This window comes from Streptosporangium sp. NPDC004379 (assembly GCF_042873875.1).
Taxonomy (GTDB): domain Bacteria; phylum Actinomycetota; class Actinomycetes; order Streptosporangiales; family Streptosporangiaceae; genus Streptosporangium.
The window spans coordinates 401,610-458,458 of record NZ_JBIAMC010000005.1; the positions used below are offsets into that span (position 1 = coordinate 401,610).

48 protein-coding genes (2 of these 48 cut by a window edge) are annotated in these 56,849 nt (G+C 73.6%); 32 read left to right on the plus strand and 16 right to left on the minus strand.

Annotated elements, in window-relative coordinates:
- Positions 1-438, minus strand: partial view of a carboxyl transferase domain-containing protein gene (locus ACFYSC_RS14015; RefSeq protein WP_362943227.1) — the start only. Its footprint begins 1,095 nt before the window's first position; 438 of the gene's 1,533 nt are visible here — the first part of the coding sequence; the start codon lies at positions 436-438; its stop codon lies beyond the left edge, outside the window.
- 320 nt (positions 439-758) lie between these two features.
- On the opposite strand from ACFYSC_RS14015, the gene ACFYSC_RS14020 reads away from it, so the two are divergent.
- A complete protein-coding gene (locus ACFYSC_RS14020; protein ID WP_362943131.1) occupies positions 759-986 on the plus strand; it encodes a hypothetical protein in 228 nt (75 codons plus the stop codon).
- Positions 987-1,044: 58 nt separating this feature from the next.
- Here the strand turns inward: ACFYSC_RS14020 and ACFYSC_RS14025 are convergent, their stop codons facing one another.
- Entirely contained in the window at positions 1,045-2,985 is a 1,941-nt protein-coding gene (locus ACFYSC_RS14025) for a serine/threonine protein kinase (protein ID WP_389960952.1), read from the minus strand.
- Between the two features lie 250 nt (positions 2,986-3,235).
- Positions 3,236-4,597: an FAD-linked oxidase C-terminal domain-containing protein gene (locus ACFYSC_RS14030; RefSeq protein ID WP_362943125.1), complete on the minus strand. Its 1,362-nt coding sequence runs from the start codon at positions 4,595-4,597 to the stop codon at positions 3,236-3,238.
- A gap of 290 nt (positions 4,598-4,887) precedes the next feature.
- Here ACFYSC_RS14030 and ctaD point away from each other — a divergent pair, with 290 nt between their 5' ends.
- The 3 genes from ctaD to ACFYSC_RS14045 all read left to right on the plus strand — a co-directional run bounded on the left by ctaD (position 4,888) and on the right by ACFYSC_RS14045 (position 10,927).
- On the plus strand, positions 4,888-6,561 hold the full coding sequence (ctaD, locus tag ACFYSC_RS14035; RefSeq protein ID WP_389960954.1) for a cytochrome c oxidase subunit I: 1,674 nt from the start codon (positions 4,888-4,890) through the stop codon (positions 6,559-6,561).
- 495 nt (positions 6,562-7,056) lie between these two features.
- Positions 7,057-9,828 (plus strand): immune inhibitor A domain-containing protein, encoded by a 2,772-nt coding sequence (locus ACFYSC_RS14040; RefSeq protein WP_389960957.1) that lies wholly within the window; start codon positions 7,057-7,059, stop codon positions 9,826-9,828.
- Positions 9,829-9,988: 160 nt separating this feature from the next.
- A complete protein-coding gene (locus ACFYSC_RS14045; protein ID WP_389960959.1) occupies positions 9,989-10,927 on the plus strand; it encodes a diacylglycerol/lipid kinase family protein in 939 nt (312 codons plus the stop codon).
- Positions 10,928-11,001: 74 nt separating this feature from the next.
- On the opposite strand, the gene ACFYSC_RS14050 is transcribed toward ACFYSC_RS14045, so the two are convergent.
- On the minus strand, positions 11,002-12,429 hold the full coding sequence (locus tag ACFYSC_RS14050; protein WP_389960961.1) for an NERD domain-containing protein: 1,428 nt from the start codon (positions 12,427-12,429) through the stop codon (positions 11,002-11,004).
- A 371-nt stretch (positions 12,430-12,800) separates the two neighbouring features.
- On the opposite strand from ACFYSC_RS14050, the gene ACFYSC_RS14055 reads away from it, so the two are divergent.
- From ACFYSC_RS14055 to ACFYSC_RS14065, 3 genes are all read left to right on the plus strand, one after another.
- Positions 12,801-13,004, plus strand: a complete 204-nt coding sequence (locus tag ACFYSC_RS14055) for a hypothetical protein (RefSeq protein WP_389960963.1) — start codon at positions 12,801-12,803, stop codon at positions 13,002-13,004.
- Between the two features lie 114 nt (positions 13,005-13,118).
- Entirely contained in the window at positions 13,119-13,652 is a 534-nt protein-coding gene (locus ACFYSC_RS14060) for a GNAT family N-acetyltransferase (protein WP_389960965.1), read from the plus strand.
- A 48-nt stretch (positions 13,653-13,700) separates the two neighbouring features.
- Entirely contained in the window at positions 13,701-15,641 is a 1,941-nt protein-coding gene (locus tag ACFYSC_RS14065) for an ABC1 kinase family protein (RefSeq protein WP_389960967.1), read from the plus strand.
- On the opposite strand, the gene ACFYSC_RS14070 is transcribed toward ACFYSC_RS14065, so the two are convergent.
- Positions 15,586-16,998, minus strand: a complete 1,413-nt coding sequence (locus ACFYSC_RS14070; RefSeq protein ID WP_389960969.1) for an MFS transporter — start codon at positions 16,996-16,998, stop codon at positions 15,586-15,588. The genes ACFYSC_RS14065 and ACFYSC_RS14070 overlap by 56 nt on opposite strands.
- Before the next feature lie 117 nt (positions 16,999-17,115).
- Here ACFYSC_RS14070 and ACFYSC_RS14075 point away from each other — a divergent pair, with 117 nt between their 5' ends.
- The 4 genes from ACFYSC_RS14075 to ACFYSC_RS14090 all read left to right on the plus strand — a co-directional run bounded on the left by ACFYSC_RS14075 (position 17,116) and on the right by ACFYSC_RS14090 (position 20,001).
- Positions 17,116-17,637 (plus strand): winged helix-turn-helix transcriptional regulator, encoded by a 522-nt coding sequence (locus ACFYSC_RS14075; protein WP_389960971.1) that lies wholly within the window; start codon positions 17,116-17,118, stop codon positions 17,635-17,637.
- A gap of 405 nt (positions 17,638-18,042) precedes the next feature.
- Positions 18,043-18,444 (plus strand): phage holin family protein, encoded by a 402-nt coding sequence (locus ACFYSC_RS14080; protein ID WP_389960973.1) that lies wholly within the window; start codon positions 18,043-18,045, stop codon positions 18,442-18,444.
- Positions 18,441-19,181 carry a DUF3618 domain-containing protein gene (locus tag ACFYSC_RS14085; protein WP_389960975.1) on the plus strand — a complete coding sequence of 247 codons (741 nt, stop codon included), beginning with the start codon at positions 18,441-18,443 and terminating at the stop codon, positions 19,179-19,181. Before ACFYSC_RS14080 ends, ACFYSC_RS14085 begins: the two co-directional genes overlap by 4 nt.
- A gap of 250 nt (positions 19,182-19,431) precedes the next feature.
- Complete coding sequence (locus tag ACFYSC_RS14090; RefSeq protein WP_389960977.1) at positions 19,432-20,001, plus strand: hypothetical protein; 570 nt, start codon at positions 19,432-19,434, stop codon at positions 19,999-20,001.
- 96 nt (positions 20,002-20,097) lie between these two features.
- On the opposite strand, the gene ACFYSC_RS14095 is transcribed toward ACFYSC_RS14090, so the two are convergent.
- A complete protein-coding gene (locus ACFYSC_RS14095; RefSeq protein WP_389960979.1) occupies positions 20,098-22,026 on the minus strand; it encodes a family 43 glycosylhydrolase in 1,929 nt (642 codons plus the stop codon).
- 174 nt (positions 22,027-22,200) lie between these two features.
- Here ACFYSC_RS14095 and ACFYSC_RS14100 point away from each other — a divergent pair, with 174 nt between their 5' ends.
- The 7 genes from ACFYSC_RS14100 (at position 22,201) to ACFYSC_RS14130 (ending at position 29,448) form a co-directional block, all read left to right on the plus strand.
- Positions 22,201-23,397, plus strand: coding sequence for a histidine kinase (locus ACFYSC_RS14100; RefSeq protein WP_362943080.1), 1,197 nt, complete (start codon positions 22,201-22,203; stop codon positions 23,395-23,397).
- A gap of 114 nt (positions 23,398-23,511) precedes the next feature.
- Positions 23,512-24,273, plus strand: coding sequence for a LytTR family DNA-binding domain-containing protein (locus ACFYSC_RS14105; RefSeq protein WP_362943077.1), 762 nt, complete (start codon positions 23,512-23,514; stop codon positions 24,271-24,273).
- Entirely contained in the window at positions 24,270-24,839 is a 570-nt protein-coding gene (locus ACFYSC_RS14110) for a hypothetical protein (protein ID WP_389960982.1), read from the plus strand. Before ACFYSC_RS14105 ends, ACFYSC_RS14110 begins: the two co-directional genes overlap by 4 nt.
- Positions 24,836-26,335: a cation acetate symporter gene (locus tag ACFYSC_RS14115; RefSeq protein ID WP_389960984.1), complete on the plus strand. Its 1,500-nt coding sequence runs from the start codon at positions 24,836-24,838 to the stop codon at positions 26,333-26,335. The genes ACFYSC_RS14110 and ACFYSC_RS14115 overlap by 4 nt, the downstream gene beginning before the upstream one ends.
- Before the next feature lie 267 nt (positions 26,336-26,602).
- Entirely contained in the window at positions 26,603-26,755 is a 153-nt protein-coding gene (locus ACFYSC_RS14120; protein ID WP_362943071.1) for a hypothetical protein, read from the plus strand.
- Between the two features lie 6 nt (positions 26,756-26,761).
- A complete protein-coding gene (locus tag ACFYSC_RS14125) occupies positions 26,762-28,246 on the plus strand; it encodes a YcaO-like family protein (protein WP_389960986.1) in 1,485 nt (494 codons plus the stop codon).
- A complete protein-coding gene (locus ACFYSC_RS14130) occupies positions 28,246-29,448 on the plus strand; it encodes an MFS transporter (RefSeq protein ID WP_389960988.1) in 1,203 nt (400 codons plus the stop codon). Before ACFYSC_RS14125 ends, ACFYSC_RS14130 begins: the two co-directional genes overlap by 1 nt.
- A 23-nt stretch (positions 29,449-29,471) precedes the next feature.
- Here ACFYSC_RS14130 and ACFYSC_RS14135 read toward each other — a convergent pair whose 3' ends face one another.
- Positions 29,472-30,434 carry a GlxA family transcriptional regulator gene (locus ACFYSC_RS14135; RefSeq protein WP_389960990.1) on the minus strand — a complete coding sequence of 321 codons (963 nt, stop codon included), beginning with the start codon at positions 30,432-30,434 and terminating at the stop codon, positions 29,472-29,474.
- Between the two features lie 112 nt (positions 30,435-30,546).
- Here ACFYSC_RS14135 and ACFYSC_RS14140 point away from each other — a divergent pair, with 112 nt between their 5' ends.
- The 3 genes from ACFYSC_RS14140 (at position 30,547) to ACFYSC_RS14150 (ending at position 33,233) form a co-directional block, all read left to right on the plus strand.
- Positions 30,547-31,050, plus strand: a complete 504-nt coding sequence (locus tag ACFYSC_RS14140) for a hypothetical protein (protein ID WP_389960992.1) — start codon at positions 30,547-30,549, stop codon at positions 31,048-31,050.
- A gap of 168 nt (positions 31,051-31,218) precedes the next feature.
- Positions 31,219-31,626 (plus strand): DUF485 domain-containing protein, encoded by a 408-nt coding sequence (locus tag ACFYSC_RS14145; protein ID WP_389960994.1) that lies wholly within the window; start codon positions 31,219-31,221, stop codon positions 31,624-31,626.
- Complete coding sequence (locus tag ACFYSC_RS14150; RefSeq protein ID WP_389960996.1) at positions 31,623-33,233, plus strand: cation acetate symporter; 1,611 nt, start codon at positions 31,623-31,625, stop codon at positions 33,231-33,233. The genes ACFYSC_RS14145 and ACFYSC_RS14150 overlap by 4 nt, the downstream gene beginning before the upstream one ends.
- 87 nt (positions 33,234-33,320) lie before the next feature.
- On the opposite strand, the gene ACFYSC_RS14155 is transcribed toward ACFYSC_RS14150, so the two are convergent.
- Positions 33,321-34,244 carry an aldo/keto reductase gene (locus ACFYSC_RS14155; RefSeq protein WP_389960998.1) on the minus strand — a complete coding sequence of 308 codons (924 nt, stop codon included), beginning with the start codon at positions 34,242-34,244 and terminating at the stop codon, positions 33,321-33,323.
- Positions 34,245-34,358: 114 nt separating this feature from the next.
- Here ACFYSC_RS14155 and ACFYSC_RS14160 point away from each other — a divergent pair, with 114 nt between their 5' ends.
- Positions 34,359-35,030, plus strand: a complete 672-nt coding sequence (locus tag ACFYSC_RS14160; RefSeq protein WP_389961000.1) for a TetR/AcrR family transcriptional regulator — start codon at positions 34,359-34,361, stop codon at positions 35,028-35,030.
- Between the two features lie 6 nt (positions 35,031-35,036).
- On the opposite strand, the gene ACFYSC_RS14165 is transcribed toward ACFYSC_RS14160, so the two are convergent.
- The 3 genes from ACFYSC_RS14165 to polX all read right to left on the minus strand — a co-directional run bounded on the left by ACFYSC_RS14165 (position 35,037) and on the right by polX (position 40,041).
- Complete coding sequence (locus tag ACFYSC_RS14165) at positions 35,037-36,737, minus strand: wax ester/triacylglycerol synthase family O-acyltransferase (RefSeq protein ID WP_389961002.1); 1,701 nt, start codon at positions 36,735-36,737, stop codon at positions 35,037-35,039.
- Between the two features lie 275 nt (positions 36,738-37,012).
- Positions 37,013-38,152, minus strand: a complete 1,140-nt coding sequence (locus tag ACFYSC_RS14170; RefSeq protein WP_389961004.1) for a sulfite oxidase — start codon at positions 38,150-38,152, stop codon at positions 37,013-37,015.
- A gap of 206 nt (positions 38,153-38,358) precedes the next feature.
- The gene (polX, locus tag ACFYSC_RS14175) at positions 38,359-40,041 is read right to left on the minus strand and encodes a DNA polymerase/3'-5' exonuclease PolX (RefSeq protein WP_389961006.1); all 1,683 of its coding nucleotides are present in this window, start codon (positions 40,039-40,041) and stop codon (positions 38,359-38,361) included.
- A gap of 444 nt (positions 40,042-40,485) precedes the next feature.
- Between polX and ACFYSC_RS14180 the strand changes: the two genes are divergently transcribed.
- The 8 genes from ACFYSC_RS14180 (at position 40,486) to ACFYSC_RS14215 (ending at position 50,043) form a co-directional block, all read left to right on the plus strand.
- Positions 40,486-41,619, plus strand: a complete 1,134-nt coding sequence (locus tag ACFYSC_RS14180) for a YcaO-like family protein (protein ID WP_389961008.1) — start codon at positions 40,486-40,488, stop codon at positions 41,617-41,619.
- Between the two features lie 8 nt (positions 41,620-41,627).
- Positions 41,628-42,923 carry a hypothetical protein gene (locus ACFYSC_RS14185; protein ID WP_389961010.1) on the plus strand — a complete coding sequence of 432 codons (1,296 nt, stop codon included), beginning with the start codon at positions 41,628-41,630 and terminating at the stop codon, positions 42,921-42,923.
- Positions 42,920-44,440 carry a JmjC domain-containing protein gene (locus tag ACFYSC_RS14190; RefSeq protein ID WP_389961012.1) on the plus strand — a complete coding sequence of 507 codons (1,521 nt, stop codon included), beginning with the start codon at positions 42,920-42,922 and terminating at the stop codon, positions 44,438-44,440. Before ACFYSC_RS14185 ends, ACFYSC_RS14190 begins: the two co-directional genes overlap by 4 nt.
- Positions 44,437-45,723, plus strand: a complete 1,287-nt coding sequence (locus ACFYSC_RS14195) for an MFS transporter (RefSeq protein WP_389961015.1) — start codon at positions 44,437-44,439, stop codon at positions 45,721-45,723. Before ACFYSC_RS14190 ends, ACFYSC_RS14195 begins: the two co-directional genes overlap by 4 nt.
- A 129-nt stretch (positions 45,724-45,852) precedes the next feature.
- Positions 45,853-46,566 carry an SRPBCC domain-containing protein gene (locus ACFYSC_RS14200; protein ID WP_389961017.1) on the plus strand — a complete coding sequence of 238 codons (714 nt, stop codon included), beginning with the start codon at positions 45,853-45,855 and terminating at the stop codon, positions 46,564-46,566.
- A 102-nt stretch (positions 46,567-46,668) separates the two neighbouring features.
- Positions 46,669-48,228 carry an alpha/beta fold hydrolase gene (locus ACFYSC_RS14205; RefSeq protein WP_389961020.1) on the plus strand — a complete coding sequence of 520 codons (1,560 nt, stop codon included), beginning with the start codon at positions 46,669-46,671 and terminating at the stop codon, positions 48,226-48,228.
- 70 nt (positions 48,229-48,298) lie between these two features.
- Positions 48,299-48,694 carry a DUF6176 family protein gene (locus tag ACFYSC_RS14210; protein ID WP_389961022.1) on the plus strand — a complete coding sequence of 132 codons (396 nt, stop codon included), beginning with the start codon at positions 48,299-48,301 and terminating at the stop codon, positions 48,692-48,694.
- A gap of 269 nt (positions 48,695-48,963) precedes the next feature.
- On the plus strand, positions 48,964-50,043 hold the full coding sequence (locus ACFYSC_RS14215; RefSeq protein WP_389961024.1) for a glutamate--cysteine ligase: 1,080 nt from the start codon (positions 48,964-48,966) through the stop codon (positions 50,041-50,043).
- 125 nt (positions 50,044-50,168) lie between these two features.
- Here ACFYSC_RS14215 and ACFYSC_RS14220 read toward each other — a convergent pair whose 3' ends face one another.
- The gene (locus ACFYSC_RS14220) at positions 50,169-51,719 is read right to left on the minus strand and encodes an NAD(P)-binding domain-containing protein (RefSeq protein ID WP_389961026.1); all 1,551 of its coding nucleotides are present in this window, start codon (positions 51,717-51,719) and stop codon (positions 50,169-50,171) included.
- The gene (locus ACFYSC_RS14225; protein WP_389961028.1) at positions 51,716-52,285 is read right to left on the minus strand and encodes a carboxymuconolactone decarboxylase family protein; all 570 of its coding nucleotides are present in this window, start codon (positions 52,283-52,285) and stop codon (positions 51,716-51,718) included. Before ACFYSC_RS14225 ends, ACFYSC_RS14220 begins: the two co-directional genes overlap by 4 nt.
- A gap of 371 nt (positions 52,286-52,656) precedes the next feature.
- On the opposite strand from ACFYSC_RS14225, the gene ACFYSC_RS14230 reads away from it, so the two are divergent.
- Complete coding sequence (locus ACFYSC_RS14230; RefSeq protein WP_389961030.1) at positions 52,657-53,052, plus strand: nuclear transport factor 2 family protein; 396 nt, start codon at positions 52,657-52,659, stop codon at positions 53,050-53,052.
- Positions 53,053-53,588: 536 nt separating this feature from the next.
- Here the strand turns inward: ACFYSC_RS14230 and ACFYSC_RS14235 are convergent.
- Positions 53,589-54,287, minus strand: coding sequence for a carboxymuconolactone decarboxylase family protein (locus tag ACFYSC_RS14235; protein ID WP_389961032.1), 699 nt, complete (start codon positions 54,285-54,287; stop codon positions 53,589-53,591).
- Positions 54,288-54,690: 403 nt separating this feature from the next.
- Here ACFYSC_RS14235 and ACFYSC_RS14240 point away from each other — a divergent pair, with 403 nt between their 5' ends.
- On the plus strand, positions 54,691-55,989 hold the full coding sequence (locus tag ACFYSC_RS14240) for an erythromycin esterase family protein (RefSeq protein WP_389961034.1): 1,299 nt from the start codon (positions 54,691-54,693) through the stop codon (positions 55,987-55,989).
- A gap of 5 nt (positions 55,990-55,994) precedes the next feature.
- Here ACFYSC_RS14240 and ACFYSC_RS14245 read toward each other — a convergent pair whose 3' ends face one another.
- Both ACFYSC_RS14245 and ACFYSC_RS14250 read right to left on the minus strand, forming a co-directional pair.
- Positions 55,995-56,741: a copper homeostasis protein CutC gene (locus ACFYSC_RS14245; protein ID WP_389961036.1), complete on the minus strand. Its 747-nt coding sequence runs from the start codon at positions 56,739-56,741 to the stop codon at positions 55,995-55,997.
- Positions 56,738-56,849: the end of an asparaginase gene (locus ACFYSC_RS14250; protein WP_389961134.1), read on the minus strand. The gene runs 869 nt beyond the window's last position; 112 of the gene's 981 nt are visible here — the last part of the coding sequence; its start codon lies off the right edge, out of view; it ends in the stop codon at positions 56,738-56,740. The genes ACFYSC_RS14245 and ACFYSC_RS14250 overlap by 4 nt, the downstream gene beginning before the upstream one ends.

Below are 56,849 nucleotides of genomic sequence, written 5' to 3' on the forward strand. Positions count from 1 at the left end.
CCGGGTCAGGTTCCGGAAGACCCGCCCGCCGGGGATGAAGATCTCTTTCTGGGTCGGCAGGTCGGCCCCGCCGGACTCCACCAGGTTGATCAGCGGCAGCCGGTTGGCCAGGGCGATGTCGGCGGCGCGGAGCGTCTTGCGCAGCGTCCAGGGGTTGGTGGAGCCGCCGCGCACGGTGGGGTCGTTGGCGACGATCACGCACTCGACGCCCTCGACCACGCCGATCCCGGTGACCACGCTCGCCCCGACGGGGAACTCGGTGCCCCAGCCCGCCAGTGGCGAGAGCTCCAGGAAGGCCGAGTCGGGGTCGACGAGCAGCTCGATCCGCTCCCGGGCGAGCAGTCCGCCCCGCGCGCGGTGTCGCTCGACGTACTTCGGGCCGCCCCCGGCGACCGCCCTGGCGTGCTCGGCGTCGAGTTCGGCCAGCTTGGCGAGCATCGCCGCGCGCCGCGCCCGGTAGTCGTCCCCGGAGATGTCCGGCCCGCTCACCGGGCGTCCCGCCCGGTGTCCGTCCGCCTGCCCCGCCTGCCGCGCGCCGGGCGCCTCCGCCCGGCCACCGTCCCAGAGTTGACGATCACTCCAGCAAGGTAGCCGACGCTCCGGCGCTCCGACAGGGGCGATGACACGTGTTGCGGCGGAAGCGGAGAATACGCGCCGGAACGGCGGCGGGAACGTTTGCTCCGGCCGGTCCGTGGCACCTGGAGATCATGAACCTATCGAGGAAGCAAAGGCATCTTCTGTTCGGTGCGTTCGGGCACATGAAGCCGTCGAGGGCGATACGGACCGTCCTCCTCTTCGCCGTGTCGGGCACCGTGCTGTCGATCGTCCTCTCGGTCCTGCTGGACGACATGATCCTGGGCCTCGTCCTCGGGTACGGCCTCACGGGCGGGGCGACGCTGTCGTACGCGTTCTGGGACCGCGGGAGGACCGCGGAGCGGGAGCGCGGCGGACGGGTGAACGCCGCCCGGAGGCCGCTCGGGACCTGACGGGCGCGGTGCCTCCGTCGGACCGGTCCCGTCCGGGGCCGGTCCGGCGTCTTCCGGGTCAGCCGCAGTGGCTCCAGCCGCTCTTCCATGACGCCGAGCCGTACGAGCCGCCCCAGATGACGCACTTCTTGGCGCCGGGGAGCCGCACCGGCCCGGCGTAGGCGGTGTAGGAGCCCGGGTTGCCGCCGGAGGAGCCGCCCTTCACCTGGAGGATCGCGTTCATGGAGATCTTCCCCGGGACCACGTACTTCGACATGGTCACCACGCAGTTGCGGCCCGCCCCCGAGTTGTAGAGCAGGTAGACGGTGGCCGAGGACGACAGGGCGTGGGAGTCGATCACCTTGTAGCCGGAGCCGCAGACGCCGGTCGCGGTGTAGGGGTTGGGCTTCGGCGCGGGCTTGGGCTTGGACGTCGTGGCGCTCGGTTTCGGCTTCGGCGCGGTCGTCGGCTTGGTGGTGGCCCGCGGCGGCGCGGTGGCCGGCTTCCCGGTGGAGCCGGTGGAGTCGGACGACGGGTCGCCCGGCTCCACCGTGTCCTGGTCCGCGGTCTGCCGCGGCTGCCCACGGTCACCGGAGCCGCCGCCCGCTTCGGTGGCCGTCGGCTTGGGCGTCCTGGGCGGCTGGGGCGCGACGGTCCGCTCCCGGCCGGCCCGGACGGTGGGCGAGGGGCTCGGCTTCGGCGCGGGCGACTCCCACGCCGCGGGCGGTTCGTCGGGCATGAGCTCGGACTCCGGCTGCTCGGGCTCTCCGGCCTGCCGGGTGGGGTTCGCCTCCGCGCTCCTGGACGCCTCGGCGGCCTCGGCGGCGGAGGTCCGCTCGTCGCCGTTGAGGATCACCACGGTGCCCGTGGCGACCGCCAGCGCGGCCACGCCCGCCACGCTCGCGAGCAGGAGGCCGCTCGGCCGGCGCGGCTTCGGCGCGGGCCTGCCCGGCCGGGACGGATCACCGGGGACGGCCGGGCCGGGAGCGGCACCGGGGCGGGAGGCCCCCGAGCCGGCCGGACCGGGGGCGCCGCCGGGGTGCGGGAGGCCGGAGACGGCGCCGGGACGCGGGACGCCGGGGTGTGGGGGACCGGCGGCGGCCGGGGTGGAACCCGGCGGACCCGGCCGGGCGGGGGCGGGCGGAGGCGGCACTGCGGACGGGGTCTGCGCGGCCCGGTCCCGAGCGGCCTGGTCCCGAGCGGCCTGGTCCTGGGCGGCGGGACGGCCCCGCCCGCGGGCGGGGGAGGGGATCGTTGAACCCATCAGGTGGCTCACCAGCTCCTCGGCGGTGGGCCGCGCCGCCGGGTCCTTGGACAGGCACGCGGTCACCAGGGAGTGCAGCTGCCCCTCCAGCGCGCCGAGGTCGGGCTCGGCGGTGAGGATCCGGTTCATCACCACCGGGATGGAGTCCGCGCCGAACGCGGGCTTGCCGGTCGCGGCGAAGACCATCGTGACGCCCCAGGCGAACACGTCGGCCGCGGCCGTCACCTCGCCGTCGCCGAGCTGCTCGGGGGCGAGGTAGGACGGCGTGCCCACGGCCGTCCCGGTGGAGGTCAGGCCGGGGGAGTCGAGCGCTCTGGCGATGCCGAAGTCGATCACGACGGGGCCCTCCGGCCCCATCAGCACGTTGGCGGGCTTGAAGTCCCGGTGCAGGATCCCCGCGCGGTGGATCGCCGACAGCGCGGTGGCCGTGCTCATCGCGAGGCGGTCGAGCGCGGCCCCCCGGCGCGGCCCCTCGGTGAGGACCAGCTGCCGCAGCGACGGCCCCGGCACGTACTCGCTGACGACGTACGGCTGGCTGCCCGCGAGGTCGGCGTGGAGCACCGAGGCGGTGCAGAACCGGGCGACCCGCTGGGCGACCGAGACCTCCCGCAGGAACCGTGACCGCGCCTCGGGGTCGGAGGCCAGGCCGTGATGCAGGAGCTTGACGGCGACCTGCTCACCCGCCGGTCCGCGCCCGAGGAAGACGACCCCCTGACCGCCCTCCCCCAGACGGCCGGTCAGCTCGTACTGGCCCAACCGCGGGGGATCCCCCGCTGCGAGCGGCTCTACCACAACGACCCCCGACAAAAGCCAAAAAATAGGTTTATCTGGGGCAGCACGCTACCAGCGTGAGCACGGGGACGGATGTTTTCCGCCACACCTCACCGGTCACCGCCGGTCCGGGCGGGCCGCCGGGGCCTTCCCGGCCTCGGCGAACGGGCGCTCCGCCGTACCCGGGCCCGCCGGGGCCACCCGGATCGCCGGGCGGCCCCGGCGGGCGAGCGGCTCAGATGGCCTTGCCGGGGTTGAGGATGCCGAGCGGGTCGAAGAGATCCTTGATCCCGTGGTGCAGCTCCTCGGTGACCGGCCCGGTCTCCAGCGCCAGCCAGCGCCGCTTCAGCAGCCCGACGCCGTGCTCGCCGGTGAGTGTGCCGCCCATGGCCAGCGCCTCCCGGAAGACCTCGTCGGCCGCGGCCCACACGTTCGGCGGCGGCTCGGTCAGGGCGTGGTCGAAGATGAAGACCGGGTGCAGGTTGCCGTCGCCGGCGTGGGCGACCGTGGCGATCAGCGCGTCGTGCCGCGCCGCGATGGCCTCGATCTTCTCGATCATGAACGGCAGTGCCGAGCGCGGCACGCACACGTCCTCCACCAGGCACTTGCCCAGCCGTTCCTTGGCCTGGTAGGCCATCCGGCGGACTCCGATCAGCTCCTGGGCCTCCTGGGGGGTGGAGGAGACCGCCACGAAGGACGCCCCGTCGGCCTCGCACAGCTCCGACATGCGCGCGGCGACGGCGTCGGCGTCGGCGGAGTCCGCCTGCCCGATCAGCATCGCCTTGGTGGCCGGCTCCAGCCCGATGTTGCGCCAGGCGTCGACGGCCTCGAGCGTGGTCCGGTCGAGCATCTCCAGCAGCGAAGGCTGGCACCCGGCCGCGATGATCGCCGAGACCGCGGCGGCGGCGTCCCGCAGGGAGGTGAACTCGGCGGCGATCGTCGCCGGGTAGGAGGCGGGGGCGCGGCGCAGCCGTACGGTGGCCGCCGTGATGATCCCGAGCGTCCCCTCCGAGCCGACGAACAGGCCGGTCAGGTCGTAGCCCGTCACGCCCTTGACCGTGCGCCTGCCGGTGTCGACGACCCGCCCGTCGGCCAGGACGACCTCCAGGCCCAGCGCCGAGTCGCGGGTCACGCCGTACTTCACGCACCGCAGCCCGCCCGCGTTGGTGGCGAGGTTGCCGCCGATCGTGGAGATCTCGTAGGAGGAGGGGTCGGGGGCGTACATCAGCCCGTGCTCGCGGGCCGCCCTGTCCAGGTCTGCGGTGATGACGCCGGGCTCCACCACGGCGATCTCGTCGGCCGGGGACAGCTCCCGGATCGCGGTCATCTTGTGCAGGGCCAGCACCACGCCGCCGTCCACCGAGGTGGCTCCGCCCGCCAGGCCGGTCCCGGCGCCCCGGGGCACCACCGGCACCCGGTGGCGGGTCGCCCACCGCATGACGGCCACCACGTCGTCGCGGCTCTCGGCCAGCACGACGGCCAGGGGCTTGCCCGGCTCCAGGAAGGTCCGGTCCCGGGCGTAGGAGTCGGTCACGTCGGGGTCGGTCAGGATCTTTCCGGGTGCGAGCGCGGCGGTGAGTTCGGCGATAGCAGTCACAAGGGGACTTTAAGCCCTCGGGCCGAGCCGCCCTGACCGGGCGTCGGCCCCGGGGCTCCGCCGGGGGGACCCGGGGGCGGACGCGATCCGGCCCGATGCGAGAATTCGGGAAATAAGGGCGAATTCTCCCTGTAAGTGTAGATTTTGGGCTTAATTACCTTAACGAGACGATTAGTTGACTATGTAGCTACTCGCGCCGCGTGTTCGGGTTATCCGCACCGGGCAGAGGGCTGGTGAACGAACGGGGAGTTCCGCCGTATCCGGCCGTCGCCAACCGGAAGGAGCCGGCTGTGACAACTGTGCAGCAGCGGCCCGCGCTCGCGCCCACCGCCAAGGGTTCCCTGATCGTGTCGTGGCTGACCACGACCGACCACAAGATCATCGGAAACCTCTATCTGATCACGTCGTTCGCGTTCTTCGTGATCGCCGGGCTCATGGCGATGGTCATCCGCGCGGAGCTGCTCCAGCCGGGCCTCCAGTTCGTCAGCCAGGAACAGTACAACCAGATGTTCACCATGCACGGCGCGGTGATGCTGCTGCTGTTCGCCACGCCGCTGTTCGCCGGATTCGCCAACGCGATCATGCCGCTGCAGATCGGCGCGCCCGACGTGGCCTTCCCCCGGCTGAACATGGTGAGCTACTGGCTGTTCCTGTTCGGCGGGATCATCGTCATCTCGGGTTTCTTCACCACCGGCGGCGCGGCGAGCTTCGGCTGGTTCGCCTACACCCCGTTGTCGAGCACGGTCAGCTCGCCCGGAGCCGGCGGCGACCTGTGGATCATCGGCCTGGTCACCGCGGGTCTGGGCACGATCCTCGGCGCGGTCAACTTCATCACCACGATCATCTGCATGCGCGCCCCCGGCATGACCATGTTCCGGATGCCCATCTTCACCTGGAACGTGCTGCTCACCTCGATGCTGGTGCTGATGGCCTTCCCGGTGCTGGCCGCCGCGATGATGGCCCTGTTCATCGACCGGAAGCTCGACGCCCAGATCTACGCCCCCGAGACCGGCGGGCCGATCCTGTGGCAGCACCTGTTCTGGTTCTTCGGCCATCCCGAGGTGTACATCATCGCGCTGCCGTTCTTCGGCATCATCACCGAGGTCATCCCGGTCTTCAGCCGCAAGCCCGTCTTCGGCTACATCGGTCTGGTCGGCGCGACGATGGCCATCGCGGGACTGTCGATGACCGTGTGGGCGCACCACATGTTCCCGACCGGCCAGGTGCTGCTGCCGTTCTTCTCGTTCATGTCCTTCCTCATCGCGATCCCGACCGGGGTGAAGTTCTTCAACTGGACCGGCACGATGTGGCGCGGCCACCTGACCTTCGCCACCCCCATGCTGTTCGCGGTCGGCTTCCTGGTCACCTTCCTGCTCGGCGGCCTGACCGGCGTCATCCTCGCCTCGCCGCCGCTGGACTTCCACGTGACCGACTCCTACTTCGTGGTGGCCCACTTCCACTACGTCGTCTTCGGCACCGTGGTCTTCGCGATGTTCGCGGGGTTCTACTTCTGGTGGCCGAAGCTGACCGGGCGGATGATGAACGAGACGATCGGCAAGATCCATTTCTGGCTGCTGTTCATCGGGTTCCACACCACCTTCCTGGTCCAGCACTGGCTCGGCGTCGAGGGCTTCCCGCGCCGCTACGCCGACTACAGCGCGATCGACGGCTTCACCGGCCTGAACATGATCTCCTCGATCGGCGCGTTCGTCCTCGGAGCCTCCACGCTGCCGTTCTTCTACAACGTCTGGTGGTCCTTCCGCCACGGGGAGCGGGTCACGGTGGACGACCCCTGGGGGTTCGGGAACTCCCTGGAGTGGGCGACCTCCTGCCCGCCGCCGCGGCACAACTTCACCTCGCTGCCGCGCATCCGCTCCGAGCGCCCGGCCTTCGACCTGCACCACCCCAGGGTGAAGACCCAGCCGCGCCAGCTCGACCCGACCGCCCCGCAGGAGGAGATCTGACCGCCCGGCCCCTCCCGTCCTGACGCCGCGCCGGCGTCGCCCCGTCGCCCCGTCGCCCTGACGCTCCGGCACCCCGGTGCCGGGGCGTCGCCGTGTCCCGGCACCCCGTGACGCCCGCCGTACGGCCGGCCCGTCCGTGACGCCCGCCGTACGGCCCGCGCCCCCGTGACGCCCGTCCGCCGTGCGCCCCCGTCCGCCGCGTGATCCTCCCGCCATGCGGACTGTCCCATACGGCGGCCCCCGTACGGCCTGCTTCCCCCCGCCCGGCCCGCACGCCGGTGGCTCACCGCGCCCGACCTGCCGATTGACCATCAATAAAGGATCAAGGAGCGACATAACGTATTTACGCGACAAAAGGCTCTCAATTACAGTTTCGCAACATAAAGCCGACGTCTTTACTCTTGCTTTACCTTCTCGTCTAACGTCCCCGTCGGCGCGTGCACACGGCACGCAGGGATGTCCGCGCCCGGCGAACCCGGGCAGGGAGGGTATGCGTTGTCCAGTAGAGGCAGAGGCATCCGCAGGCGCGTTCTCGCGCTGGTGCCTGTGGTCGGCCTGGCCGCCGCGGGACTGGCCGTCGGCGGCCAGTCGGCGCAGGCCGACACTTCGGTCGCCCGGTACCAGCCGTCCGCGGCCGATTACTACATCAACTACGCGCCGCCCAGGGAAGAGCCGGAGGTGGCCGACCCGGCCGTCCCCGGCTCGCGCGCCAAGGCGCGTCAGGCCATCGCGGCGAAGAAGGTCAACCGCAAGTATTCCGAGGGCAACCCCGCCGCGGCCCGGGTGCTGGCCGCCCGCGAGGCCCAGGCGATCAGGACCGGGCTCAACCCGGCCGAGTTCCTGTTCAAGAAGTCGAAGGTCGTCAAGCAGGCCAAGCTCCTCACCCTCCTGGTGGAGTTCAACGACAAGGCCAACGACGACTTCTCGGGCTTCAGCCGTCCCAAGAGCGTGACCGAGGACGAGTGCGTGACCGAGCCTCCGGGCACGCTGATCAACGGTCCGCTGCACAACAAGATCCCCGACCCGGCGAAGCTGCCGCACAAGGACAACAACAGCTTCTGGGTGCCGGACTTCAGCCCCGAGCACTTCAACAAGATGCTTTACAGCTCCAAGGGCATCACCGAGCGGGTCCGCCCCGACCTGACCGACCCCCGGGACGGCCGCAAGGGCATCGACATCTCCGGCTCCACCATGAAGAACATGTACGAGGAGATGTCCAAGGGCGCCTACACCGTCAGCGGTCAGGCGAGCCCGTGGATCAAGGTCCCGCACTCCGAGGCCTACTACGGCGCCCGCGCCTGCGGCCAGGAGCCCCAGGACATGACCGGCCACCCGAGCAACCCGCTCGGCCCGGGCCAGCTCGCCATCGACGCGGTGAACTCCCTCGCCGCCGCCGACCCGAACTTCCCCTGGGCCGACTACGACGTCGAGGACGTCGCCGACGCCGACGGTGACGGCAACTTCGCCGAGCCCGACGGCGTCGTGGACCACCTGGTGCTGGTCCACGCCGGCAAGGACAAGTCCTCCGACGGCGGCGCCGAGGGCCCCTACGCGATCTGGGCGCACTCCAGCGCGGTGGCCGGCGGCTACAAGGTGCCCGGCAAGGACGTGAAGATCTCCAACTACATCGTCCAGCCGGAGGACTCCGGCGTCGGCGTCTTCGCCCACGAGTACGGCCACGACCTGGGCCTGCCGGACCTGTACGACACCACCGGCCAGGGGTCCTCAGCGGTCGACTTCTGGGACCTGATGTCCAGCGGCTCGCACAGCGGCCCGATCTTCCAGTCCATGCCCACCCACATGGGCATATGGGACAAGTGGGTCCTCGGCTGGGCCAACCCCAAGGTTTTCAACGCCGGTGACTCCTCCCGTCTCGTGACGATCGGCCAGGCGTCGCGCACGCCCAAGCTCACCCAGGACGGCGTCCGGGTGAACGTGCCCAGCGCGCCGCTGAAGATGATCGCGCCGCACAGCGGCACCAAGATGTGGTGGTCCAACCTCGACCAGGAGTGGGCCGACGTCAAGCTCGCCCGCGACGTCCAGGTCCCGGCCGGCTCCGACGTGAAGTTCTGGCTCTGGAACAACTACGAGATCGAGCAGGACTGGGACTTCGGCTTCGTCGAGGCGTCCACCGACGGCGGCTCCACCTGGAGCCAGCTGAAGGTCTACACTGAGGGCGGCGCCCTGGTCTCGACCGATGACGCCTACCCCGACCCCAACAAGAACCTCGCCAAGTTCAACAACCGCAAGTACGGCCTCACCGGCGACACCAACGGCTGGCGGCACGACTACGTCGACCTGACCCCGTACGCGGGCAAGGACATCAAGCTGCGCCTGGTCTACGACACCGACGCGGCCTTCACCCCGCGCAGCTGGCACGTGGACGACTTCGCGCTCACCAACGGCGGCCAGACCGTCTGGAGCGACGACGTCGAGGGCGGCAACAACGGCTGGACCACCAGCGGCGGCACCTTCACCAACACCCACGGCCAGGGCTGGATCGTCAACGACGGCTACCGCGAGATCTCCCGCTTCTACCTCGCGGAGTGGCGCAACTTCGACGGCTTCGACAAGGGCCTGCAGCACACCTACACCACCAACTACTCCCGTGACGGCGCGTGGAAGGTGGAGAAGGTCAAGTACAACGCGCCCGGCCTGCTGGTGTGGTACCGCGACTCCACCTACACCAACAACTCCATCGTCAACAACCTGGATCTGGCGCCGAGCATCGGCTCCAAGGGCAGCCTCCTCCTGGTCGACTCCCACTTCGACCCGCTCCGCCGCAACGGCGAGGCGGCCGAGAAGGACCCGACCGTGCTGAAGAACCTGCCCGGCCGTATGCAGAGCTCGAACGCGGCCTTCTCCTTCGGCAAGACCTACCCCTTCACCGAGTGCATCGAGGGCCCGAACGAGCCGTTCAGCGCCTACTGCAGCAAGTTGCCGGCCGAGAACGGGGTCCGCGAGTTCACCGACGCCAAGACCTGGGTCCCGGGCTTCGAGTTCCGTAACGGCAGCCTCTACTACCGCGACTTCGACGCCTCGGTGGTCGTCCCGTCCAAGGGCGACCAGCCCTACAGCACCCGGGTCGTCAACCCCGACGGCACCCCGGCCACCGACCTGTACGGCACCGACCTGGGCGACGGCCACGTCCTCGGCTCCGGCAACCCCGGCGACGAGGGCAAGGCGCTGGGCGTGAAGCTCAAGCTGATCTCCCCGCTGCCCGGCAACCTCGGCGTGATCGTCCAGGTGACCCCGCCGTCCAAGTGACCCGGAAGGTCCGTCTGACCGCCTGACCACCCGGTCCCGGACCGCCCGGTTCTCCCGGGCGGCCCGGTTCCCCCGGCCGGGAACCGTGTATGGCCCCGCCGTCACCGACGGCGGGGCCATACCATTTGAGCGGCAGGAACGCCGAGGCGGAGAGGGACACGTGGCAGAGCTCCGAAGCAAGGCCGAGCACACCGAGGCCATCCGGACGAAGGGCAGGGTCTGCCTGGTCGTCAACACGCGTTCGCGCCGCGGCCGCCGGCTCTTCCCCGAGGTCGTCCGCGCGCTGCAGGCGGAGGGTTTCAAACCGGTCCGCATCCTCACCGTCGACGATCCCCGCCGCCTGCGGGCCACGCTGGACGCGGCGCTGGACGAGCGCCCTGACCTGCTGGCCGTCGGCGGCGGCGACGGCACGCTCAGCGCCGCGGTCAAGCACGTCGCCCACCGCGACGTCGCCCTCGGCCTGCTGCCGCTGGGCACCACCAACAACTTCGCCCGCAGCCTCGGCCTTCCACTGGACCTGCCCGGAGCGGTCCGGGTGTTCCGCACCGGCAAGGTCGCCGACATCGACCTGGGCGTCGCCGGTGACCGGGAGTTCGCCAACCTCGCCAGCTTCGGCGTCTCCGTCGAGGTGGCCGGCAAGGTGCGGCCCTGGCTCAAGCGCGTCCTGGGACGGCCGGCCTACCCCCTGACCGCCCTGACGATCCTCCCCGGGCACCGGCCCTTCCGCGCCGCCATCACGGTGGACGGCCGGCGCCACGAGCTGCTCACCCACCAGCTCAACATCGCCAACGGCCGCTTCCACGGCGGCTGGCAGGTCGCCAGGGACATCAGCATCGACAACGGCCAGCTCGTCGCCTACCAGCTCGGCTCGGGCAAGCGCCTCCGGCTGGTCGTGGAGACCCTGATCCGCGCCGCCACCGGCCGCTGGCGCAGCCTCGCGGGCGGCCCCTTCGTCGTCGGCCGGGAGATGCTCCTGGAGACCGACCCGCCGATGGCCGCCGACGTCGACGGAGAGGTCCGCCTGATGACGCCGATCACCATCCGGACCATCCCGAACGGCCTGCGGGTGATGGTCCCCGAGGAGTTCGTCGACTCCTGAGCGCCCCGGCCCCGCGCCGCCCGGCCGTCGTCACGGCCTTTCACGGCCGTCGTCACGGCCGTGAAGGACCGTCATCACGGGCGGCGGCCGGACAGGCGGCGGAACCTGCCGCGGATCCGGTCGAGCAGCACGGGGTCGCGCTCCGCCGCCCGCTCCCCGGGAGGCAGCCCCTCCCGGGCCCGCCGCAGGTCGTCGAGTGCCTCGGCGGCGCTCGGCCGCTTGTCCGGGGAATGGTCGCGCATCCGCCGCAGCAGGTCCGTCACCTGCGCCGGGACGTCGTCCAGCGGGGTCTCGGCGTCCGGGTTCCCCGACGGGAGCCGCCCGGCGAGCAGGTGGAAGCCGATGACCCCCGCCGCGTACACGTCGGAGGCGGCCGTCATCAGCTCGGGCTGGTACTCGGGGGCGACGTAGGGGGTGTCGAGGACGTTGGGCAGCTCGCTGGCGACCGTGTAGGGCCGGGGGCCGGGCTTGGCGTAGTCGAACCCGGTCAGCATCGCCCGGCCGTCCTCGGTCACCAGCACCCACGCCGGGCTGAGCGCCCGGTGGATGACGTTGTTGGCGTGGACGTGGGCCAGGCCCGCCAGCATGTCCTCCAGCACGTCGAGCCGGGCCGCGACGGGCAGGGCCCGCCGGGACGCGGTCAGCCGCAGCTGCAGCGCCTGGCCGTGCACGTCGTCGAGGACCAGCACGAACCGGCTCTCGTCGTCGACGGCGAAGAAGTCGCGCGCTCGGACGACGCACGGGTGCGGCGGGATCCGGGTGAGGGCCTGGTAGGCATTGGTGATCAGCCGCCGCTCGGCCGCGCGCGGCTCCTCCTCGGCCAGCGGATCGGCCCGGTACACCCGCAGCAGCACCGTCTCGCTGCCCGGGACCGTGGCGTTGAACGCGCGGTACTCGGTGACCCGGGCATCCCCGCCGAGCTCCTCCTCCACCTCCCAGTTGCCGAACCGGGGCGGCGCGGTGGACCTCCGTACGGCGCCGTTCAGCGCCTCCAGGATCGCGGTCCGGTACGGCCCGGTGTCCGGGGTGCAGCCCCGCCTGATCCGGGAGACGTCGCGCAGCGTGGGGATCAGCCCGTCGAGGCCGGTCACGTGCCCGAGGTCGCGGCCGGCCGGGTCGACGAGCTCGGTGCCGGGCCCGGTCAGCACGACGAGGCTGTCGACGTACACCCGCTCCAGCTCCCGCCGCCGCTGGACCAGCAGGCCCTTCAGCGCCCGCCCGGTGCCGCGCAGCTTGGTCACGGGGGAGCCGAACGCCTCCCGCCGCGCCGGGAACCACCGCGACCCGGCGACCTCGATCCGCCCGCGTGTCCCCTTCACGTCGATCACGCACAGGGAGTGGCCGGTCAGGACCACCAGGTCCACCTCGAAGACGTCGCCGTCGCGCGGCACCTCGATGTTGTGCAGCAGCAGCCAGTCGTCGGGGGCGTTGTCCCGCAGATGCGCGATCACCCGTCGCTCGGCGTCGTTGACCGGGCGTCCGCCGCCGACGATCTGTGCCATCTCTAGCGTGCCGCCCTTCCATCGCGTTCGGTAAGCAGAGCAAGGGTCTCATGATCTGGCGTAACAGACTTTCCTCGCGAGCCGACACGCCCCGTGTCCCGGGGCCGTCCGGCGCGTCGCCGATCCGGCCGCCGGGTCCGTCGCCCGTCCGGCCGGGAGCGGGCGGCGGGGGAGGGGAGCGGCTTCCGGCTGCGGGAGCCCGGCGGATCAGGCAAGATCGCTTCTGAACGGTGCGGCGCGGGCGGCGCGGCCCGGAACGGCTCGGTCGCGCGGCCGGCCCGCGGCCCGGGACGGACAGGGACGGCCCGGGGCGCGCCGGCCGTACGGGCGACGTCCGGCGGAGGCCGGCCACCTCGCGGGGGGAGTGGGAGTTGCGGATAGCCGAGGGCGCGCATCACTGCGGGCTGCCGTGCCGCTGGTGCGGCGGCGGCGGGACCTGGAGCCCGGAGAGGCCCAGCGTCCGGCGGTCGGGGGAGATCGTCTTCGTCCGGGCGGAGGAGGAGTGCCGGATGTGCCTGGGTACAGGGGAGTGCATGCACACCCATCCCGGCGACTCCCCGGAGACGCCCATCTAAGGCGATATGCGAAAAATTGCCAGGAAATATGATAAATCCGTAAAAGAATGACTTATCGGAAAATGTAGATCATCGGGTTCGTGGAGCCCGTCCGCGGGCCGATACGCTCGCGGCGTGGAACCCGCAGAGATCACCATCGGCGCGCTCCGCCTGCGCCCGTGGCGGCCCGGCGACGCCGGGGCGGTCGCGAAGGCGTTGAGCGACCCCGAGATCCGCCGGTGGACGCGCACGCGGGCGGACGATCCCGGCCGGTGGATCGCCGAGCGGGCCGCCGGATGGGCCGACGGCTCGTCGGCCTCGTTCGCGATCACCGACGTGACGACCGGAGAGGTGCTGGGCCATGTCAGGCTCCGCGTCGGCGGCGCCGGAGCGCCGGCCGGCGCGGGGGCCGCCGGGGTGGGCTACTGGATCCTGCCCGCGGCCCGGGGCCGGGGCGCGGCCGCCCACGCGCTGGGCGCGGTCGCGCGGTGGGCGTTCACCCGCACGGACCTGTCCCGGCTGGAGCTGCGGCACTCCGTGGAGAACCCCGCCTCCTGCCGGGTCGCGCAGAAGGCCGGTTTCCCCCTGCTGGAGGTGCTGGACGTACCGTCCTGGGACGACGACGGGAGCGGCGTCAAAATCCACCTCCATACCCTCGTCCGAGAATGACCTAGTCTGTCGGCCGATGTTCTTCGGTGAGCGGAACGGCGGGCGGGCATGGATGTTCTGACGGCGGCGGCCTTCGCGGGCACCGCGCTGCTGCTGGTGGGCGGGTTCGCCGTGGTCACCCGGCGGCTGCTCGACCTGCGCTTCGGGATCGTCCGCACGCTCATGGCCGGGGGACTGGTGGCCCTGGCCCTCGGGCCTCTGATGAAGGCGTTCTCCGGCGCGGTGGACATCCACGACCAGGGCGTCACGCCGCTGTGGTTCCTGCTGCTCGGCCTGGTCTGCGCGCTGCTGGCCGGGATGGTGTTCCTGGTGGTCGCCGAGGCGCTGGTGCCGCCGGGGTCGCTGCCGGGACCGCTGGAGATCGTCCGGGGGCTGCGCCGCCGCGTCTTCCGCTCGCGCCGCTACCTGCGGATCACCCGGATCCTGGTACGGCACGGCCTCGGCCCCTACCTGCGCGGCAGGGACCCCGACCTCGGCGCGCCCTCCAGCCGGGCGGGCCTGGCCCGGTCGCTGCGCGAGGCACTGGACGACGCCGGGGTCACCTTCGTCAAGCTCGGGCAGATCCTGTCCACCCGCGCCGACCTGCTGCCGGAGGAGTTCGTCGAGGAACTGCGGCTGCTTCAGGACCGGGCGGCCCGGGCGCCCTGGGCGGAGATCGAGCCGGTGCTGACCGCCGAACTGGGCGGGCCGGTGGAGGAGACCTTCGCCCGCTTCGACCGCGAGCCGCTGGCCGCCGCCTCGATCGCGCAGGTCTACCGCGCCCGGCTGCGCACCGGCGAGGAGGTGGTGGTCAAGGTCCAACGCCCCGGGATCACCGCCGTGGTCGAGCAGGACCTCGACATCGTCGACCGCCTGGCCAGAACGCTGGAGCGGCGCACCCGGTGGGGCCGTGCCTTCGGCGTCGGCGACCTGGCCCGGGGGTTCGCCGCCGCGCTCCGGGAGGAGCTGGACTTCCGCATCGAGACGGCCAACATGGCCGCGGTGGCCGCCGCCTCCGCCGGGGAGCCGGTACGGGTGCCGACGCCGTACCCGGCGCTGTCGGGGCGGCGGGTGCTCGTCATGGAGCGGCTGGAGGGGGTGCCGCTCGGCTCGGCCGCGCCGGAGCGCGGCGAGGAGCTGGCCAGGACCCTCTTCGAGACCCTGCTGCGCCAGGTGATGCTGCACGGCGTCTTCCACGCCGACCCGCACCCGGGCAACCTCATGCTGCTCGGCGACGGGCGGCTGGCGCTGCTGGACTTCGGCTCGGTGGGGCGGCTCGACGCCTCGCTGCGCGGCGCGCTGCAACGGCTGCTCGGCGCGCTGGACCGGGGCGACCCGCTCGGGGTGGGCGACGCGCTCCTGGAGGTCGTGCCGCGGCCCGACGAGATCGACGAGCGGGAACTGGAGCGTGAGCTGGGCCGGTTCATGGCCCGCCACCTGGCCGGCGGAGCCGTCCCGGACACGCGGATGTTCGGCGAGCTGTTCCGGATCGCCTTCGCCCACGGCCTGTCCGTCCCGCCGGAGGTGGCCGCGGTGTTCCGGGCGCTGGCGACGGTCGAGGGCACGCTCGTCAAGATCGCGCCGGGCTTCGACATCGTCGCCGAGGCCCGCGCGTTCTCCGCCCGGCATCTGGCCGGGCAGGCGGACCCCGGGCGGGTGCGGCAGGCCCTCACCGCGGAGATGCTCGACCTGCTGCCCATGCTGCGGCGCCTGCCCCGCCGGGTGGAGCGGATCGTCGGCGCGGCCGAGAACGGCCGTTTCGGTCTGAACGTGCGGCTGTTCGCCGACGAACGCGACCGGCGGCACGTCACCGGACTGCTCCACCAGGTGCTGGTCACCGTGCTGTCGGCCACCACGGGCCTGATGGCCGCGCTGCTGCTCGGCGCCGGCCCCGGCCCGCGGGTCACCCCCGACGTCGGGCTCCACCAGCTCATCGCCTACAACCTGCTGGTGATCAGCGCGATCCTCGCGCTGCGGGTGCTGGTGGTCGTGTTCCGCCGGGACCGGTGAGCCGGGCGACGGCCGCGATCCCGGCGCCGGCGACGGCCGCGACCAGGGCGCAGACCAGCAGGGCGGCGTCGGTCCCCGCCCGCGGGCCCGCGGCGCCGACCACCGCGGCCATGAGCGCCACGCCCAGCGTCGAGCCGACGTAGCGGGCGGTGTTGCCCGCCCCCGACCCCATCCCGGCCCGGTGGGCGGGCACGCTCTCGATCGCCAGCCGGGTGAGCGCCGCGTTGATCAGGCCGCTGCCGACCCCGGCGACGACCAGCCCGGCCGTCATCCGGATCCAGGGGGCGTCGGAGGCGGCGCCCAGTAGCGCGAGGGTGCCCGCGGCCGACAGCAGCAGCCCCATCGCCAGACCGCCGCCGCCGCTCAGCGGCAGGCGGCGCGCCTGCAGCGCCGTCAGGAACGAGGTCCCCGACCAGACGGCGAGCAGCGCGGCGCTGCTCAGCGGGGTCACGCCCCGTGAGAGCTGCAGGACGGCGGGGAGGAAGCTCATCAGCCCGATCACGACCGTTCCGACGACGAGCGCCCCGCCGGTGGAGACGGTGAACAGGGGACGCCGGAACAGCCCCAGGTCGAGCAGGGGGACCCGGCGGCGCCGCTCGACCGCGACGAAGAGGCCCAGCAGCAGCGCCGCGACGGCGAAGGCGACGGCGACGACCGGCCGGTCCCAGCCGGCGCGCCCCTCGGTGACGCCGGTGACCAGCGCGGCCAGGCCCGAGGCCAGCAGGAGCGCGCCGGGAACGTCCGGCGGCCGGCGCGTCGCGGACCGCGACTCCGGCAGCCACCGGGCCCCCAGCAGCGCCAGCGCCGCCGAGGCCGCGGCGACCACCCAGTGGACCGCCCGCCAGCTCAGCGCGGCGGCCAGGACCCCGGACAGCAGCGGCCCCACGGCGATGCCCAGGCTGATCATGGCGCCGTAGCGGCCGACGGCCCGCAGACGCCCGGGACCGCCGGGGAAGGCGTGCCCGAGGACGCCCAGCCCGGCGGTGAGCACCGCCGCGCTGGCGGCCCCCTGCGCCACCCGGGCGGCGGCGAACATCCCGGTGCCGGTCGCCAGGGCCGCCGCGACGGCGGTGGCGGCCAGCGTCCACAGCCCGATCAGGTAGACCCGCCGCCGCCCGTAGGTGTCGGCCGCGTCCCCCGCCACCAGCAGCGCCGCCGCCAGTCCCAGCGAGATGCCGTTCAGCAGCCAGGCGGGCCCGGTGGGGCCCGAGCCGAGGTCCCTGGCCATCTGGGGCAGCGCCGTCATGGGCACGGTGTAGTTGACCAGCGCCAGCAACGGCGCGGCGCAGGCGAGCGCGAGGGTGGGGCCGGGGGCCGGAGCGGCGTCCGGGGCGCGGCCGGGGGCGGCGAGTGCCATGGGGTTCTCCAGGTTCGTTCAATGAACTGACGGAAACCGTAACACGGGTCGGTTCGATGAATGAACCCACATTGACCGCGCGGCCTCCGGGTTCGGTGAGCGAACTAACATGGGGCCATGGCGCTCGGCAAGAACTACGAAAGACAGGACTGCTCGCTCGCCCGCGCCCTGGAACTCGTCGGGGAGCGCTGGACGATGCTGGTCGTCCGCGACGCGCTGTACGGCGTGCGCCGCTACAGCGACTTCCTCACCCACCTCGACATCCCGCGGGCCGTCCTGTCGCAGCGGCTCCAGACGCTGGTGGACGCCGGGGTGCTGGAGCGGGCCCGCTACTCCCAGGCGCCCCCTCGCGAGGAGTACGTCCTCACCGCGATGGGCCGCGAGCTCTGGGACCCGGTGTACCTGCTCTCCCAGTGGGGTGAGAGACACCTGTCGCAGAAGGGACCCCGCCGGATCTTCCACCACCTCACCTGCGGCGACCGCATCGACCCCCACGGGAACTGCCCCTCGTGCGGCGGGCATCCCCCGCTGGAGGAGATCGAGATACGGCCCGGACCCGGCGCCGACCCCTTCCGTGAGGACCCGGTCAGCGTGGCCCTGCGCCGCCCCCACCGGCTGCTCGACCCGCTGCCCGGCTGACCGGCCGCCCTCGCCGTGTCCGGACCGGCCGCGTCCGGACACGTCCGGTGCCGGGTTCGCATCGGGACGCGCCGCCGAATGACTGCGGGTAACCGGTTGCCGTCGAACGGCAGGTGGGTATGGCCAGGATCGAACCGGTATCCACACCGGTCACATCGATCATGAATCCGCGTGGGCCCGGTCCACGGGACGCGCGGACGGGTGGGGAGGGGCGGTCCGCCGCTCCCTTCCCGGCGGCGTACGGGCCGTCACCGGCGCAGGCGCGCTCCTCCCCGCGGTGACGGCGCGGGCCGTCGCGAGCGCCGGGCGCGAGGCCGCCCGGCGCCTCGCGACCGGCCGCCGCCGGGAATGTTTGCCATGGCAGGAGGGGGTAGGCGCTTCTCCTGCAGGGAGGAGAGGCATGCCATGACCGACACTCAGAGGGAGACCCTGTCCACGGCGGAGCTGGTCCGCCAGCTCTCGCAGGACGTCTCGCGCCTGGTCCGGGACGAGTTGCGCCTGGCCAAGCTCGAACTGGCGGAGAAGGGCAAGCACGCCGGGCTCGGCGCCGGACTGTTCGGCGGAGCGGGAGCCATGGCGTTGTACGGGGGCGGAGCCCTGGTCGCCGCGGCGATCCTGGCCCTCGCCCTGGTCCTGCCGGGCTGGCTGTCCGCGCTGATCGTGGGCGTGGTGTTGCTGGCGGTGGCCGGGATCCTCGGGCTGCTGGGCAAGCAGCAGGTGTCCGAGGCCGGCCCGCCGGCTCCGCGGCACACCATCGAGAGCGTCAAGCACGACATCGACACGGTGAAGGAGAGGGCGCACCGATGACCGAGACCGATCCGGGCAGGGCCGGCCAGGGGAGTGAGGCGGCCGGTGTCACCGGCTCCCGCCGGGAGCCGGTGGGCATGCCGGTGCCGCCGGACGAGAGGCAGTCGCTGGACATCCCGCCGAAGACGCCGTACGCCCCGGTCTCCGGCGCCTCGACGGGCGAGTACACCCGGACGGCCCCTGACGGCGACGCCGGCCCGTCCGCCGCCGTGGCGGGCGCCACCGGGGGGAACGCCGCAGGAGGCCGGTCCGGCGCGGTCGGGACCGGCACGGCGGCGAGCGGGGTGGGCGCGGCCGGTACGGGCACGGCCGGCGTCACCGCGTCCGGGGGGACGATGACCGACGGCAGGGCTCCGGCGCGGAACGACACGCGGGGCGACCGGGGCACGGTCAAGGACACCAAGGAGTCCGTGCGCCGCGACATCGAGAACTCCCGCCGGCAACTGGGTGACACCGTGGAGGCCCTGGTGCAGAAGACCGACGTCAAGGCCCGTGTCAAGCAGGGCGCCGACCGGATGGTCACCCGGGCGCGGGCCGCGGCGCCGGAGGTGGTCGGCCGGGTGAAGGAGAGGGCGCCCGTCCGGCTCAAGGACACGGCGGGCCGGCAACCGGCCGCCCTGGCCGCCGCGGCGGCGGCCGCCCTGGCCGTGCTCGTGCTCCGGTCGCTGCGCCGGAACCGGGCCGGGACCCGGCGGGTCACCGTACGGCGGACGGCCGCGCGACGGCGCGGGTGGTAGGGGGGCCGGTCACGCCCCGGTCCCGCCGGGGGCCGGGGCGCGGCCGGCTCTGAAGCCGACGGGAGTAGTCTGGCCGCCTCCGGGCGGACGGCGGACCCCCTCCCTTCCGTCCGCCCGGAAACCCTGGGATTCCCCGGCGGGCTGAACCGTTCCGGGGCCGCGTCCGTTGTCCTCAGTGCCGATGCAGGCAACCCACCGGCGGGCGGGGCCCCACGGCCCCGCCCGATCGGCAGGACCCCCAGGAGGTCACATGCGCCGTGCTCTCGGACTGGCCGCGGGACTCACCCTCGTCGCGACCGCGCTGTCCCCGGCGTCGTCAGCCGACGCCGGCTGCCTCAGCGCCAGGAAATGCGAGCGGGAGGCGCTCATCGCCTTCGACCTGACCGTGCGGGGCGCCTCCCGGGCCGCCCCCGGGCGGGAGGTCACCTACGTCCTGGACTACTCCACGACCTGGACGCCGTCCTTCGCCCCCTACTGGGGTTACCAGTGGGTGGGTGGATCCTTCCCCAAAGGGGCCCGCGGGCCCTCGCGGGCGACGCTGTTCGACACCGCGGGCAGGCGGCTGGCGACCTTCCCCTGCGGGCGGTACGCCGACGGCGTCTGGTGCGAGGCCCGCGGCGGGCTCCCCAGGCAGGGCAGGGTCGTGCTCTCGGCCCGGCTTCCGGCCGGAGCCCGCGGCGCGGCCGCGGCGACCCTGGGCTTCGACAGCTTCGACGGGCTCAACGAGCGGGACCACGCGCGGCGGCACAGCCGCGCCCAGGCCCGGGCGAAGTTCTGCAACTACCGCTTCAGCCGTACGGTCACCACGAAGGTCTCCTGAGGCCCGGCGGGCGGTCCGGGGGCGGGCCGCGGGGAGGCGGGGCCGGCGGGGAGAGGGGTCCCCGCCGGCCCGCCCGCCGCGGGCGGCCGGCCGCGGTCAGCGGCGGTGGAGGCGGAAGTAGCCGAACCGCGCCGTGGCCCCGGCGCCTCCCATCGAGACGAGCCCGACGCGCACGTCGGCCCCGGCCGGCAGCGTCCACACGCCGCCGTGGACCCATTCGCGCCCGTCGCGGCTGGTGGCCGCGCGCAGCTCGTGCTCGCCGTCGCGCGGGTCCACGCGGTGGACCAGGCGCAGCCAGGTGGTCTCGGCGGGCGGCCCGACGATCGTGCCGCCGTAGGCGATCCGGCCGGCGTAGGGCATCTCCTTGCCGAACTCGGTCTGGCGGGTGTTCCAGATCGCGGCGTGGACGAGCTTGGCGTAGAGGTCGTCCCCGGCGTAGGCGATCAGGCCGGCCTGCTGGTAGTTGCGGACCGTGTCGGTCCCCAGGTCGATGGTCAGCTTCGTCTCGGCCGTCCAGTCGCCCTCGGGCACGTCGCGCAGCAGTACCGAGGCGGTGTTGTCGTCGCGGTTGAGCTCGGCGGCCTGCGTGGGCCAGCGCAGCTCTCCGTCGCGGAGCGCGCCCTGCGGGGAGCGGATCCATGACCAGCCGGGACGCAGGGCCGTGCCGTCGAACTCGTCGCTGCGGGCGCGGTCCACCGGGCCGGGGACCGGGTCAGGCGCGGGCCGGCGCCGCGGATCGCGCCGGCCGGGCGCGGGCTGGGGGTCCTCGGAGGCCCAGCGGCCGCCCCGCACGGTCGGCCAGCCGTCGATCCAGTCGAGCCGGTCCATCAGCATGGGCCGCTCGTTGACGCCGTACGGCTCGTCGAGGTAGGGGTCGGAGCGGTCGATGGCGTGGTAGAGCAGCCAGTCCTGGCCCGTGTCGTCGGTCAGGACGGCGTTGTGGCCGGTGCCGACCCAGCGGTTGCCGTTGGGGGCGATGACGATCGTGCCGCCGGCCCGGGAGGTGTTCAGCGGCACGCCCTGGCGGTCGAGGTAGGGGCCGGTGATGTCGCGGGAGCGGCCGGCGTAGACGCTGTAGCCGGTCGCCGGGCCCGCGCAGCAGTCGGCGGAGGAGGCGAACAGGTACCAGTAGCCGCCGTGGCGGACCAGGTAGCCGCCTTCGAAGCGGTTGTCGATGGCGATCATGGTGGGCTCTCCTGCGGCGCGCCGTCCGGCGGCGTCGAGCCGGGTGACGAAGACCCCGCCGTAGTAGGAGCCGTAGACGAGGTACTGGGCGCCGTCGGTGTCGACGGCCAGCGCCGGGTCGAAGGTCCACTTGAAGTCGCCCGCGCCGCCGGGGCCCCTGCGGGGCCCGACGACCGGCGCGCCGGAGTCGGTCCAGGGGCCGGCCGGGGTGGGCGCGGTGGCCATGCCGATCGCGTTGTCGTTCGGCTCGCCGGTGACGGTGGTCTGGGTGACCACGTAGTAGAGCCGGTACTCGCGGCCCACCTTGCGGACGTCGGGCGCCCACAGGCTCGCGCCGCCCGCGACGTCGGCCCAGGAGGGCATGGTGCTCTCGGTGAAGGCGTCGCCGACGTGGGTCCAGTGGACCAGGTCGCGGGAGCGGGAGACGGGCAGCAGGTGGCGGGTGCCCTCGCCCTCCCGGAGGGGGTCGCTGGTGCCGTAGGCGTACCACCAGCCGTCGTCGCCCCGGATGACCGACGGGTCGGCGAAGGTGTCGGCGAAGTCCCGGCTGACCGGGTTGACGTACGTGCCCAGCGGCGTCCGGGCGGGGACGGCGGCGCCCTGGTCCCGGGCGCCGTCCGGCGCCCGGCCGGTGTCCTGGGCGGCGCTCCGGGCCGGGACGGTGCTCCGAGCGGTGTTCTGGGCCGGGGCGGCGCTCTGCGGCCGGGTGGCGTCGCGCGGCCGGGTGATGTCTCGCGCCGGGGCGGCGCTGCTTCCGGCCGGGGTGGCGGGGGACGCCGCCAGGAGGCAGGCGGCTCCGGCCGCGACCGCGAGGGCGCGGCGGACGGTTCTGGTGCGCAAGGGGTCTCTCCTCGGTTCCTCGCCCCCGACGATCGTGTCCAGCCGTTTCTACAACGTTGTATTCAACGTTGTAAAGGGTCATTGGGTATTCGCCGGTCCGTTCACGTCCAATTCGTGATCTACTATGTAAAGCAGCGTTGGCCGTACAACGATCCCGGCGGTAGGGTCCGGCACGTGGAACCCCTCGTCGCGGTGCTGGTGGTGACGGTCCTGGTCGGCGTCCCCGCGCTGGTGCTGTGGCGGGTGCTGCGCGGCCGGCGCGAGCTGGGCAGCAGCCCGGCCGAGCGGGCCACGTTCGAGACCCTGCACACCGCCTCGCTCGCCGCGCCGCCGCTGCGGGCCGGGCTGACCGAGGCGGGCGCGCAGAAGGCGTCCCGGCACCTGCGCGAGCTTCTCGGCTCCCCGGCGCTGGCGATCACCGACGGGGAGCGGCTGCTGGTCTACGACGGCGAGGGCGACCACCACGCCCCGGACGCGTTCGGGCACGCGGCCAGGACGCTGGCGGGCGGCCGTACCCGGGTGCTGGGGCCGGAGGTCGTCTCGTGTGACATCCCCGAGTGCCCGATCAGGTTCGCCGTGGTGGTGCCGCTCACCACCGACGGCCGGGTGGTGGGGTCTCTGGCCGCCTACGGCGGGCACGCCTCGGCGGGGCTGGTCCGGGCGGCCCACGAGGTGGCGAGCTGGGTGGACTCCCAGCTGGAGCTGGCCGAGCTCGACCGGTCCAGGACGCGGCTGATGGAGGCGGAGGTGCGGGCGCTGCGGGCGCAGATCTCCCCGCACTTCATCTACAACTCGCTGACGACCATCGCGAGCTTCGTGCGCTCGGACCCGGACCGCTCGCGGGACCTGCTGCTGGACTTCGCGGACTTCACCCGGTACTCCTTCCGGCGGCACGGGGAGTTCACCACGCTGGCCGAGGAGCTGCACTCCATCGACCGGTATCTCACCCTGGAGCGGGCCCGGTTCGGTGACCAGCTCCAGGTGACGTTGCGGATCGCCCCTGAGGTGCTGGCGGTGGCGGTGCCGTTCCTGTGTCTTCAGCCGCTGGTGGAGAACGCGGTGCGGCACGGCCTGGAGAGCAAGCCGGGGACCGGGCGCATCGCGATCATCGCGGAGGACGCGGGCGCCGAGTGCCGGATCAGCGTGGAGGACGACGGGGTGGGGATGGATCCGGAGCGGCTGCGCGGGATCCTGGCGGGGGACGCCGAGGAGCGTTCCGGGGCCGGCGGGGTGGGTCTGGCGAACGTGGACGAGCGGTTGCGCCAGGTCTACGGTGACGAGTTCGGGTTGGTCGTGGAGACCGGCAGGGGTGCCGGGACCAAGATCAGTGTGCGGGTTCCCAAGTATCACCCGGGGGTGTCGGCCACCTGAGCCTGCTGTGAGGCCACGGGTGGCCCTCCCGGAGGTTGGCGGAGACTGTTGACACCTGATGTCTGGTTCATCACCCTCTAGGGATTCGCATGTGAACGATGTCGAGGGGTGACCGTGACCGGCCTGCGTGTGCTGGCGGTGGACGACGAGCTTCCCGCCCTGGAGGATCTGGCCTACCTGCTGCGGGACGATCCGCGGATCGGCGAGGTCTTCCTGGCCAGGGACGGCGCCGCGGCGCTGCGGGTGCTGGACCGGGCGATCGCCGAGGGGCGGCCGGTGGACGCGGTGTTCCTGGACATCCGGATGCGGGGGCTGGACGGGGTGGTGCTGGGCAGGTTGCTGTCGCAGTTCGCCAACCCGCCGCGGGTGGTGTTCGTGACGGCGTACGAGGAGCACGCGGTCGACGCGTTCGAGATCAAGGCCGAGGACTACCTGTTGAAGCCGGTGCGGCCGGAGCGGCTGGCGGAGGCGATCCGGCGGGTGTGCGTGGCGGCGGAGCTGCCGGACGGGGACGGTGCGGGCCGGGCCGAGCCCGAGACGATCCCGGTGGAGCTGGGGGGCGTCACCCGGTTCGTGTCCAGCGCCGAGGTGCGTTACGTGGAGGCTCAGGGCGACTACGCGCGGCTGCACACGGCCGCGGGCAGCCATCTGGTGCGCATCTCGCTGGCCACGCTGGAGGAGCGCTGGTCGGCGGCGGGGTTCGTACGGGTGCACCGCAGCCATCTGGTGGCGGTCAAGCACATCGACGAGCTGCACATCGAGTCGGGCCGGTGCGTGGTGCGGGTGGGCGGCAGTGAGATCCCGGTCAGCCGCCGGCACACGCGTGAGCTGCGTGACCTGCTGGTCCGCCGGGCCCGCCGGGGCAGGGGCGAATGAGCAGGGACGGCAGGGACGCCGAGCCGCGGGAGGAGGCCGAGCCGCGGCGGCGGATGGCCGAGCGGTTCACCCGGGCGGTGGACCGGGTGGGCAGGGATGCCCGGGAGGGCCGGGAGGGGGAGCGGCCGCGGAGGGAGCGGGAGGCCGAGCGGCCGCGCCGGGAGGTGGTGACCAGCCCGCGGACCACCGCGGCCCGGCATCCGCGGTATCCGGCGACGCGGGAGATCGACGAGCAGACGCGGCTGGGCGAGGTCTACATGAGGTCGCTGGTGCGGACACAGTTCCGGCTGGCGTTGTTCGTCTGCACGGTGCTGGGGTGCGTGGCCGGCGGGCTGCCGCTGCTGTTCATGCTGGTTCCTGAGCTGGGCGCGGCGCGTCTTCTCGGGGTGCCGGTGCCGTGGGCGCTGCTGGCGGGGCTGGTCTACCCGGGGTTCGTGGCCGGGGCGTGGCTGTACGTGCGGCAGGCCGAGCGTTACGAGCGGCACTTCGCCGAGCTGGTGGACCGGCCGGACGGGCGCGACGGGCGGCTTTCCGCCGAGCCGGCGGACCGGCAGGGTGGCCGGTGAACGCGGCGTACGGTGTGACGGCCGTGGTCCTGGTGATGCTGGCCGCGGTGCTCATCGGGACGTTCGGGGTGCGGCTGTCGCGGACCACCTCGGACTTCTACGTCGCCTCCCGGACGGTCTCGCCGCTGTGGAACGCCTCGGCGATCGGCGGGGAGTACCTGTCGGCGGCGAGCTTCCTGGGGGTCGCCGGGCTGATCCTCACCTACGGCGTGGACATGCTGTGGCTGCCGGTGGGGTGGACGGGCGGGTACCTGGTGCTGCTGGTGCTGGTCTCGGCGCCGCTGCGCCGTTCGGGGGCTTACACGCTGCCGGACTTCGCCGAGGCGCGGCTGGAGTCGATGGCGGTGCGGCGGCTGGCCGGGGTGCTGGTGGTGCTGATCGGTTGGCTGTACCTGATGCCGCAGTTCCAGAGCGCGGGTCTGGTGCTGCGGGCCATCACCGGTGCGCCGGAGTGGATGGGCGGGTCGCTGGTGGCCGTGGTGGTGGCGGTCAACGTGGTGTCGGGCGGCATGCGGTCGATCACCTTCGTGCAGGCGTTCCAGTACTGGCTGAAGCTGACCGCGCTGGCCGTTCCGGTGGTGTTCCTGCTGGTGGCCTGGCGGGCGGACGGCGCCCCGGGGCTGAGCGCGGGGGACGCGGCGACCTGGGCGCTGCCGCTGGCCAGCGGCAAGGAGTACGGCCTGTACTCGACGTATTCGCTGATCCTGGCGACGTTCCTGGGCACGATGGGGCTGCCGCACGTGCTGGTGCGGTTCTACACCAACCCCGACGGGCGGGCGGCGCGCCGTACGACGCTGGTGGTGCTGTCCCTGCTTGGGGTGTTCTACCTGCTGCCGGCGGTCTACGGCGCGCTGGGGCGGGTCTACGCACCGGAGCTGTCGGGCGGTGACACGGTGGTGCTGGCGCTGCCCGGGCGGGTGGTCGGGGGAGTGGTGGGCGATCTGCTGGGGGCGCTGGTCACGGCGGGGGCGTTCGCGGCGTTCCTGTCGACCTCCTCGGGGCTGACGGTGTCGGTGGCGGGGGTGATCGGCCAGGACATCCTCAAGGGAGGGGTCCGCTCGTTCCGCGCGGCGGCGGTGGTGGCGGTGGTGGTGCCGCTGGGCCTGGCGACGTGGGCGCGCACGCTGCCGGTGGCCGACGTGGTGGGGCTGGCGTTCGCGGTGGCGGCCTCGTCCTTCTGCCCGCTGCTGGTGCTGGGCATCTGGTGGCGGCGGCTGACCTCGGCCGGGGCGATGGCCGGGTTGCTGGCGGGGGGCGGGCTGGCGTGCGGGGCGGTGCTGCTGACGATCGGCGGCGGCCCGCACACCGGGCTGGCCGGGGCGTTGCTGGCGCAGCCGGCGGCGTGGACGGTGCCGGTGGCGTTCGGGGTGATGATCGTGGTCTCGCTGCTGACGCCGGGCCGCATCCCGCCGGGGGTGGCGCGCACGATGGTGCGCCTGCACACCCCCGAGACCCTCAACCTGGACCGGGGCGACTGGCGGCCCCGTTCCCCGTGACGGGACCGGCTCACGGGTCTCCACCGCCATCCCGTTCGCCCTGATCGGGCCCGGTCCGGGTGGGCCGGCGCCGGGCCCCCACCGCGATCCCGTCTTTCCCCCGATCGGAGGCCGGAGACCGGTGGTTCCGGTGGTTCCGGGGTCGCGCCGGGCCCCGTGGCCCCCGATCCGGACAGGGGTGGCCGGTGTCCCCGCCGCCCTTGACGCGGATCATGACGTGTGAAGGAATGATCGGTAAAGGGTCCGTTCCGAGGTGGGGAGCGTGCGATGGGGAACAGCAACTCCAACGGCCGGTGCCTTACCGGGGAGGACGGCTTCCAGTTGGAGGCGTCCTTCTCCTTCAGCCCCGCCGAGGCGCTTCTCCTCGATGAGTTCTTCTCCGTGCGGTTCGCGCCCGGCGTGCTCGCCGGCGCCCGCTGACGGCCGGTGGCGCGCGCCCAGCGGGAGCGTGAGACCGGCCTGGCGGAGGCGTTGTCCGTCATCGAGGAGCTGTTCGCCGGTTTCGGCCTGTCGGCGGAGTTCGTCTCCGCCGGCTCGCCGGAGTTCCCCGTCCATCGCTGCACCGTCCGTGACCGGTCGGGGAGGGCCGTGACGGCGTCCCTGGGCAAGGGGGCCGGCGCGCAGAGCAGGGTGAGTGCGATGTTCGAGGCGTGGCAGCACCTCGAACACGATCGGGGGCAGGCCGCGCTCGCCCGGGACGCCGTCCGGGTGCGGGTGCTGCCGGTGGAGGCCGTGGTGGCCCAGCCGGAGCTGCGCGGCGAGGAGATGATCCATCGCCTCGCCCGTGACCATCCCGGTGCCGCGGTGGCCTGTCTGCGGGCCGAGCCGCTGGGGGAGCCGCCGGGGGAGCCTTCGCGGGTGTCCGGACTGGTCGCCGGTCCCGGGCGGGCCGGGGCCGCGTCGTCTTCCGCGGGAGGTTCCTCACCGGGGGGTTCCTCCCCGGGGCGGCCGGCGATCTGGTATCCGGCCTTCGCCCGGTCGCCGTCCTGCCGCAGCCATCCCGTCCCGGGTGACGACCTGGGCTACGAGTCGTATCTGCGGTACGCCTACGACAGCGGCACGGCCGCCGGGACGTCCGAGGCCGAGGCCGTCCTGCACGGGCTGCTGGAGGTCGTCGAGCGGGACGCCCTGTCGCACGCCCTGCTCGACTGGTACCTCGACGCGGACACGCCGATCCGGGTCGTCGATCCGGACGGGCTGCCGGATGACCTGCGCCGCCTGCACGCCGGGGCGCGGGCGCGTCTCGGGGCGCCGCCGCTGGTCATCGACATGACCTCCGACCTGGGAATCCCCGCCTACTGTGCGCTCCCCTCCCGGGCCGGACCGTACCCCGGGGTGATCGGCTCGGGGGCCTCGCTGGATCCGGGGTACGCGGTGGAGCGCGCGTTGAGCGAGGTGGTCCAGTCGTCGTTCAACATGTCGCTCGGGGTGGACCTGACCCTGGCGCGCAGGCTGGAGAGCCTGCGGCGCTGGCCGCTGCTGGAGCGGTGCGCGCGGCTGGATCCCGAGCCGCTGGGCCCGCGCCTGGTGGCCGGTGTCTGGCCGGGCGGAGAGCCGGGCGGAGAGCCGGGCGGCGCCGGGCCGGGTGATGTCCGGCCGGGCGGAGAGGAGAGCCGGTCGGGCGCGGCAGGCGAGGCGGATCGGACGGCGGGTGATCATCTGACGGAGCGGGAGCGTATGGGCGAGCGGTTCGAACGACGGCGGAGCGTGGCCGGGCAGGTCGCCGAGATCCTCGGGCGGCTGGAGGCCGCGGGATTCGCCGCCTACGCCTTCCGCTGGAATCCCGGGCGGGCCCGCTGCCCGGTGCTCACCGTGATCGTTCCCGGTCTGGACGCGTTCGCGATGGTGCACAGCGCCGTCCCGGTGCTGCCGACGGGACGGGCCGCGCGGCGGCTCGCCGGTAAGCGGTGATGCGCGCGGCCCTGCGCGACCGGCGGTTCCGGATCGTCTACTTCGCGATGGTCGTCAGCCTGCTGGGGGACGCGTCGCTGCTGCTGATCCCGGCGGTCCTGGCGAAGAAGCTCACCGGCTCCGACGGCGCCGCCGGGCTGACCCTGTTCTTCTTCACCGCGCCGCTGTGCCTGTCGCCGCTGCTCGGATATGTGATCGACCGGGTGGACCGCAGGAGGTTCCTGGTCGCGACCTGCCTGCTGGCGGCCGTGGCGATCACCCCGCTCGCCGCCGTGGCCGGGCGCGACACCTTCTGGCTGGTCTATCCGGTCTCGGCCGCCATGGGGCTCTCGTACGCCGCGACGTCCGGGGCGCTCGGCGGGCTGCTGAAGGCCATCCTGCCGGCGGAGGCACTCGCCGGGGCCAACGGGGCGCTGCAGACCGCCCGGCAGGGGCTGCGCCTGGTGGGGCCGCTGTTCGGCATGGCCGTCTACGCGGTATGGGGAATCGGCGCGGTGGTGCTGTTCGACGTCGTCACCTTCGTGGTGGCCGCCGCGGCCTTCGCGTCGCTGTCCGCGCCGCCGCCGGGGCCGGCCGCTCCGCGGGGCCGGCCCCGGGACGAGTTCCTGGCCGGTGCCCGGCACCTGGCCGGTGATCCGTTGCTGCGCCGTACCGTGACGGCGTTCTGCATGATGTTCGCGATCGCGGGCGCCACCGAGTCGCTGATCTTCGCGGTCATCGAGCACGGCCTGGGCCGGCCGCCGGAGTTCACCGCGGTCACCTCCACCGCCATGGGCGTCGGCGCGATCGCCGGTGGCCTGGGCGCGGCGGCGGTGATCGCCCGTTACGGCGAGTTGTTCGCGGTCGGCGCCGGCATCGCCCTGTACGGCGTGGCCGTGCTGCTGTGGATGGTGCCCGCCGGGGTGGTCGTGCTCGCCGCGATGGCGGCGGGGGGCGCCGGGCTGACGCTGGCGGGCGTGGCCGAGGCGACGCTGACGCAGCGGCGCAGCCCCGGTCATCTGGTCGGGAGGGTCTCGGCCGCCTTCGACGCGGTCGCCGGCGCCGTCCAGCTGGCGTCCCTGGCGGCGGGGGCGGTGCTGGTGGCGCTCTTCGACCACCGGGTCCTGCTGGGCGTGGTGGGGACGACGGTGTGCCTGGCCGGGGCGCACGCTCTGCGGGCCCGGTCCATGGGGTCCTCGGCCGGGCGTCCGAGCGCCGTCTGACCGGGCCTCCCGTGGAGGGCCGGTCAGGCCGGTTGCCGGGTGGCGCGGTATCCGGAGGGGGAGACGCCGTAGCGGGCGACGAAGGCCTGGCGCAGGGTCTCGGCGGTGCCGAAGCCACAGCGGGCCGCCACGGCGGCCACCGGCAGGGAGGTGGAGGTCAGCAGGTGGGCGGCGGCCTCGGTGCGGGCCTGCCGTACGAAACGGCCGGGGGTCTGTCCGAGGTGCCGCAGGAACAGGCGGGTCAGGTGCCGCTCGCTGACGCCGGCGACGGCCGCCAGCGTCGCGGCCGACAGGTCGGCGGCCGGGTCGGCGGTGATCTGCGCGACGATCCGTTTGACGAGGGTGTCCTCGGGCGACGGGGCGGCGGTGAACATGCTCATCTGCGCCTGGTCGCCGGGGCGTTGCAGGTAGGTCACCAGGTAGCGGGCCACCCGCCGGGCCAGTTCGGCGCCGTTGTCCTCCTCGATGAAGGCGAGCGTGAGGTCCAGTGCGCTGGTGACGCCGGCCGCGGTGGCGGTGTTGCCGTCGCGGATGAAGATCGGTGCGGGGTCGACGGTGACCTCCGGGTGGCGGGAGGCCAGGCGGTGGGCCCACTGCCAGTGGGTGGTGGCGCGCCGGCCGTTCAGCAGGCCGGCGGCGGCCAGGACGCTGGCGCCGGTGCAGACCGAGGCGATCCGGCGGCTGTCGCGGGCCAGGCGGCGGACGTGGGCGAGGATCAGCCGGTTGGCGGCGGCGGCCTCGTGCCCGATGCCGCCGGACACGATGACGGTGTCCAGGGGCCCGTTCACCCGTTCCAGGGCCTCCTGTGCCTGGAGCACCAGGCCGGTGCCGCAGGTGACGGGGTGGCCGCCGGGGGTGGCCAGGCGCACGCGGTAGGCGGGCGCGGCGCCCACCAGGTTGGCGATCTCCAAGGGCGTGGTCACGCAGGCCATGTCGAGGAGCTCGGCTCCGTCGTAGCCGATGACCGTGATGCGCCGTTCGCTCATGGGAGGGACCTTATGAGGTGATCGCTGGTTCGGAAGACATTATGCCCAAGTTTCCGGACATATACCCCCTCGGGGTTCCGGCGGGAGGCCGATCCGGCCGCACAGTGGAGCCATGAACGACACCGCATCCCCCGCCCGTCCCTCCTGGGGCCGCTTCGCCCGCCACTACGCCGAGATGGTCGTCGCCATGTTCGCCGGGATGCTCCTCCTCGGACTGGCGCTGGACGCCGCCGGGCTGGGCCTGTCCCACGACGAGCATCCCGAGGGGGCGTACCTGGTGATGGCGGTGAACATGTCCGTCGGCATGGCCGTGTGGATGCGCTACCGCGGCCACGGCTGGGCGAGCACCCTGGAGATGTGCGCCGCCATGTTCGTGCCGGTGGCGCCGCTCTTCCCGCTGCTGTGGGCCGGCGTCATCGGCGCAGGGACCATGATGACGGCGGCGCACGTGGCGATGTTCCCCCTCATGCTCGCCGCGATGCTGTGGCGCCGTGACGAGTACACCGGCTGCCACGCCCCCGCCGGAACCGCCGTCCCCGCCTCCGCCGAGGCCGTCGCCGTCTCCGCCCCTGCCGTCCCCGCGGCCCCCGCCGGCTCCACCGCCACGGCCGATTGAGGGTACGGCGGACCGTTCGGCGCAGGGATCGCACCGTTCATCGCGGGCCGTGACCGGTTGAACGCCGTCCGGCGGCGGCTGGGCGAAGAGTCCGCCGCCGGGTCTCCTCGCCGGAGAACCCCTCCTCCTACGTTGTCGGTGACCCAGATCACATGCGTGGGAGGTCCGGTGACCACCAGACAACATGATTCATCCCTATATGAACAGATCCAGAGTGAGGAGCGGTTCCAGGAGCTGAAGCGGCGCTTCCGGGCGTGGGTGTTCCCGATGACCGCGGTGTTCCTGGTGTGGTACCTGCTGTACGTCGTGTTGTCGGCCTGGGCGCGCGGTTTCATGGGCACGAAGGTCCTCGGCAACATCAACGTGGCGCTGATCTTCGGCCTGCTGCAGTTCGTCTCGACGTTCCTCATCGCCTGGGCCTACTCCCGGCACGCCGCCGCGAAGCTCGACCCCCTGGCCGACGAGATCCGCCACGAGGCGGAGGGCGGGACCGGCGCGGCCGGGACCGGAGTGACCGCCGCGGCCGGGGCCGAGGCGAAGGACGGCGGGACCGACGTGAGGGGCGGCGCCGAATGAGCCACCAGACGCTTTCCACGATCCTGTTCCTGCTCTTCGTCGCGATCACGCTGGGCATCACCTTCCGGGCCAGCCGCAGCACCAAGGACGCCGCGGGCTTCTACGCCGGCAACCGGTCCTTCAGCGGCGCGCAGAACGGCCTGGCGATCGGCGGCGACTACATGTCGGCCGCGAGCTTCCTGGGCATCGCCGGCACCATCGCGCTGTCGGGCTACGACGGCTTCCTGTACTCGATCGGCTTCCTGGTCGCCTGGCTGGTGGCGCTGCTGCTGGTCGCCGAGCTGATGCGCAACTCCGGCAAGTTCACCATGGCCGACGTGCTGGCCTTCCGGATGAGCCCGCGCCCGGTGCGCACCGCGGCGGGCGTCTCCACCATCGTGGTGTCGATCTTCTACCTGCTGGCCCAGATGGTCGGCGCGGGCGCACTGGTCGGCCTGCTGCTCGGCGTCACCTCCCCGGCGGGCAAGGCGCTCACCATCGTCGCCGTGGGCCTGCTGATGATCGTCTACGTGGTCGTCGGCGGCATGAAGGGCACCACCTGGGTGCAGATCGTCAAGGCCGTGCTGCTCATGGGCGGCGCGACCCTGATCACCCTGCTGGTGCTCGGCAAGTACGGTTTCAACCTCTCCGGCCTGCTCGGCGACGCCGCCGCGCAGAGCGGCAAGGGCGAGGCGTTCCTCAACCCGGGCGGCAAGTACGGCACCGAGGCCCAGGGCCTGGCCGGCAAGCTCGACCTGATCAGCCTGGGCCTGGCGCTGGTGCTGGGCACCGCCGGCCTGCCGCACATCCTGATCCGCTTCTACACCGTCCCCACCGCCAAGGAGGCCCGCAAGTCGGTGCTGTGGGGCATCGGCATCATCGGCGTCTTCTACCTGCTGACCCTCGTGCTGGGCTTCGGCGCGGCGGCGCTGGTCGGCGGCAAGGCCATCGCCGCGCAGGACAAGGCGGGCAACACCGCCGCGCCGATGCTCGCCGAGGCGATCGGCCGGGCCGTCTTCGGCGAGGTGGGCGGCACGATCCTGCTGGCGGTGATCGCCGCGGTCGCCTTCGCCACGATCCTGGCGGTCGTCGCCGGGCTGACGCTGGCCTCCTCCTCCAGCTTCGCCCACGACCTGTACGCCCACGTCTTCAAGCGCGGCCAGACCACCGACCGGGAGGAGATCGCGGTCGCCCGGATCGCCGCCTTCGTCATCGGCGCCGTCGCCATCGGCCTGGGCATCCTCGCCCAGAAGCAGAACGTGGCGTTCCTGGTGGCGCTGGCCTTCGCGGTCGCCGCCTCGGGCAACCTGCCGGCGATCCTCTACAGCCTGTTCTGGCGCCGGTTCAACACCTCCGGCGCGGTCTGGTCGATCTACGGCGGCCTGGCCTCGGCCCTGCTGCTGGTGATCTTCTCGCCGGTCGTGTCGGGCGCGGAGACCTCGCTGATCCCGGGCGCGGACTTCTCCTGGTTCCCGCTCAGCAACCCCGGCCTGGTCTCGATCCCGCTGGGCTTCCTGTTCGGCTACCTCGGGACCGTGCTCAGCAAGGAGCACAACGCCGCCAAGTACGCCGAGATCGAGGTCCGCTCGCTCACCGGCGTCGGCGCGGAGAAGGCCGTCCAGCACTGACCGCGCCGCGGGGCCCGGCGGGTCCCGCGGCATCGGGGAAGGGGTCCCGCGGCGTCCTGTTCCGGACGCCGCGGGACCCCTTCCCTGTCAGCGGGACGCCTCGTCCAGCAGCTTCAGGTCGCCGTCGGTCAGCTCCAGCTCGGCGACGGCCAGCAGCGGCCTGAGCTGCTCGACGTTGCGGGCGCTGGCGATGGGCGCGGCCACCGTGGGCTGGGCGGCCAGCCAGGCGAGCGCGACGGTGGCCGGGACCGCGTCGTGGGCGGCGGCCACCTCGTCCAGCGCGGCGAGCGCCCGGCGGCCCCGCTCCTCCTCCAGGTAGCGGCCGGCGGCGCCGGCGCGGGGGCTGTCCACCTCGACCCCGGGCCGGTACTTGCCGGTCAGGAAGCCGCGGGCCAGACCGTGGTACGGCGTGCTGGTCAGCCCCCGGTCCGCCACCACGTCGCGCAACGCACCCTCGTAGCCGCGCTCCACCAGGTTGTAGGGCTGCTGCAGCACCCCGTAGCGAGGCAGGCCCTCGCGCCCGGAGACGTCCAGGGCCTCGGCCAGCCGTTCGGGGCCGTAGTTGGACGCGCCGATGTTGCGGATCTTGCCCTCGCCGATCAGCTCGCCGAACGTGCCGAGCGTCTCCTCCAGCGGGGTGTCGGCGTCATCGACGTGCGCCCAGTACAGGTCGATGTAGTCGGTCCGCAGCCTGCGCAGGGAGTCCTCGACGGCCGACCGGATGTTCCTCTCCGACAGACCGGGACGGCCGCTCAGCATGCCGACCTTGGTGGCCAGCACGATCCGGTCGCGGTTGCCGCGGGCGCTGAGCCACTCGCCGATGATGGTCTCCGACTCCCCGCCGGCGTGTCCGGGGACCCACTCGGAGTACACGTCGGCGGTGTCGATGAAGTTGCCGCCCGCCTCGGCGTAGGCGTCCAGGACGGCGAAGGAGTCCTCGCGGTCGGCGGTCCAGCCGAAGACGTTGCCGCCCAGGCAGAGCGGGAAGAGGTTGAGTTCGGAAAAGCTCATGCGGCTCACTGTATTTCCTCCCGGCCGGAGCACCGCGCCGCGCGGTGCCGGCCGTACGGTGATCTCCCTCCGGCGGCATGGAAATCCGGCCGGGCCCGTAGTTATGGTCGGCCTGTGAGCGGCTTCAGGCAGCGGCGGGGCGGGCCGGGACGTGAACGTGACCGCGCCGGCTCCGGCGGGCGGCCCGGACGCGAACGTGACGGCGGCGATCCCGGTGGGCGGCCCGGACCCGGGCGTGACGGCGGCGATCCCGGCGCGCGCACCCGCATCCTCGACGCCGCCGAGACGCTGTTCGCCGGCGGCGGCTACGAGGCGACCTCGACGGCGGAGATCGCCCGGGTGGCCGACGTGCCCAAGGGCCTGGTCTTCCACTACTTCCCCAGGAAGATCGACGTGCTGGTCACGCTGGTCGACGAGCGCACGCTCGTGGAGGAGGCCCCCGAGGTGGAGGCCGTCCCCGGTGACGCCGCGGGGACGCTCTCGAAGCTGGCCCGGCGGCTGCCGCTGCGCGCCTCCCCGGCGATGCGCCGCATCCTGTTCCGCGAGGCCGACACGCACGGGTCGGTCCGCGAGCGGCTGGGCCGCCTGAACGGCGAGATCATCCTCCGGGCCCGGTTCGCCCTGGAACTGGCGCTGCCGACCCCGCGAGGAGACGCCGCCCGGCTGGAGGTCGCCGCCGTCACCTTCGCCGCGGTGCTCCTCTACCAGGAGAACCTCTGCCAGCTCACCGGGCACACCATCGACCCCGACGCGGTCGCCGAGCTGATCGCCCACGCCCTGGGCTGATCCGGCTCAGGCCAGGGCCGGCTCCGGCACCGAGACCTCCGGCGCCGCGACCTCCGGCACCGTGACGGTGATCGGCGGAGCGGCAGGGACCGTGACCGGCGCCGGGGCCGTCGGCACGACCGCCGCCGGGTCCGGGACCGCCGTTGGGTCGGGGCCGGCCGCCGGGGCCGGGCCGGGAGCCGGGTCGGGGGCCGGGGTCTTGAACGGCGCGGCGGACGGGGCCGGGCGGACGTCCGCCGTCCCGGCCAGCTCGGTCAGCTCGTCCATCGCCTCCTGCAGGTGGCCCATGAGCCGCCAGACGTCCGCCACCCGGTCCGGGCAGGCCAGCACGCCGAAGCCGAGCGATCCGTCATAGGAGAAGCAGGTGATGTTGACCCCGCCGGTCATGTCGGTCAGCACCGACATCGGGTAGTAGCCCAGGACCCGGGCGCCGCACAGGTACAGCGGGAACTGCGGCCCCGGCACGTTGGAGACGATCAGGTTGATCGGCGGCAGCACGATCGAGGCCAGCCGGAAGACAGCCGGGGTCGCCATGGCCGTGACCGGGGCGGGCAGCACCGCCGACAGCTCGTCCAGCCAGGTGGCGGGCGCGGCCGCGAAGCGCCGCTTGGCCCGGCGCATCGCCTCCCCGGTGACCCGCAGCCGCTCCAGGGGGCAGGCGACGTCGGTCGCCAGCGGGGCGATCATCGCCGAGAGCCGGTTGCCGACCCCGGCCGCGGAGTCGTCGTGGGAACCGTCGCGGGCGCCGGCCGTACGGACCGCGACCGGGACCGCGGTGACCAGCGGATCCGCGGGCAGCGCGTCACGCTCACGCAACCAGGAACGCAGCGCCGAGGCGCACAGCGTCATGACCACGTCGTTGACGCTCAGCTCGAAGGTCCGGGCGACCCTCTTGACCTCGGCGAGCGGCAGCGCGCCGTAGGAGAAGCGCCGCCGGGCGCTGATCGGGCCGTTGAACGGGGTGGGCGGGGCGACCAGGGGCGGCATCTCCGGCAGCGCGGAGTCGCCGCCGGTGATCATCCGGGCCGCGGCGGCCACCGTCCGGGCCGCGGGCAGCGCCCCGAGCAGTGGGATCGCGTCGAGGTCGGCCGCCAGCCGGCCCAGGGAGCGCAGCGCCCTGGCGGGGTGGGAGACCGACCTGGCCACGGCCACGGCCAGCATCTCCGCCGGGTCGGGGGCGGGCGGCGGCGGGTCCGGAGGCTCGGGCGCGGGGACGGGACGGATCTCGGAGGTGAGGTCCAGCAGGCAGGCCAGGATCTCCACGCCCGACATCCCGTCGACCGCGCAGTGGTGGACCTTGGTGTACAGGGCGGCGCGGCCGCCGCTCAGGCCCTGGATGAGATGCATCTCCCACAGCGGGCGCGACCGGTCGAGGCGGCGCTCGTGGATGCGGGCGATCTCGTCGGCCAGCTGGGACTCGTCGCCGGGCAGCGGCAGCACGACCTCGTGGACGTGGTCGGCGACGTCGAGGCCGGCGGCCTCCGTCCAGTACGGCCGGTCGAGGCCGAACGGCACCTCGGCCAGCCGCAGCCGCAGCGCCGGGAGCAGGTGCAGCCGCTCACGCAGCAGCCCGATGACGTCCTCGCGGGTCACGGCGCCGCCGGGGGAGCGGGAGGCGTCCAGGATCGCGACCCCGGCGAGGTGGGCCCCGGTGGTCGCCGACTCGGCGTGCAGGAACTGCGCGTCCAGCGCGGACAGCTGTCGCATCGGTCGGCCCTTCTCGCGGGAAACGGACGGTGGAAGAACAGGTGCGGCCATCATCGCTCCGGTTCGTTTCCCCCTCGTTTCCCCTGTGCGACGCCAGGCGTCCTTTCCGGATTCGATCCGGCGGACCGACCATGGATTCCGGCGGCTTGTCTTGCCTGATCAGCTAATACCTCCGCGCTCCAAGGGAAATGTCCCACGTCCTTTTGAACGGGTAAGAACTGCGTACGGGAATTCCATGTGATCGCTTCCCGCTGGAAATCACCGGCGTTTCTCGCTCAGGTGTTCACCACGGTCACCGGGTGCCGGGCGACCGCGTCGAACATGTATCCGAACCGGTTGTGCGGGGTGCGGTCCGGCTGGACGGCCCCCGTCTCGTCGACGGCCCTGGCCATCAGCTCGTACGGTCCCGTGGCGCGGGGACACCAGGTGACGTGCCAGCGGACCCAGGCGGGGGCGAGGTGCGAGCCGTGCAGCTGGGCCGGTCGCCAGGTGGCGCCGCCGTCCAGGCTGACCTGTACCCCGGTGATCCGGCCGTTGCCCGACCATGAGCGGCCGCGCAGCACGTGCGGGTGCCCGGCGGCGAGCCTGGCCCCCCACGCCAGTTCGAAGGCGCTCCTGATGCCCTGCGTGCTCAGCGGCTCACCGCCTCCCGGCGGGTGGGACGCGCCGAACATCCGGTAGAACTCGGTGGTCCACGGCGAGCTCAGGGGGGAGGCGGAGACCTCGATGTCGCCGACCCACTTGATCGACGCCAGGCCGATCCAGCCGGGCACGACCAGCCGTACCGGGTGGCCGTGGTCGGGCGGCAGCGGGCGGCCGTTCATCTCGTAGGCGAGGATCACGTCGTCGAGGGCCTTGGCCACCGGGATCGGCCGGCGCACCCGCCCGAAGTCGACGCCCGCCTCGACGTAGTGCGGGTCGAGGCCGCGCGGCATGACGTCGACCGCGTCGGGGGTGACGCCCGCCAGCCGCAGCACCGTGGACAGCGGCACCCCGCGCCAGCGGGCCACGCCGGCGGCGCCGAGCCGCCAGGGGGTGCCGATGACCTCCTGGCCCTGCTGGGAGGCGAACAGGCTGCGGCCGTTGCCCGCGCACTCGATCATCACGTCCCGCGTCACCGCCGGCAGCGACAGCAGCTCGGCGTAGCCGAAGTCGCGGGGCGCGCGCAGGCCGGAGCCGTGCAGCCGCAGCCGCCAGGCGGCGGCGTCGATGATCGGGGTGGAGGTGTGGTTGCGTACGAAGAATCGTTCGGCGGGCACGTGGTAGCCGACGCCTCCCAGCGCCTCCCAGCGTGTCTCGGCGTTGGTGTCGTGTACGACGAACAGCTCCGGCGGCAGCGGCTTGACGATCCCGGAGCCGGCGTCCCCGCGGGTTCCATGGCGCTGTCCCGTCCCGCTCTCGGCCGTGTACGGCATGCTGCTCCCCTTCCCCGGTTACAGTTATTCCCTACCAGATAACCGCGTAATTGTGCAGGGGTTGTGACGGGCGTGTCACCTCCCGCCACCGTGTCGCCCCGGTGGCCGGGGTGACCGCCACCGTGGGGCGGCCCCCTGGCCGCGTCCCGGTCGCGAGGTGCGGCGGTTGGTTGCCGCCGACGCCTCGCAGCGACCTCCGGAGGCCGTCAGCGGCCCAGGAAGTCCAGCAGCCGCTCCAGCGGCCAGGTGTTGATCACATCCTCGGCGGTCAGCCAGCCCCGCTGGGCCACGCCGACCCCGAACCGCTGGCCCGCGAGCCCCGGAACGGAGTGGGCGTCGCTGTCGATGGAGAACCTCACTCCATGATGCCGCGCCCGCCGTACGAGGTCGGAGGGCAGGTCGGAGCGTTCGGAGGCGGAGTCGATCTCCATCGCGGTGCCGGTGCGCGCGGCGGCGCGGAACACCTCGTCCCAGTCGGCGTCCACCGGCGGGCGCCGGCCGATCCGGCGGGTGGTGGGATGACCGATGATGTGGACCTGCGGGTTCTCGCAGGCGGCGATGAACCGCCGCGTCATCTCCTCCCGTGACTGGGTGAAGTGGGAGTGCACGCTGGCCACGCACACGTCGAAGCCGGCCAGCACGTCCTCCGGCCAGTCCACGGACCCGTCGGGGCCGATGTTCAGCTCGGTGCCGTGCAGCAGCCGCATGTCCGGATACTCCGCCTGGAGGCGGCGCAGCCGCTCGCGCTGCTCCAGCGCCCGCTCCAGGGTCATCCGCTGCATCGCCAGGTCGGGGGCGTGGTCGGTGACGGCGTAGTAGGAGTAGCCGCGCGCGGCGGCGGCCGCCGTCATCTCCTCCAGGGTGGCGATGCCGTCGGTCAGGTCGGTGTGGGTGTGCAGGTCGCCCCGCAGGTCGGCGACGGTGACCAGGTCAGGCAGCTCCCCGGCGAGCGCCGCGTCGATCTCCCCGCCGTCCTCGCGCAGCGCCGGCGGGATCCACGGCATGCCGAGCGCCTCGTAGACGTCCTCCTCGCGCTCGGCGGCGATCACCCGGGCGCCGTCGAACAGGCCGTACTCCGACAGCTTCCAGCCCCGCTTCACCACCATCTCCCGCAGGTGCACGTTGTGCTCCTTGGAACCGGTGAAGTACTGCATGGCCGCGCCCCACGAGGCGGCCGGGACCAGCCGCAGGTCCACCTGGACGCCCTGCGTGGTGCGGACCGAGGTCTTCTTCTCGCCGGAGGCGATGACCTCCGCGACGTACGGCATGCCGCGGAAGTCGTCCATCAGGCTCTCCGGGCCGACCGCCAGGATGTCGATGTCGCCGATGGTCTCCTTCATCCGGCGCAGCGACCCGGCGTAGGCGATCCGCTCGGCGCCGAGCGAGGCGATGATCTGCTCGGCGAGGTCCATGGCGGTGCCGATGTCCACCCGGGCGCCGGCCTGCTCCATCTGCTCCAGGCCGTGCAGCAGGTTGGCCTCGGTCTTGGCGCCGAAGCCCTTGACGCCCCGCAGCCGCCCCTGCCCGATCGCCTCGGCCAGGGCCTCGGGGGAGTCGATGCCCAGCTCCTGGAAGAGGAAGACGGCCTTCTTCGGCCCGAGCGAGGGGACGCGGGTGAGCCGCCTCACCCCCTCGGGGACCTTTCCCCGCAGGTCGTCGAGCTGACGGAAGCTGCCCCGGCTGAGGAACTCCTCGACCTTCTTGGCGATCGCCTCGCCCACCCCCGGCACCGAGCGCACGGCGGTGGTCGCGATGTCCTCGGGGAAGCCCGCGATCGCCTTGGCCGCCTTCTGGTAGCTGCGCACCCGGAAGGCGTCGCCGCCGGTCATCGCGAACAGCTCGGCGTACTCCTCCAGGGCGGCCGCGACGGCGTCGTTCACTCGTGCCATGGGCCCAGCTTAGGAGATCGCCCCGACATTCCCCGGGCGCCCGCCGCCGCCCGCCGCGGCGGATCGCGGCGGAAGCCCGCCGTGCCGGAGGGCGGCGCCCAGCACACCGGAAGGTGCACCCGGACGAGCCCGTGGATCACGATCGAAAGGAGTGAGAGAAGAGAAAGGAGGTGAACGGTATGGAGATCAACTGGGACCTCGGTCAGGTCGACGAGGAGGCGCAGGAGTTCGACGTCCTCGGCAACAAGTCGTACTGACGTGCCGCGCGACGAGACCGTCGCCGCCCCGCGACCGGGCGGCGCGTGATCCGAGGGCGCTGCGGGGCGGGTCGCCGATGCTGACGCCCCCGCGCCCGGACTCCGGGTGCGCCGGTTCGAGGTGACCCCGGAGTGTGCCGGACCGACGGAACCCCCGGGCGTGCCGGCTTGAGGGAGAGGGAGACCAATGGACCAGGGCGACGCCGCGCCGCGGCCCATCGTGCGCCCGCTGGTCGGCGGGATCCTGCACGTGGCCTGGACGGCCGACGACGCCGGCGTCAGCGGCGGAGCCTGCGACGCCGACCCCGGCCGGGCCGCCCGCCGGGCGGCGGGGGAGTACGCCCAGCACGTGAGCCACCTGTCGGCCTCCGGCGCGCTGCCGGTCCTGGCCGGCCCCGGCGACCGGCCCGTGATCGCACCGGCCGCGCACGCCGCCGCCGGCTCCCCGCCGACGTCCTGGGTGGCCGGCCACGGCATGCGCGACGGCACGGAGGTCGCCGTGCCCGCCCAGGCGGTCTTCCTCGGCTGGGACCCTCCGCCGCCGGAGACGCGCTGGTGCGTGCAGACGTCGGCCGGCACCGCCGCCGGTCCCGACCGGGAGCGGGCGCGCACGGCCGCGCTGCTGGAGGTGATCGAGCGGCACGTGCTGGAGCGCGGCTGGCGGACCGGGGACATCCTGTTCGAGGAGCTGGACCACCTGCACGACGCCGTGCTGCCGCCGGGCCTGACCGGAGCGCTGCGGGCGGGCGGCGTCGTCCTCCGCACGTTCCGCGTGGCGGGGCTGTCGCCCGACGTCGTGACCGCCTTCCTGCACCGCTCCGACGGGACCGCGCTGACCTGCGGCGCCGCCGCCCGGGGGGACACCGCGGACGCCGTACGGCACGCGGTCTACGAGGCGGTGGGAAACCGCCTCGCCCTCTCCGCCCCGAGACGCCCCGCGCGGCCGGGCACCCGTGATCGCGGCGAGGTTCCCGCCCAGCCGGGCACCCGGGACGGGAGCTCCGCGCGGCCGGGCGGCCGGGACGGGAGCCCCACGCGGCCGGGTGACCGGGACCGCGAAAGGGGCCTCGCCGCGGCCGCCGCCGGTCCGCGGCACCTGGACTTCGTGCGGCGGCGCACCTCAGGCGCCGGCGAACCCCGCACCGTCCCCGTCACGACGGCCCGCCTGCTGGAGACCGCCGAAGCCCTGTTCGGCCACCAGCCCGCCGAGGTGCGGCTGCCCTCGGTCGGGCCGTACGCGGTGCACCGCGTGGTGTGCCACGGCTCGGAGGTCCTCCAACCGCTCACCCCGCCCGCCGGTCTGGCCTGCCCGATCGCCTAGGAGGTCACGTGCCCGAGTTCGCCTACCACCGCGACGACTCCGTCTCCTTCGGGGAGCTCCGCTTCACCGGGCCGCGGGTGCTCGACACGGCCGGGCTCGCCCGGCGCTGGAGGGCCTGGATCGACCTGGGCGACGCCGACCCCGCCCCGCTGCGGTCGCGGCACGCCGTACACCTGGCGCGGATGCTCACCGGGGAGGCCGAGGAGGTGGCGCCCAACTGGTTCGCCACCGTGTCGGTGACCAGCTCCCGCTACCAGGTCGTGGCGCAGGCCAGGGCCGATGAGTACCGGTGCGAGCGGCCCGCCGGCCTGGCCGGCCGCCTGCGCACCCCCCGATGGCGGGCCCTGGTGGCCGCGCTGGAACGCTGGCCCGCGCTGCCGCCGGACCGCAGGGTCGTGGTGCTCGCGCTGCTCACCCAGCTCGGCTTCCACCGCCACGTCGTCAACCTCGTCGGCACCCTCACCGCCGCCGCCGACCCGCTGTCGCAGCAACTCGCCTACGAGGCGTCCCGGGCGGCCTACCAGCTCAACCGCGCCTCGCCCGTCCCGGGCCGGGTCTTCGGCTGGCTGGCGGAGAACGCCGCCCGGCCGGCCCTGCGCACGCTCGCCGCCCTGCAGCTGGTCTCGACCGGTTCCCGCGGCGGCGGCGACCGGACCGGGGCGGCCCGATGGCTGGACGCGGCGCGCCGGGCGGCCGACGGCCTGGACGCCGAACCGGACTGGCTGGCGCACCTGGTGACGAGCCGCTACCACCGCGCCGCCGCACTGCACGAGCTGTCCGGAGGCGACCGCGAGCCGGTGGTCGAGCACATGCGCCTGGCGCTGCGCCACGACGAGGACATGGCGCGGTGCGCGCCGGACCCCGTACAGGCCCACTACCGGGCGGAGAACCGGGGGCTGGTCCTGGAGGCCCATCTGAAGCTCGACACCCTCACCGGCGAGAGCAGCGCCCCCGCCGACGCCGTGGCGCAGCTGCGCGCCCTGGACCCGGTCGATCCCGAGCCGCTGTACGCCGTCGGCGCCTACCTCGCCGGGCGCGGCGACTGGGAGGGGGCCCGCGAGGCGTTCCGGCGGGCCGCCGGGTCGGGCACGCTGCGCGGGGCGATGGCCGCCGCCGCGGCGGCCGACTGCTCCGAGCGGCTGGGACGGCCCGGCGACGCCGAGGAGGACCGCCTGCTCTGCCTCGACCTCGACCCGGCCGCCCGCCTGCCCGTCCGCCCGAGCCCTGACGCCCGCGTGCCCGGCCGTCCGAACCCTGAAGCCCGCGTGCCCGTCCGCCCGAGCCCGGCAGGGGAGGGACGATGACCGACACGCGCCGGCCCCCCGCCCCGGAGGAGACCGCAGCCGGTGAGCCGCTCGCCGATCGCGGCCCGGACCGCAGGCCCGCCGATCGCGGTGCGGAGCGGCCGGGAAGCGGCGGGTTGCTCACCGTCCGGCCGCTGGAGGCCCTGCCCGACCTGGACGGCCTGCGCCCCGGCGACCTCGAGCCGGGCGGGCGGCACGCCCTGGAGGAGATCATCACCTCCCTGCCCGTCACGGAGTTCCTCGGCCGGCACTGGGGACGCGACTGCCACCTCGATCCCGGCGACCCCGCCGACCCGGGGCGGTTCCACCGGCTGCTGCCCTGGCCGGAGCTCGACCGGCTGCTCGACGGGCACCGGGCGTGGCCGCTGCGGATGCAGGTGGCGCGGGGCAACGCCTCGCTGCCGCCGTCCTCCTACCTGGAGACGATCCCCGGCAGGGGCGTCGGCCGCGAACCGGCGATGCGGGTCTCCAGCGCCAAGCTGCACGCCCGGCTGCGCGAGGGCGCGACGCTGGTGTTCGGGTCGGTGGACGAGGCGGTGCCCGCGGTGCGGGAGCTGGCCGAGCGGCTCGAACACGACCTGCGCGCCGAGGTCTTCGTGAACCTCTACGCCTCCTGGGGGCAGGTGGGGGCGTTCGACCCGCACTGGGACGACCACGACGGCATCATTTTGCAGGTCTACGGGCGCAAGGAGTGGCGGCTGTACGGCGTCGGCCGTCCCGTGCCGCTGCCGGGCGACGGTCCCCTCAACGAGTGCCCGCCCCGGCCCCTGCGGGAGTTCGAGCTGACCGAGGGACAGGCGCTGTACGTGCCGCGGGGTCACTGGCACGCGGTCCGGCCGGTCGGCGGCACCACCGTGCACCTGACGTTCGGCATCCGGCGGCCGGTGGTCCGCGACCTGCTGCGCTGGGCGGTCGACCGGCAGCTGAACGACCCGGACGCCCGGTTCGACCTGCCGCTCGGCGGATGGGACGACGAGCTCGCCGGCCGGCTGTCCCGGCTGCTCGGCGGGATCGGTGAGCTGCTCGGCGCCGACGGGTTCGGGCGGTACGTCGCCGAGCGGGACGGGCGGGCCGCGGCCCGCCCCCGCCACCTGCTGCCGCACGCGGTGACCGACCTGTCCGGCGGATGCCCGCCGGACGCCGTCGTCGTCCTGGCCGCCCCCCGCCCGGTGGCCCGCGGCGGGGACGGGCACCGGTTGACCCTGCTGTCGGGCGGCCTGCGCTACGACTTCGACGCCCGCTGCGAGCCGCTGCTGCGCCGCCTGCTCGGCCGCCGTCCCTGGCGGGCGGGCGACCTCGCCCGGGAGGCGGCCGCCGACGGCGGCCCGGACGCCGACGAGTGCCGGCGGCTGGTGGCCGAGCTCCTCGGGCACGGCCTGCTGCGGTTCGGCACCGCGCCCGCCGCGCCCGCCGCGTCCGACAGGCCGTACGGCGGTCCACACGGTGAGGGGCTTGGCGGGCGGCACGACGACTGGTCCGGCGGGCGGTCCGACCGGCAGGAGGAGGAACGGCGATGACGGACACGATCCCCGGAACCGAGGCGCCGCGCACCCGGCGGCCGGGTCCGCTGTCCCTGGCACCGGACTTCCCCATGCTGTGGGGCGCCTCGGCGGTGTCGCTGCTGGGCAACGGCATCTCCTCCGCGGCGCTGCCGCTGCTGGCCGCCACGCTCTCCACCGACCCGGTGGTGGTCGCCTCCGTGACGGTCGTCGGGCGGCTGCCCTGGCTGCTGTTCGCCCTGCCGGCCGGGGCGATGGCCGACAGGTGGGACCGCAAGCGCGCGATGTGGCTGGCGGACCTGGTGCGGGCCGCCCTCACCGGCGTGCTGGCGGCGGCCGTCGCGATGGGCTTCGCGAGCATCGGGCTGCTGATGGTCGTGGGCTTCCTCATCGCGGTCGCCGACACCGTCTTCGACAGCAGCGGCACCGCCGTGCTGCCCAGGGTGGTCTCCGGCGACCCCGACCGCATCCGGCGGGCCAACTCCTGGCTGGTGGGGACCAGGACCACCGTCGAGTCGTTCGCCGGACCCCCGCTCGGCGGGCTGCTGTTCGGCTTCTCCCGGGCGCTGCCGTTCGTCGGCGACGCGCTGTCGTTCCTGCTCAGCGCCGTCCTGTTGCGCAGGATGCGCGGCGACTACCACGTCTCCCGCAACGCCTACGGCGAGGCCGGGCTGTGGCGGGCCGTCGCCGAGGGCTGCTCCTGGCTGTGGCGGCAGCCGGTGCTGCGGTCGATCACCGCCGTGGCCGGCCTGTTCAACGTCGCCTGCCTGGCGCAGACCGCCATCTTCGTGCTGTTCGCGCAGCAGGAGCTCGGCCTGGGGGCCTTCGGGTTCAGCCTGCTGCTGGCCGTGGGGTCGTTCGGCAGCCTCTTCGGCGCCGCGCAGGCCGGACGGCTCAACACGTGGTTCGGCACGGCGGTCAGCCTCCGCCTCGCCCTGGTCGCGGCGGGCGCCGCGTGCCTGCTCACCGCGGCCGCGCCGAACGCGTGGACCGCGGGCGCCGCGGAGGTCCTGGCCGGGTTCGCCGCCGCGATCTGGAACGTCAACCAGATGTCGCTGCGGCAGTCCGGCACGCCCGACCACCTCCTCGGCCGGGTCACCGGCGCCCACCGGCTGGTCACCTACGGGGGGATGCCCTTCGGCGCGCTGCTGGGGGGCCTTTTGGCCTCCGCCGCCGGTCTGCGCGCGTCGTTCGTCGTCGCGGGAGCGATCATGCTGGCGCTCGCCGTGTTCGCCGCCGTGACCATCACCCGGTCCCGGGTCGCCGAGCTGGTGGCGGAACCGGCCGGTGGCCGGGGATGAGCCCCGCCGTACCGATCCGGACACGAGCACCCGCATGAGCACCGCCGTACCGGCCCGGACACGAGCACCCGCATGAGCACCGCCGTACCGACCCAGGCAACCGCCACGCAACCGACAAGGAGCAAGCCAATGGTGGGCAACAGCTTCGAACGCGTCCTGAACCACCCCCGCGAGAAGGTCTGGCGGGCCATCTTCGACCCCGCCGCGGCCGAGCAGTGGCTCGGCGTGGTCGCCAGCGTCATGCCCGAACGGCCGGGTGCCGCCTTCTGCTGGCTCTACGACGCGGGCGCCCGCAGGCCGACCGCCTACACCGGGCGGATCGGCGCCCTGGAGACCGGCCGGCGGCTGGAGCTGACCGTCGGACTGATCGCCTGCGACGCCGAGGTCACCATGGTCTTCGAGCTGTCCGACGCCGACGGCGACGCCGGCCGTACCCGTCTGACGCTCCGGCAGGACGGCTTCCCCGAGGAGGGCAACGGCAGATTCGAACGCGACGGGTTCCTGCACCACTGGGACCACTTCCTGGACCTGCTCGGCGACCACCTCGACGAGGTCCCGCACAACTACCACACCATGCACCGGACCGAGCTGGGGGTCATCCCCGTCGGGGCCGTCGCGGGCGAGGGCATGCTGGTGCAGGACGTGGCGCTCGGCGCGCCCGCCGACCTCGCCGGGGTGCGTCCCGGCGACGTCATCCGCGCAGCCGACGACTTCCTCTTCGACAGCCTCGACGACCTGGACGTGTGGGTCGAGAACCACAGGCCCGGCGACCGGGTGAACCTGGTGATCGGCGAACGCGTCGTCCCCGCCGTGCTGCGGGCCAAGCGGTACGCGCCGGCCTGACCCGCCCGCACTCCGGAGACCCCAGGGCCCCCGGAGACCCCGCAGACCCTGGCGGTTCCGAGGACCCGGACAGGACGGACACGGACACGGACAGGAGGCACGATGCCGGACGTCATCCCGCTGCCGGAGCGGGCGGAGCGGGTCACCGCATCGCTGCCGGACCCGTTCCGGCGGTCCCAGCTCGACGGCGACGGCCCGGCGTTCGCGCTGACCCCGGCCGGGCCGGTGGTGAGCGCCGACGCCTGGTCCGGCCGCCATCTCGCGCTGCTCACCGGCGACCGGTGGACGCCGCTCACCACCGGACCGCGATGGCACCGCCGCCCCCGGTGGGACGGGGAGCGGCTGACGGCGGACGCGTCACGCGACCTGGCCGCCGAACTGTTCGGCGAGGAGACGTTCCCGCTCCCGGTCGCGCTTCCGGTCCCGGGCCCGGTCCCGCTCGCGCTTCCGGTCCCGGTCCCGGTCCCGACCGCGGGCCGGGAGCCGGCGCCGGCCCGCGGACCGGCGGGCCACGCCGGGAGCGTCGTCCACCCGGTCCTCGGCGAGGTGCGGCTGCCACCGCGCGCCGTGGTCGAGGCGGTCGTGCCGGACTCGCCGCGCCGCGACAGGATCGCCGTGCTGCTGCGCCGGGGACCGGCCAGACGCGTGGTGTGCGTGGACGGCGGCGGCGTCTCCCACTGGGACGGCCCGGTGACCTCCGTCGGGCCGTGGCTGTCGCCGGAGGAGGTCGTCGTGGTCGCCGAGACGTGGCCGGGCCGGGCCGCCTACGCCTGGCACACCCGCACCGGGGCACGACGCCGCCTGACCGGGCCCGGCGCGGCCGTGGTGGACGACGTGCTGGCCGGTGACGGGCTCGCCGGCCTGAGCTGGACGTCACCCGGACAGCCCCGGCGGCTGTGGGCGGGGGAGATCGCCGAGCTCGCCGCGGGAGGTCTGCGGCTGCGGCCCGACCCGCCCCGCGGCCACGCGCCCCCGCCCGCCCGCCACACCGTCCTGGAGGGACCGAGCTGCCCGCTGCCGTGCCTGCTGCGCGACCCGCCCGGTACGGCGCGCGGCACGGTGCTGCTGCTGCACGGCGGCCCGAACGGGGTGAACCTGGCGACCTGGTCGCCCTTCGCCGAGTCGCTGGCGCTGGCCGGCTGGCGGGTCGTCCAGCCGAACGTGCGGGGGAGCAACGTGCTCGACCCGGCGCTGCGCCCGCCGCCGCCCGGCCGCTACGGCGTGGACGACGCCGACGACGTTCTCGCCGTACTGCGGCAGGTCGCGACCGGGCCGGTCGTGGCCGGCGGGATGAGCTACGGGGGCTATCTCGCGGCCCGGGTCGCGCGCCTGTCCCCCCGGGTGCGCGGGGTCTTCCTGCTCGGCGGGTTCCTGCGGTTCGCCGATCTCGCCGACTCCGGCCACGAGGGGGTGCGGGCCTTCCTGCGCTCGGCCGGTGACCGCCTCGCGCCGGACGCGGCGCCCGCGGCCGTACCGCACTTCGTCGCGCACGGGGAGGAGGACCCGCGCATCCCCGCCGGCGCGGTCCGCGCCCACCTGGACGGGGCGCCGGCCGGGTCGGAATGGGTCGGCATCGAGAACGAGGGGCACGGGATGCTCACCGACCACGCCGCCAGGAAGGTCTTCCCCCGGTTCTTCACCTGGCTGGACCGGTTCGGCTGAGCGCGGCGCCCACCGGCGGCAGGGGACGGGGGACGGAGATGACCGGGTACGACGGAAGAGGTGATGGACGATGCTGCGGGTGAGCGTCAGCAAGGTACGGCCGGAGCAGGTGGACCGGCTGCGCGCGTGGTTCGCCGAGCTGTCCGGCCCCCGCCGGGAAGAGCTTCTCGCGACCTTCGTCGACGAGGGCGTGCGGCACGAGACCGTCCTGCTGGTTCCCACCTCCGACGGGCCGCTCATGGTCTACGTCATGGAGGAGGAGGACCCGGAGCGGTCGATCGCCGCCTTCCGGGCCTCGGCCCACCCCGTCGACGCCGACCACCGGGCGGTGCTGTCGGCGGCGTTCATGGGGGTGGCCGGACACGAGGTGCTCCTCGACGTGCCCGCGGAGCCGTCCGCCGGCCGATCCGCCGCCGCGCCCGGCTCCCGGCCGCCGGCGGACGACGCGGTCACCGGAACCTCCTGAGACCTCCCGGAGACCCCGGCGCCCGGCGGGGCCGAGGGCGTCGTCCGATTCCCGGCTCCGGCCACCGCGTTCTCTGAAGACCCCCTGAAAACCCCGGGGGAACCCCAGAACCCGCCGGGGCCGGTGACGTGCCGCCCGATTGCGCCTCCGCGCCGGGAGCCGGGCCGATACCGTGGCACCGCCGCCCGCACACCCCGGCCTGGAAACGAGAGATGACGGCGACCGTGCAGACCCCGCCCCCCGTGCCTTTTGACCCGATTCGTCCCCTGATGGGGGTGGAGGAGGAGTACTTCGTCGTCGATCCGACGACGCGGGCCGTGACGCCCCGGGCCGCGGAGGTGGCCGGGCACGCCGTCGCCGTGCTGGGGGAGCGCGTGAGCACCGAGATCATCCGGTTCCAGGTGGAGGCCAAGACACCGCCCTGCGCCGGCTCCGCGGACCTGGCGGAGCACCTGCGCGGGATGCGGGCGGCCATGGCCTCGGCGGCGGCCGGGGAGGGGCTGGCGGTGATCGCCTCGGGCACGCCCGTGCTGGGCGACGTCGTCCCGCCGCCGATCGTCGACGACCCGCGCTACGACCTCGGCATCGCCGCCTACCGGACGCTCCACGACGAGCAGAGCATCTGCGCCGGGCACGTCCACGTCCACCTGCCCGACCGGGCGCGGGCGGTGCTGGCGGGCAACCACCTGCGGCCGTGGCTGCCGGTGCTGATCGCGATGACGGCCAACTCCCCGCTGTGGGCCGGCCGCGACACCGGCTACGCCGCCTGGCGGGTGCTGTGCTGGAACAAGTGGCCGGTCGCCGGGCCGCCGCCGTACTTCGCCGAGCCGGAGGAGTTCGACGGGCTCGTCGCCACCCTGACGGAGGCCGGGGTGCTGGTGGACCCGGGCACGGTCTTCTGGGACGTCCGGCCCTCGGCGCGGCTGCCCACGCTGGAGGTGCGGGTGGCCGACGTGCCCGCCACCGCGGGGGAGTCGGCGCTGCTCGCCGCCGTGGTCCGGGGCCTGGTGGTGACCGCGCTGGACCGGATCGGCGACGGGGACCCCGGGCCGCGCCCGCCGGAGGCGCTGCTGCGGGCCGCCTACTGGCAGGCGGCCCGCGACGGCCTGGACGGCCACGGCATCGACCCGCTCACCGGCGAGAAGCACCCCGCCGCCGACCGGCTCGCGGCGCTGCTGCGCCACATCCGGCCCGCGCTGGAGCTGACCGGCGACCTGGACATGGTGACCGAGCGGCTGGCCCGGCTGACCCGGGAGGGCACCGGGGCGGCCCGCCAGCGGGCCGTCCACGCCCGGCGCGGCCTGCCGTCCGACGTGGTGGACCACCTCGTCGGCGACTTCACCGCCTGACCGGCCGTACGGCGGGTCAGGGGGCGCCGTACGGCCGGTCCGGGCGTGCCGGAGAGGTGGATCCGGGGCGTCCGGGAGCCCGGAGAGGGGCGGCCCGCAGCCCGGAGCCGGCCCCGGAGCGGCCGTTATCCGGGCAGCTGCTCGGTGAGGAAGGCGCGCAGCGGGGCCACGTGCCGTACCGGGTCGCGCCAGGTGGCCTGAAGGTCCTCCAGCAGGTGCCGCTCGGCGACCTGCTCGCCGTCCCGCCAGACCCGCACGACCGGGTGCAGGAACGCGCTCTCGTGCGCCCGCTCCGGCGTCGGGTGCCGCCGGATGGCGAAGACGTCGGGATGTTCCTGCCGTCCCCACCGCAGGGTGACCGTGAGGCACAGCCCCTCGCCGCCGAACCTGCCGACCGCGTAGTCCTCGGGCAGGTCGGTGTGACGCCGGACCCGCCCGCTTCGCTCGTCGAGCACGTAGACGTCGCAGAGGTACTCGAACTGGGTCCACAGCGCGGAGCTGTGGTTGACCCGGTCCAGGATGTCCCCGGTCAGCGTCTCGGCGTCGGCGGGAAGCACGCGCTCCTCCAGCGGCGTCCCCTCGTAGCGCTCGGCCAGCAGGGCGGCCAGCGTCCGCAGGTTGTAGCGGAAGCCGTCGATGAACGCCGAGGAGGCGCGCTTGAAGTCGCGGGCCTGCATCAGGGTGCCGGCGAAGTACAGGCCGTCGACGTCGGCCGACTGGAAATCGGGGCGGATCGCCGGCATGCGGCCGTTCGGGGTGAGCGCGGGACGGCAGGAGTCGTCGAAGACCGAGGTGTCCATGGTGAAGCCGGTGCAGCGCAGCACCCGGTCGTACTCCAGCGTCGCCCGCTCGCCCTCGGCGAGGGTGTAGGTGATCTCCACCTCGAACCGGTCGCCCGCGCGCCGGATCCGGTCGACCTCGCACTCCAGCACGCCGTGCAGGGTCTTGAACCAGTAGCTGTCGAGCAGCGCGCCGTACTGGCCGCGCACGTGGCCCGGATGCTTGCTCGTCCAGGCCAGCCGTACCGGGCTGGGGCTGGCCAGGTGGATGACCGCGGCGTGGCCGAGCATCGACTGGGCGGTCTCGAACGCCGAGTTGCCCTTGCCGATGATCAGCACCCGCTGGTCGGTGAAGTCCTCACCGCGGACCGGCATCTCCTCGTAGCCCGTGGCCAGCTCGATGCCCGGGATGTCCGGCACGTACGGCCCGCCCCAGCCGGTCGCCATGATCAGGCATTCGGCCCGGAACACCTCGTCCCCGGCGTGCACGGCGAAGCGCCCGTCCTCCTCCCGGGCGATCCGGTCGACGGAGACGCCGAAGGCGACGTTGAGCTTGTGCTCGCGCTGGAAGTCGCCGAGGTAGCGCACCAGGTCGCCCGCGCCGGGGAAGTAGTCGCGCGAGTAGCGGGGGAACAGCAGGTCGGGGGAGTCGTTGAGCAGGGAGTTCCAGTCCCAGCGCAGGGAGATCTCCGGGTCGTCCTGGCCGGTGTGGACCTTGTTCAGCGAGATCAGTCTGCGGTGGCGCGGGTAGCGGCGGAAGAAGCCGCCCGGCGCGTCCTCGCGCTCCAGCGTGAGGTAGTCGGCGCCGGACCGCTCCAGGAAGTAGCTGAGCTGCAGGCCCCCGGGCCCGGCGCCGATGATCAGGTAACGGTGGACGTGCCCGTCGGGCGCCGTCACGGCCGCGTGCCCGAGTGCTCGGCGGCGGGGGTGGTGCTGCCGTAGCCGTGGGCGACGATCTGCTCGGCCGTCGCCGCGTACACCGCGGGGTCGTCGGGGGCGTGGGTGGCCAGGCCGTCGACGTAGCGGTTGAACATGCAGAACGCCGCGGCGATCAGCACCGTGTCGTGGATCTCCAGGTCCGTCGCGTCCTCGGCGCGGGCGGCGGCGACGTGCTCGGCGGAGACCTCCTTGCCGCCGCGCTGCACGGCCGCGGCGATGTCCAGCAGCGCCCGCAGCTTCGGTGAGACCGGCGCGGTGGCCGGGTTCTCGCAGGTCTGCTCCACCAGCTCCATGCCCTCGGGGAGCTGGGCGGCGGCGAACGCCGCGTGTGAGGAGTGGCAGAAGCGGCAGCGGTTGAGCGACGACACGTACGCCGCGATCAGCTCGCGTTCCCCACGCGACAGGGTGCTGTCCCCGCGCAGCAGGACCTCGGCGAGCCCGTTCAGCGGCGCCGCGGTCTCCGGGCGGAACCGGAACAGGCCCCTGATTCCCGGGTCGTCGGTGGGGAGGGCGATGTGGGGCATGGACACTCCTCGTGCCGGCGCAGCCGGGGATCGTGGGGGAGGGCGCATCATGGTCGGGGTGCGTCTCGCGTGCCGCCGGTGGAGGGCTCCGTCCGGCGGACGCCCTCATGATCTGCACGTGCCCGCCGCGCTGTCAACGGCCGGACCCGTCTCATCCGTCTTTCTCCGGGTCTTTTCCGCGGTTCCCCGGACGGATTTACGGGCGTCTAAAAATTGATTCAGGGGTTGACCTTTTCCGAGTGCGGCACCGGTGTCCTGCGGTGCTTCTGATGACTCTTGCCCCTTTTGCCCGGGTGACGTACCGTCACCGACGCCCCCCTTTTTCATCCTCGTCACCTCGGGGAATTCGACCCTGCCGAAAGAGGAGCGCCATGTCCGAACACCCCAACGCCGGAGTCGTGCGCAGCGCCTACGACGCCCTCGCCAAGAACGACATCGACCACGTCCGTGACAACCTCCTCGCCGACGACGTGGTCTTCCACGTTCCCGGCCGGGGCGAGCTGGCCGGCGACCACCGCGGCAAGGAAGAGGTGATCCGCTACCTCCAGCGGCTCGGCGAGACCACCAGGGGGGCGCTGCGGTTCGAGCCGGAGGCGTTCCTGGCCGACGACGAGCGGGTGGCCGCGGTCCTGCGCGTCGTCGGCGAGCGCGGCGGCAAGGTCCTGGACGAGCGCGGCGTGCACGTCTTCCGCGTCGCGGACGGCAGGATCACCGAACGCTGGAGCTTCCCGCAGGACTCCTACGCGGTCGACGAGTTCCTCGCCTGAGACCCCGGCCCGGGGTTCTCCCGGGTCCCACCGCCTTCTTCCGCCGCCTCCGCGGCGCGTGGGACGTGTGTCGGACGCCCCACGCGCCGCGCGATCTCCTTTCCGCTCCTTCCCGGCGCCTCGCGGGCGGGCGGCGGGGTGACGGGGAAGGCGTCATGCCCCGGAACCGCCCGATCCGTGCGAACCTCTCCGTTTCCCGGAGCTCCAGCGGCCCCGTTTCTTTCCTTCCGGTCTCCTTCGCCTCTCCTTCTCCGGCCGTCTCCTTTCTCCGGCCCTTTCCTCGGCCGTCATCTCTTTCCTTCCTGACCGTTCTCTCGCCTTCCCGGTCTTTCTCCTCTCCTGCCGGAACGCTTCCTTCTCTTCTCCCGTCCTCTCGTTCCTCTCCGTCTCCTTCGGTCGACGCTGCCTTTCCCGGCGCGTTCTCCTTCCCGTCGTTTTCCCGCCGGCCCGGGCGGCCCGGCCGTACGGCCCGCGCGGCCCGGCCGTACGGCCCGCGCGGCCCGGCCGTACGGCTCGCGGGGCCCGGCCGTGGCCGGTCAGGCCTGTGCCTGGCGCAGCGACTCGGCCAGGACGTTCACGTAACCCCCCTTCATCCGGGCCCGCGCCGCGTAGGCGGCCGGGTCGTCGGGGGCGTGGGTCCCGAGCCCGTCGACGTAGCGGTTGAACATGCAGAACGCCGCGGCGATCAGCACCGTGTCGTGGATCTCCAGGTCCGTCGCGCCCTCGGCGCGGGCGGCCGTCACGTGCTCCTCGGTGACGTGCCTGCCGCCCTCCTGCACCGCGCCGGCGAGGCGCAGCAGCGCCCTGAGCTTGGCCGACACGGGCGCGGACTCCGGGTCGGCGCAGACCGCCTGCACCAACGGCATCCCCTCGGGCAGCCGGACGGCCGCGAGGGCGGCGTGCGTGTAGCAGCAGAACCGGCACTCGTTGCGGGCCGACACGTACGTCGCGATCAGCTCCCTCTCCCCCTGGGTGAGGGTGCTCTCCCCGCGCAGCAGCACGTCCACCAGCGCGTTCAGCGGCAGGGCCGTCTCCGGGCGGTACCGGAACAGTCCCCGCACCCCCGGCTCGTCGGAGTTGAGCGCTATGTAGGCGCTGGATCTTTTCTTCGCCGGCCGGGTGAACCGGATCAGCCGTAACAGGTCACCGCCGGTTCTGCCGCCGTTCCCGGCGGATGCCGCCGATTTCTTCGCGGGAATTTCCACCCGTTTCGCGGAAGTGGTCTGGACTGTCATCTCCCCATCCCTGTCTCCGGTTTTTCCGGTGTGTTCTCGCACTTGCAACTCTGCGCTTCCCGATGGCCCCGATCCAGGGCTCCGCAGGGCAGCAAGCTGCTCGTTCGCCTCCGTTTCCTGTCACGGGGCGGCGCTTGACAGCGCGTACGGCCCCCGCCCGCGGCCGGATGATCTCCCGCCTGCCGTTCTCCCTGGAATCCACCAAATCTCTAGAAAATGGGTTGAAATGGTCGAAAGGGGAACGGTTGACAGAGAAGGCGCCCTCCGATCTCCGCGGCCCCGGGCGCATGAGGGGACCGCGGCGGGTGCCGCCCGCGCCGCCCGCCGCGCCGGGCGCGGAGGGGGAGGGAGAGGTCCGGATCGCCCGGAGACCGGGCGGTCCCCGGGGGAACGGATCTGGAAAATGGACGAGACGACCGAGGCTCGGGAGATGGCCCTTCCGCTGGAGGAAGCGGCCGACCTCGACCCCCTCCTCGACCGCGTCGGCGACGCCCGGTGCGTGCTGATCGGCGAGGCCACCCACGGAACGCACGAGTTCTACGCCTGGCGGGCCGCGCTGACCCGCCGCCTGATCGAGGAGCGCGGCTTCTCCTTCGTGGCGGTGGAGGGCGACTGGCCGGACTGCTGGGACGTCCACCGCTCGGTCACCCTCGCCCGGGGCGCGCCGGAGGACCCGCAGGCGGTCCTGGACGCCTACCGCCGCTGGCCCACCTGGATGTGGGCCAATGCCGAGACCGGGCGCTTCTGCCGGTGGCTGCGGGCCCGCAACGAGGCCCTGCCCGCCGGGGAGCGGGCGGGCTTCTACGGCCTGGACGTCTACAGCATGTGGGAGTCCCTGCGGGCCGTCCTGCTCTACCTGCACGAGCACCACCCCGAGTACACGCGCGACGCCGTGGAGGCCTACCGCTGCTTCGAGCCGTACAACGAGGACCCCCAGGCGTACGCCCGCGGCACGCGGCTGGTGCCCGGCGGGTGCGAGGACGAGGTGGTCGCCCTGCTGAGCGAGGCCCGGCGGGCCGTCCGCATCGACGCCGCCGACCCCGCCGAGGCCCTGAACGCCCGGCAGAACGCCGAGGTGGTGGCCTCGGCCGAGGAGTACTACCGGTCGATGATCAATGGCGGCGCGGAGTCGTGGAACATCCGCGACACCCACATGGCCGACACCCTCGACCGGCTGCTGGACGTCCACGGCGACGGCGCCAGGGCGGTCGTGTGGGCCCACAACACCCACATCGGCGACGCGCGGGCCACCGACATGGCGCGCGGCGGGATCGTCAACCTCGGTCAGCTCGCCCGGGAACGGCACGGCCGGGAGAACGTCGTGCTGGTCGGCTTCGCCACCGCCTACGGTGAGGTGGTCGCGGCCCCCTCCTGGGGGGCGTCCATGGAGGTCATGACGCTGCCCCCGCCGCCCCGCGACAGCCTGGAGGGGCTGCTCTGCGACACGGCGACCGACCTCGACCACCGCGCCCTGTTCGTCTTCTCCGACCAGCCGGACGCGCACTGGCTGACCACCTGGCACGGCCACCGCGCCGTCGGGGTGGTGTACGACCCGATCCGGGAGCGGCGCAACTACGTGCCCAGCATGATGGGCGACCGCTACGACGCGCTGCTGTGGATCGCCAGGACCTCCGCCCTGCAGGCGCTGCACATGGAGAGGGAGAGCCGGGGCGAGCTGGAGACCATGCCCACGGGCGTCTGACCGTGTCAGGCGCCGGCCGCGGCGATCACCTCGGAGACCAGGCCCGGCGAGGTGACCTGGCGGGCGTACTCGGGACGGCGCAGCTCGCCGCCCATGAACGGGTGGGGGTTGCGGTGCGTCGCAGGGCTGGGCGCGTCCACCAGCGCCGCGAAGTGGATCTCCCGCGCCCCCGTCGCCTCGATGACGCGGCCGACGTTGCGCGGGGTGATGCCGCCGCCCGGCATCACGACCAGGCGGTCACCGGCCCGCTCGACCAGCGAGGCGATCAGTGGCGCGCCCTCCAGCGCCGTGACGTCCTGGCCGGAGGTGAGCACCCGGTCCACGCCCAGGCCGGCCAGCGTCTCCAGGGCGGCGAAGGGGTCGGCCGTCATGTCGAAGGCCCGGTGGAAGGTGACCGACAGGTCCCCGGCCGCGTCGATGAGCCGCCTGGCGACCTCGGTGTCCACCTCGCCGGACGGGGTCAGCGCGCCGATGACCACGCCCTGCGCGCCCGCGTCCCGGACGGCGGCCACGTCGCGCTCCATGGCGGCGATCTCGTGCCCGTCGTAGATGAAGTCGCCGCCCCGGGGACGGATGATCACATGGACGCGGATCGAGGAGACCGCGGCCAGGGTCGTCTCGACGGCGCCGAGGGTCGGGGTCAGGCCGCCGTCGAACAGGGCCGAGCACAGCTCCACCCGGTCCGCCCCGGCCTGCTCGGCCGCCAGCGCGCCCGCCGTACTGTCGATGCAGATTTCATACTTAAGACTCATTTTTCCCCCAAAGTGCGGATCTCGCCGACGGGGACGCCGCCGCCGAGCACCGGAACGTTCTCGAACCCGGCCGCCGGAGCCACGTCGGCGCCCGCGGCCCGCAGCGCG

What these genes read in the sequence shown, in the direction of transcription:
- ACFYSC_RS14090 (WP_389960977.1), top strand. Translation starts at nt 19,432, where the DNA reads ATGCGCCGTGCTCTCGGACTGGCCGCGGGACTCACCCTCGTCGCGACC.
- ACFYSC_RS14235 (WP_389961032.1), bottom strand. Translation starts at nt 54,287, where the DNA reads ATGACAGTCCAGACCACTTCCGCGAAACGGGTGGAAATTCCCGCGAAG.
- ACFYSC_RS14225 (WP_389961028.1), bottom strand. Translation starts at nt 52,285, where the DNA reads ATGCCCCACATCGCCCTCCCCACCGACGACCCGGGAATCAGGGGCCTG.
- ACFYSC_RS14050 (WP_389960961.1), bottom strand. Translation starts at nt 12,429, where the DNA reads ATGGCACAGATCGTCGGCGGCGGACGCCCGGTCAACGACGCCGAGCGA.
- ACFYSC_RS14150 (WP_389960996.1), top strand. Translation starts at nt 31,623, where the DNA reads ATGAGCCACCAGACGCTTTCCACGATCCTGTTCCTGCTCTTCGTCGCG.
- ACFYSC_RS14110 (WP_389960982.1), top strand. Translation starts at nt 24,270, where the DNA reads ATGAGCAGGGACGGCAGGGACGCCGAGCCGCGGGAGGAGGCCGAGCCG.
- ACFYSC_RS14210 (WP_389961022.1), top strand. Translation starts at nt 48,299, where the DNA reads ATGCTGCGGGTGAGCGTCAGCAAGGTACGGCCGGAGCAGGTGGACCGG.
- ACFYSC_RS14085 (WP_389960975.1), top strand. Translation starts at nt 18,441, where the DNA reads ATGACCGAGACCGATCCGGGCAGGGCCGGCCAGGGGAGTGAGGCGGCC.
- ACFYSC_RS14070 (WP_389960969.1), bottom strand. Translation starts at nt 16,998, where the DNA reads ATGGCACTCGCCGCCCCCGGCCGCGCCCCGGACGCCGCTCCGGCCCCC.
- polX (WP_389961006.1), bottom strand. Translation starts at nt 40,041, where the DNA reads ATGGCACGAGTGAACGACGCCGTCGCGGCCGCCCTGGAGGAGTACGCC.
- ACFYSC_RS14065 (WP_389960967.1), top strand. Translation starts at nt 13,701, where the DNA reads ATGGATGTTCTGACGGCGGCGGCCTTCGCGGGCACCGCGCTGCTGCTG.
- ACFYSC_RS14230 (WP_389961030.1), top strand. Translation starts at nt 52,657, where the DNA reads ATGTCCGAACACCCCAACGCCGGAGTCGTGCGCAGCGCCTACGACGCC.
- ACFYSC_RS14240 (WP_389961034.1), top strand. Translation starts at nt 54,691, where the DNA reads ATGGACGAGACGACCGAGGCTCGGGAGATGGCCCTTCCGCTGGAGGAA.
- ACFYSC_RS14190 (WP_389961012.1), top strand. Translation starts at nt 42,920, where the DNA reads ATGACCGACACGCGCCGGCCCCCCGCCCCGGAGGAGACCGCAGCCGGT.
- ACFYSC_RS14075 (WP_389960971.1), top strand. Translation starts at nt 17,116, where the DNA reads ATGGCGCTCGGCAAGAACTACGAAAGACAGGACTGCTCGCTCGCCCGC.
- ACFYSC_RS14155 (WP_389960998.1), bottom strand. Translation starts at nt 34,244, where the DNA reads ATGAGCTTTTCCGAACTCAACCTCTTCCCGCTCTGCCTGGGCGGCAAC.
- ACFYSC_RS14195 (WP_389961015.1), top strand. Translation starts at nt 44,437, where the DNA reads ATGACGGACACGATCCCCGGAACCGAGGCGCCGCGCACCCGGCGGCCG.
- ACFYSC_RS14140 (WP_389960992.1), top strand. Translation starts at nt 30,547, where the DNA reads ATGAACGACACCGCATCCCCCGCCCGTCCCTCCTGGGGCCGCTTCGCC.
- ACFYSC_RS14165 (WP_389961002.1), bottom strand. Translation starts at nt 36,737, where the DNA reads ATGCGACAGCTGTCCGCGCTGGACGCGCAGTTCCTGCACGCCGAGTCG.
- ACFYSC_RS14245 (WP_389961036.1), bottom strand. Translation starts at nt 56,741, where the DNA reads ATGAGTCTTAAGTATGAAATCTGCATCGACAGTACGGCGGGCGCGCTG.
- ACFYSC_RS14080 (WP_389960973.1), top strand. Translation starts at nt 18,043, where the DNA reads ATGACCGACACTCAGAGGGAGACCCTGTCCACGGCGGAGCTGGTCCGC.
- ACFYSC_RS14170 (WP_389961004.1), bottom strand. Translation starts at nt 38,152, where the DNA reads ATGCCGTACACGGCCGAGAGCGGGACGGGACAGCGCCATGGAACCCGC.
- ACFYSC_RS14180 (WP_389961008.1), top strand. Translation starts at nt 40,486, where the DNA reads ATGGACCAGGGCGACGCCGCGCCGCGGCCCATCGTGCGCCCGCTGGTC.
- ACFYSC_RS14200 (WP_389961017.1), top strand. Translation starts at nt 45,853, where the DNA reads ATGGTGGGCAACAGCTTCGAACGCGTCCTGAACCACCCCCGCGAGAAG.
- ACFYSC_RS14020 (WP_362943131.1), top strand. Translation starts at nt 759, where the DNA reads ATGAAGCCGTCGAGGGCGATACGGACCGTCCTCCTCTTCGCCGTGTCG.
- ACFYSC_RS14130 (WP_389960988.1), top strand. Translation starts at nt 28,246, where the DNA reads ATGCGCGCGGCCCTGCGCGACCGGCGGTTCCGGATCGTCTACTTCGCG.
- ACFYSC_RS14205 (WP_389961020.1), top strand. Translation starts at nt 46,669, where the DNA reads ATGCCGGACGTCATCCCGCTGCCGGAGCGGGCGGAGCGGGTCACCGCA.
- ACFYSC_RS14120 (WP_362943071.1), top strand. Translation starts at nt 26,603, where the DNA reads ATGGGGAACAGCAACTCCAACGGCCGGTGCCTTACCGGGGAGGACGGC.
- ACFYSC_RS14135 (WP_389960990.1), bottom strand. Translation starts at nt 30,434, where the DNA reads ATGAGCGAACGGCGCATCACGGTCATCGGCTACGACGGAGCCGAGCTC.
- ACFYSC_RS14215 (WP_389961024.1), top strand. Translation starts at nt 48,964, where the DNA reads ATGGGGGTGGAGGAGGAGTACTTCGTCGTCGATCCGACGACGCGGGCC.